We start from the raw sequence: 54,786 nt of genomic DNA, 5'->3' as shown, positions 1-54,786 counted from the left end.
CGAGGTGATGGCGGCCATGACGGCCTCTCTTCGTCGCCGGTTGACCGCTTGCCTGAGGTTTGCTGGAAGGCGACTGTTACTTCGACAGTAGCACCGGCACCGGCACCACCGATCGTCGGCGAGGCCTCTTCAAGAGGGACCCGTACCTCGTCCCACTAGGGTCGGGTTCATGGCAGAGGTCAGGATGTCGAGGGAGCTTCCCCACCCCGTCGCGCATGTCTGGGAAGTCGTGTCGGACCTCTCCCGTTTGGGCGAGTGGCTGACGCTGCACGAAGGCTGGCGCAGCGAGGTCCCTGAGCAGCTGGACGTGGGCGTGGAGCTGACCGGCATCGTCAAGGCCAAGGGTGTCCGCAACAAGATCACCTGGCTGGTACAGGAGTTCGACCCGGCGAGCAGCATGGCGCTGAGCGGTAAAGGCATCGGCGGTACGTCGGTCGCGATGTCGGTGCGCCTGAAGCCCAAGGGCAGCATGTCCACCGTCGACTTCCGGGCCGAGTTCGCCCACCCGGCGCTCAAGGGGCCGCTGGGCACCCTCGCGGCCCGCACCGTCAAGGCTGACCTCGAGTCCTCGCTCGCCCGCCTCACCACGCTGCTCTGAGCGCCATGGCAAAGGCCCTCCCTGACCATGATCAGAGAGGGCCTTCTTGGTGTCCGAGGGGGGACTTGAACCCCCACGCCCTAATACGGGCACTAGCACCTCAAGCTAGCGCGTCTGCCAATTCCGCCACCCGGACGAGTGCGGGATAACGCTAGCAAAGGTCCTCCGTGGATCCCGCATCGGGAGGTCCTCTGGGCGACATCGCGGTGTCTCGCCGGAGGTCTCGCGGAGGTCTCGCCTTGAACGGCGACCACTTCCCTGCAACGGTGGAGAAGCCCTGCACTCAACTCAGAAAGCAAAACATTGCTCACCCTGACCGAGAACGCATGCGACATCGTGAAGCGCTACGCCGCGCACCCGGACACCCCGGACGAGGCCGGCCTTCGCATCTCCACCACGCCCGGAGCGCAACTCACCGTGGCGACCGCGGACGAGCCCGTGGCCGGTGACCAGGTCGTCGACCAGGACGGGGCGAAGGTCTTCCTCGACCAGGCCGCCGCCGAGCAGCTCGACGACAAGGTGCTCGACGCCAATCTCGACCACTCAGGCAACGTGCAGTTCGGCCTGCTCCAGCAGGCATGACGAAGACGGGACCAAAGTCCTACTAGCGTGCCGGTGATCGTCGCGTTAAGAGAGCATGACCGCGACCACCACCGAGCGAATCCCGCAGGCCACCCTGCGTGAGGAGTGGGCGGCGTCGCGGCTCAGCCACTGGGCTCGCAACCTCGAGCCCGTCGTCGCGGAGGTTCCTGCTCCCGACGTCCAGGACTGTTCCGCTCCCTCCGGACGGTGGACTCCGCGGCTGGCCGATGCCCTCCTTCGGCTAGCCGCGGATCCCCGCGCAACGGCTCACGAGCGTGCGCTCGCTGCCGACCGCTTCGCCGCGGCCATGCGCCACGCCTGAAGCGTCAGTTCTGACAGGTCAGAGCCACCAAGATCAGGGCTTGACGCCCCACTTGGCCAGCGCCACCTCGGGGTCGACCGGGTCTCCCCCACCCGGGCGGACCTCGAGGTGGAGATGCGGGCCGGTCGTGTTGCCGGTCGAGCCGACCGCGCCGATGATCTCGCCGGTCTTCACGTGCTGGCCGGCGACGACGTCGGTGCGCGACTGGTGGCAGTACCAGAGCTCGGTGCCGTCCTCGAGGCGGACGACGGTCTTGTTGCCGTAGGCACCGTCGTACTCGACGGAGACAACGACCGCGTCGGCGATGGCCCGCAGGGCCGTGCCCTCGGGCGCCGCGAAGTCGAGACCGGTGTGGTCGTGGGACCAGAGGCCGCCGGCGTCGTCGAAGCGCGCGGTGAGGTGATAACCGGTCACCGGGAGGACACGCGGCACCGGCCGGACGGTGAGGCCACGCACCACGTGCAGGTGCCGGGCCGGCTGGGCCTTCGCGGTCACGAGCCAGGCGGGGGTCTGGGCGCTGTCCGCGGCAGCGGCGGACGGGGGAACGGCGACCGCAGAGCACGCAATCGCACCGATCAGCGCGGGCGCAACGGCGGCCCGGCGGACACGGCGGGCAGTGTTCTGGTTCATGACGCTTCCTCTGGTTTGCGGATGCTTGCTTTTGCAAGCACTTGCTCACCAGTGAGCCAGGATCCATACGCCCGACTCAAGTTCGGACGACCTCGCCTGTGGTCCAGGCCACTAGAACGCGTTCTAGTTACCGCTCAGTCACATCGATTTCAGCGACCGACGTCACACGCTTGGTAAAGACGCGATTTCAGCGCAGATTCAGCGCCGATGACCCCATCCGGTCACCTGGCTGCGCGTGGGCACCCACGGCTCGAAACGTAGGTGCATGCCGGCCTCGTGGGGCGTGCGGTTGCCCTTCCGGCTGTTGCAGCGCCCGCAGGCGGCAACGGTGTTGAGCCAGGTCCAGGTGCCGCCGCGTGACCGCGGCACCAGGTGGTCGATGGTGTCGGCGCGACTGCCGCAGTAGGCGCACCGGTAGTGGTCGCGTCGCAGGACCGCCTCGCGGCCATAGGCGGCCGGACGGTACATCCAGGTCGCGACGACGTAGCGGACCAGGCGCAGCACCTTCGGCCACGGGTGGGGGCCGATGCGGCGGTCCTCGTCGGCCTCGTGCACGACAGCAACGCCTCGGAAGAGCATCCGGACCGCGTGCGGGAAGGAGACCACGTCGTGGGGCTCGTAGGAGGCGTTGAGCAGCACGACGGGAGCGTGGGCCGCGACGTGCGCCACCGGCATCACCTTCTTCCCTTGCCGCACCTTAAGCATGGCTCATCGGGAGGCACAGCGGGTTTCCTCGTTGTTGCCCAATATTGTTCTTGACCGTGGACCGACTCAGGATCGCCTTCGTGCCCGGTGTGACGCCCGACAAGTGGGCCCGCGTGTGGCGCGACCGCAACCCCCGGATCCGGCTGGAGCTGGTGCCGATCGAGGAGGAGCGCCAGCGCGCCGTACTCGATGACGGCGAAGCCGACCTGGTCCTGGCCCGGCTGCCGGTCGACCGAGACCGTCCCACTCCCCTGCACTGCGTCGTCCTCTACGAGGAGGTGCCGGTCGTCGTCGCCGGCCTCGAGCACTTCGTGGCCGCGGCCGAGGAGGTGACCACGGCCGACCTGGCCGACGAGCAGCTCGTCGCTCCCGAACGGTCGGGCTGGGTGCCGACGGCTCCGCAGCTGGCCTTCCCCGCCATGACGACCAAGGACGCGGTGGAGGTGGCAGCGGCCGGGACCGGCATCGTCGTGCTGCCCATGGCCATCGCTCGCCTCCACCACCGAAAAGACGTCGTGCATCGGCCCGTCGTCGACCTCCCGCCGACCCAGGTGGGTCTGCTCTGGAAGGTCGAGGACGACGGACCGGTGCACCAGGACTTCGTCGGGGTCACCCGCGGCCGCCGCGCGTCGAGCGGCCGCGGGTGAGGGCTGCGGCTCACACCTGGATGAAGTTGTCGCAGCCGTAGAACTCGTCGCCGAAGTCGACGTAGTCGTAGTAGACGACGTCGTAGCCGGGACCGCACTTCACGAGGTCGGCGCCGCCGTCGCCGTAGACGTAGAGGTAGTCGTTGCCGTCGCCGGCGCGGATCACGTCCGACCCGACGTCGGGAACCAGGCTGTCGCTGTCCTTGCCGCCCTTCAGACGGTCGTCGCCGCTGCCGGCCCAGATGTAGTCGTTGCCGTAACCGCCCTTGAGGAAGTCGGCGCCGTCGTCACCCTGCAGGTAGTCGTGCCCGTAGCCGCCCTTGAGCAGGTCGGAACCGGCGTAGCCGTAGATCGAGTCGTCGCCGTCGTAGCCACTGATCTCGTCGGCGTAGGACGTCCCGTAGAGGGTGTCGCTGTAGTTGGTGCCGTAGACCGTGAGGGCCGAGGCCGGGCCGGCGGTGAAGAGAGCGACTCCGGCGACGGCGGCGGAGGCGATGGCGAGGTTGCGGATGGTGCGCATGGTGGATCTCCTTCGTCCTGGCCCGCCGCTGTGGCTGGCCTGTACCCACCGGATGCGCCCCGGGGTGCCACCAGTTCCCGGTTTCCCGAAAACTTTTCTACGCGGTCTCAGCCGAAGTGCCAGGTCTGCTTCGCCAGGAGGTCGCGAGCGCGGGCGATGCGCGAGCGCACCGTGCCGACCGGCACGCCCAGCCGCTCGGCGATCTCGTCGTAGCCCAGACCGTCGAACTCGCGGAGGACCAGTGCCTCGCGGTAGGGCTCCGGCACGCGTTCGAGTGCCTGGCGCACCGCGTGCTCGTCGGCGACCACCGAGCTCAGGCGCCTGCTGAACGCGGCCAGCTCCGGCACCTCGTCGCCCGTCGGCTCGGACTTGCGCTGCTTGCGCCGCAGCACCTGGAGCGCCTCGTTGCGGGCGATCGCACGCACCCAGGTCTGGAACCGCGACCGACCCTCGAACTGGGCGATCTTCTCCATCACCGTGATGAGCGTCAGCTGCGCCGCGTCCTCGATATCGGCCGGGTCGACGAGCAGCGAGGTGATCGCCGGCTGCGCGATCCGGTGCTTGTGGACCAGTTCCAGGAGGACCTCGGTCGCGGGCACGGCACCCGCCGCCCCGAGCACGGCCAGCGCGTCCAAGATCGCGACCCGCTCGTCGGAGCCCGCTGCGGCGTAGTCGGTGACGACCGATGAGCGCGCCGCACCATCACCGCTCGCTGCCGCCTGGATGAGGTCGGGATCGGGCATCACGTGTCTCCGGTGTAGGCGAGGGCGAGGACGAGCAGGACGGCCACCGCGATGAGCGCGGCCACCAGGAACGCAAGCAGGACGGGCCCGCCCGGGAAGCCCGTACGGCGGGCCGCGATCGCCGGCGCGGGCACGTAGGAGAGGACCGGCACGACTGCCGGTGGTGGCGCGGCCGCCGTCTGCGGGACCGTCACCGTGACCGGGGCGAGGCTCGCGTCGAGCGCGGCCACGAGGTCCTGCGACCAGGTCCGGGCGTCTGCGTGCCGATCCTCGCGATTCCGGGCCATCCCGCGAGCGAGCACGGCGGCGACCCGCGGATCGCGGTGCCCGACCACCCGCTCGAGCAGCTCGACGATCACGGCGGAAGCGGCGTAGATGTCGGCCCGGCCGTCGATCGGCGCTCCGATCGCGGCCTGCTCCGGGGCCATGTAGGCGGGCGTGCCCGCTGGAGCGGTGACCTGGCGCGTCGAGTCGAGCGCCTTGGCCAGGCCGAAGTCGGCCAGGATCACGAAGTCGTCGCCGCGCAGCAGGACGCCGCCCGGGTGGCCGTCGGGCGGGTGCCCCTCGGGCGCCGGACGGATCAAGATATTGGAGGGCTTGATGTCGCGGTGGACCACCCCGCGGTCGTGGATCGTGGCGAGGGCGGTGCCGAGAGCGGCGACGACCGCACGGACGTCGAGCACTGTGATCCGCTGGTGGTGCTGATCGATCTCCTCGATCCGGTCATCGAGCGTGCCGCGTTCGGCCAGCTCCATGACCAGGTAGGGACGACCGTCAGGCAGCTGGGCGACGTCGTAGATCGTCGCGGTGCGCGGCGAGTCGATCCGCCGCATCAGCCGCGCCTCCTTGATGAAGCGCTCCCGCCCGTCGACGTCGTAGGCGACCTGGGCCGACAGCACCTTCAGCGCCACCAGCTGGTCCAGGACCGGGTCCTCGGCGCGGTAGACCGCGGCATGGGCGCCGACGCCGATGCGCTCCAGAACGACGAACCTGCCGATCGCCTCCACGAGGCTCATCGTGGCAGAACACGAGCGCCGCTGGCCCGAAGGACCAGCGGCGCTCGTGTCGTTCAGCGATAGCTGATCAGCGGTTGACCCATGCGGCGGCCACCGCGACCTCGATGTTGATGCCCGCGATGTCCTCGGGAGCACCCGGCAGGGCGATCACGTGGAGTGCGCGGACGCCGATCCCGTTGTAGGGGAAGGGCAGGATGGTCTGCTCGTTGATGACCACCTTGACCAGGCCCGGGATCTCGATCACCGTGTTGGGCGGCACCTCGACCGGGATCGGGTTGCCACCGATCTTCAGTCCGAGGATCTGCGACGTCGCACTGCTGGTCGCGGGATCAGAGCCATGCTGCTCGACGTGCGCCGTCGCGATGATGGCGTCGAGCTGGATCGCCCCGTTGAGCAGGTTGACCTTGCCCGTCTTGGCGGTCATCGTCTCGTCGGTGTCGGTGTCGGTCACCGTCGCGTTGGCTGTGTTGGCCAGACCCTGCACGTCCACGACGCCGGGCAGACGCACCCGCGCGGTCGAGTTGGTGAGGTCGACGCCGTTGGTGCCGCCTGCGGGGCAGGTGATGACGCCGGTCGGGGCCGAGAGCACGTTGAGCGCGTCGCCGATGTGCACCGCGATCCGCGAGGAGTAGGCGAAACCGAACGCCGGCTCGCCGTCGATCGGCTGCGGCAGCAGGATCTGCGCCTTCGCCGGGGTGACCTCGATGTTGGCGCCGATGCTCAGGTCGTCACGCGGCTTGAGGAGCGTGATGTGGACACCGGTCGCGACCGACTTGATCAGCGCGTCGCCGCCCAGTTGTCCCTTGACCTCGTTGAGGACCACCTTGGCGACACCCGGGATGATGATGCTGAAGTTCTTCGGCACGTTGATCGGGACGTGCTGGTCCTTGATGCTGACGCCGACGAGCTTGGTGCCGCCACTGCGCGACACGTTGCCCGCGCCGTCGATCGTCGCGACGGCCGTCGTCTCGATCGCGTCGATGTGAATGAGGCCGTTGAGGAGGTCGACGTCGCCGATCTTCGCCTTGGACGTGATGTTGACGCCGCCGCCGAGCCGCGCGGTGGTGCGCTGCGAGCTCGACGCCGTGGGCGCCTTGATGAGGCCGTTGAGGATGTTGACGTTGGCGGTCGTGTTCTCTGTGTGCCGACCGGCTTCGGTCGTGCGCAGCGTGCTGGCCGCAGTCAGCTCGGAGCGGACGACGCCCGCGACGTTGATGCGGGTCGCGCCGCTGATCGAGGAGAACACGGGGTCGGTGGATGCCGCCGCGGCGGCTGCGGCCGGACGGGCCGGTCCAGCCTGCGCGGTCGGAACGAGGGGGCCAGCGAGTGTCGCAGTCCCCATGACAAGCGCAAGAAGAGCCGAGATTCCTAGTCGACGGTAAGGGAGCATGAGGTAACGCTAACCCCACATGGCCTAGACCGCTGACATACGTACCGATTCTTGTCCTAGTCCGGGACCTTCGTCCTGTATCAGACTGTCGCGGACAACCAGCCGCCCAGCGCCCGCGCACTCCGGTCGACCATGGCCGGCCAGTCCAGCGCGCTCTCGTCCGCGTTGTCCGAGACGTGCTTGACCAGGCGCACCGGCACGCCGAACTGGCGCGCTGCGTAGACCACGGCGTAGCCCTCCATGTCGACCAGATCGGCCTGCTTCGCGAGCCTGGCGCGCACGACCGGGTCGGTCACGAACACGTCGCCGGTGGCGAGCACGACGTCGCCAGGGCCGCACACCAACCGCTCCTCGGGGTCGTAACCGAGGGCACGGATCGCATCGGCGTTGATGTCGTGGTTGAGCACCACGCCCGGTTCGTGGAGACCCTCGTGGTGGTCGTGGAGCGCCCCCGCGGTGCCGATGTTGACGATCTCCAGGCCAGCCAGGTCGTCGTACGACGCCAGGGTGCGTGCGACGGCCGTCGCAGCCGCCGTCTTGCCGATGCCGGTGATCAGGACGGGCAGACCGTCCGGAACGTAGGCCGCCTCTGCTTTCGTCGCTGCCACGACGAGGACCCGGCTCACCTCGGTCACCAGCTCGTCGCCAGCGGACGACCCTCGTGGAAGCCGGCGGCCGACTGCACGCCGACCACGGCGTGCTCGTGGAGCTCGGCCAGGGTGGTGGCCCCGGCATAGGTGCACGAGGAGCGCACGCCGGCGCAGATCTGGTCGATGAGGTCCTCGACCCCGGGGCGGACCGGGTCGAGGTACATCCGCGAGGAGGAGATGCCCTCTTCGTAGAGCCCCTTGCGAGCGCGGTCGAAGGCGGACTCCGTCGCTGTGCGGCCAGCCACCGCCCGGGCCGACGCCATGCCGAAGGAGACCTTGAACGGTCGGCCGTCGGCATCCTGCAACAGGTCGCCCGGCGACTCGTGGGTGCCGGCGAACCACGACCCGATCATCACCGACGATGCCCCGGCGGCCAGGGCCAGCGCGACGTCGCGCGGGTGCCGCACTCCCCCGTCCGCCCAGACGTGCGCCCCGAGGCCCCGAGCAGCCGTGGCGCAGTCGAGGACCGCGGAGAACTGGGGCCGCCCGACACCGGTCATCATCCGCGTCGTGCACATCGCTCCGGGGCCGACGCCGACCTTGACGATGGTGGCGCCAGCCGCGACGAGCGCGCGGGTGCCGTCGGCGTCGACGACGTTGCCGGCGGCGATCGGTACGCCCGGGTCGAGCGCTCGCACCGCCTGGAGCGCCTCGATCATCCGGTCCTGGTGCCCGTGAGCGGTGTCGACGACGAGGCAGTCCACCCCCGCGTCGAGCAGCGCCGCGGCCTTGGCGCCCACGTCCCCGTTGACCCCGACAGCCGCTGCGATCCGCAGCGAGCGACCGGTGTCGACGGCCGGCTCGTAGAGCGTGGCTCGCAGCGCACCGGTGCGGGTGAGGACACCCACGAGCAGCCCGTCGGCGTCGACCCCGACAGCGATGGCCGCGCGGGCGTCGTCGAGTGCGTCGAAGGCCTTCCGCGGCTCGGTGTCGGCGTCGATGAGGACCTCGACGGGCCGCATGACCTGGTGGGCCTGGGCGAACCGGTCGACCTCGGCGCAGTCGGCCTCGAGCACCACGCCGACCGGCTTGCCGGCGGCATCGACCACCACCGCGGCACGGTGGGACCGCTTCGGGATCAACGACAACGCCTCGGCGACCGTTTGGTCGGGGCGGAGCTGGATCGGGGTGTCGAGCACGAGGTGGCGGGACTTCACGAAGGCGACCACGTCAGTGACCACCGACGCCGGGATGTCTTGCGGGATCACCACGAGACCGCCGCGGCGGGCGACCGTCTCGGCCATCCGCTTGCCGGCGATGGCCGTCATGTTGGCCACCACCAGCGGGATCGTCGCGCCCGTGCCGTCAGCCGTGGAGAGGTCGACGTCGTAGCGGCTCCCGACCGAGGAATGCCTCGGAACCATGAAGACATCGTCATAGGTCAGGTCATGGGCGGGTACCCGGTCATCGAGGAAGCGCACGTCAATGAATCTAATGCGGGAGGATGAACACTGTGAATCGGGCAACCGCGACCGCGCAGGCGCCCGGTCGGGTCAACCTCATCGGTGACCACACCGACTACAACGGCGGCCTCTGCCTGCCCTTCGCTATCGGCCTTGGCACCACCACGGCGGCACGCGCGCGCGGCGATGACCGCCTGCGCATCCGCACCAGCGCCTACGACGAAGCGTGGACCGGTCGGCTCGGCGATCTCGACCTCGCGAACCGCGCGACCCTGCCGACCTGGGTCCGTTATGTCGCCGGCGTGCTCTGGGCCGCGCGCGAGAGCGGGTGGCCGCTACCCGGACTCGACCTGGTGATCGAGAGCGAGCTCCCCGTGGGTGCGGGCCTGGCCAGCTCGGCCGCGCTCGAGTGCTCGGTCGCCATGGCGGTCGGAGCGCTGGTGGACCGGCCGCTCGACCCGGGCAGTCGCCCCTCGATCGCCGAGCTGTGCCGCCGGGCCGAGACCGACTTCGTCGGCGCACCGACCGGAGGCATGGACCAGTTGGCCTCCTTGCTCGCCCTGCCCGAGCACGCGCTGCTGGTCGACTTCGCCGACACGAGCCTGCGGCAGGTGCCGTTGCCGCTGCGGGAGGCCGGGCTCGTCGTACTCGTCATCGACACGGGTGTCGCTCACGAGCTGGCCGACGCAACCAGCGGTTATGCCGAGCGCCGCGCCGAGTGCGACGCGGCGGCGGCGGTCCTGGGACTCCCCCGGCTCGGGCTGGCGTGGGCCGACGACCTGAGTCGGCTGACCGAGGAGCTCCACCAGGCCCGGGGGCGGCACGTCCTCTCGGAGAGCGCGCGGGTCGAGGACGCTGTCGCCGCGATCAAGGACCTCGACTGGGACAGGCTCGGCGCGACTCTGACCTCGTCGCACGCCTCGCTCAGTCGCGACTTCGCCGCATCGACGCCCGAGCTCGACCTCGCCGTCTACACCGCTCTCGACGCAGGTGCGCTGGGGGCCCGCCTCACCGGTGGTGGCTTCGGTGGTGCGGCGATCGCGCTGGTGCGTGCCGAGGACGTCGACGAGGTGCAGCGTCAGGTCGACGAGGCGTTCGACGACAACGGCCACCCCGCCCCGACCCAGCTCGCTGTGCTGCCCGCGGCCGGCGCCGCCGTGCTGGCTCAGGCTTGAGTCGGCTCCGGCGCCCGCACTCCTCCGCCGCGAGACGCCAGGACGATGAGGAGCAGCGCGCCAGCGGCCTGGGCGCCGATCAGCACCACGTTGAGGACGTCGTTGCCGGCCGCCAGCAGGTCGGACGGGTGGGCGGCGTGCCACACGAGGTGGGGCACGCAGAAGAGCAGGTAGCCGATCGCCGCGACCCTGATCTCGGCCAGCCCGCCGACCAGGCTCGCACCGAGCAGCAGCACACCGGTCGCGAGGAAACCTGAGCCTGCGTCGGTGACGAGGTGGGCGTTGAAGGGCGGCTCGGCGGCCGCCAGCGCGGGCCCGATCCCGGGGAAGTCGTCGAACCAGCCGCGGGGTGACAGGACCGCCCAGACGCCGATCACTGCCTGTGGAAGCGCGATGGCGGCAGCGAACACGCGGAGCGGGACGAGGGACGTCGGAGAGGCCATGGCTCTTCCTACCGGCGTCGCACCCGGCTGTCACACCCGAACTGCGGCAAACTTCGGCCATGCGGTTGCCCGACCCGGCGTTGGTGGTCCTCGTCGGTGCGTCCGGAGCGGGCAAGTCGACCTGGGCAGCAGAGCGCTTCCGGCCTCAGGAGATCGTGTCCTCCGACGCCCTGCGCGGCATCGTCGGCAGCGGCGAGCACGACCTCGACGCGTCCGCGGACGCCTTCGCCATCCTCGAACAGGTCGTCGCCGCACGGGTGGGCCGCGGCCTGTGCACGGTGATCGACACGCTCGGCCTGGACCCGCCCCGGAGAGCCGCCTGGCTCGCCCTCGCGTCGGGAGCGGGTCTCCCAGCGGTCGCCGTCGTGCTCACCACACCTGACGACGTCTGCCGGCGCCGCAACGCGGCACGCGACGTGCCGGTGCCCGCACCGGCGCTGGCTGGCCAGCTCAAGCGGATGCGCGGCGTCGCTGCAGAGCTGGCCGCTGAGGGGTGGGAGGTCGTGGTGGTCGAGGCCGCGGCGTCCCCGGAGCCCGCTGCGCCGGCCGAGCGGCCCGCGGACAGACCCGATCGACGTACGTCGGCGGGCGTCGAGGTCGTCCTCCAGGTGTCGCGCTTCCTCTGGGGCGACGCCCCAGCCGCGTGGCTCGGCGACATCGCCATCGAGGCCGACCGGCTCGGCTTCGCCGGCATCGCCCTGATGGATCACCTCGTACAAATCCCCCAGGTCGGCCGCGCCTGGGAGTCGATCCCGGAGCCCTACGTCACGTTGGGCATGCTGGCTGGGCTCGACACCGGCCTGCGCCTCGGCACCCTCGTGACACCGATGACGCTGCGCCCGGCCGGTGTCGTCGCCAAGGCGGTCGCGACCCTCGACGCGCTCAGCGGAGGACGCGCCTTCATCGGCGTGGGTGCCGGCTGGTGGGAACGCGAGCACGCCGGGTTCGGCGTTCCCTTCCCGGGCACCAAGGAGCGGCTCGACCTGCTCGAGGACGGCATCGAGACGATGCGCGCCCTGTGGGGTCCCGGCACCAAGGCGTGGCAGGGCACGCGGGTCGCGCTGCCGGAGACGACCTGCTACCCGCGACCGGTCGGACCGGTGCCGGTCGTGGTGGGCGGCTCCGGCGAACGACGTACGCTCCGGATCGCTGCGCGGCTGGGCGACGCCTGCAACCTCTCGTCGGACCCGGAGGTGTTGGCCGCCAAGACCGAGGTGCTGCACGCGCACTGCCGGGAGGTCGGCCGCGATCCCGCCGATGTCGCGATCACGGTGCTCGATCTGCCGATCATCGGCACCGACCGCGACGACGCGTGGCAGCGGGTGGAGCGGCTCCGCGGCCGCACTGCTGCGCCGACGTATGCCCGTCGGCACCACGCCGGGCCGGCGGCCGACCATTGCGAGCGGTACGAAAAACTGGCCGGCGAGGGCGTGGAGACCGTTTTCCTCGGTCTCCCCGACCTCGCCGGCGCTGAGGATCTGGAGCGGCTCGCGCCGCTCCTCTCCTGACCTACCTGACTTGCAGCGTCACTTGAGCTCGGCGCTCGACATGCCCAGGACCCGGCGCGCCACGATGAGCTGCTGGATCTGCTGGGTGCCCTCGAAGATGTCGAGGATCTTCGAGTCGCGCGCCCACTTCTCGAGGAGCTCGCCCTCGGAGTAGCCGACCGACGCGCAGAGCTCGACACAGCCGAGGGTCACGTCGGAGCCGACGCGGCCCGCCTTGGCCTTGGACATCGAGGCCTCGAGCGAGTTGGGCTGACGGTTGTCGGCCATCCAGGCGGCCTGGAGGGTGAGCAGGCGGCCCATCTCCCAGTTGGCCTCGAGCTCGAGGAACTTGGCGGCAGCCGCCGACTGGAGCTGCGCCGGACGGTCGTAGTCGACCGTGACACCGGCCTGCTCGAGCAGGTCGCGGGTCAGGTCGAGCGACGCCCGGGCGCAACCGACGGCCATCGCGGCCACCAGCGGACGGGTGTTGTCGAAGGTCGCCATGGCGCCGGCGAAGCCCTGCTCGACGTTGACCTCGGGCGAGCCGAGGAGGTTCTCCTTGGGCACGCGTGCGTCGGTGAACGTGATGACGGCGGTGTCGGAGGCCCGGATGCCGAGCTTCTCCTCCAGCCGCTCCACCTTCACGCCGGGCGTGTCCTTGGTGACGACGAACGACTTGATCGCGGCCTTGCCGAGCGACTTGTCGAGGGTCGCCCACACGACGATCGAGTCGGAGCGCTCACCGGAGGTGACGAAGATCTTCTCGCCGTTGATGACGTATTCGTCGCCGTCGAGCACGGCGGTCGTGGAGATCGCCGACGAGTCGGAGCCGAAGGCCGGCTCGGTGATCGCCATCGAGGACCAGGTGCCCGCGAAGCGCTCGAGCTGCTCGTCGGTCGCGACGGACGCGATGGCCGAGTTGCCGAGGCCCTGGCGCGGCATCGTGAGCAGCAGGCCCACGTCACCCCAGCACATCTCGGCGACCGAGGTCACCGAGGCCATGTTGGAGCCGTTCTTGACGGTGCTCTTGCCCTTCTCGCCGTCGTCCTCGCCGCGTCGGACACCGGTCGCGCCGGCACCCTCGCTCGCGCCGGACTCGTTGAGTCCGTCGATCATCGCCGCGAGGATGTCGAGCTCCTTGGGATACTCGTGCTCCGCGATGTCGTACTTGCGGGAGATCGGTCGCAGCATGTTCATCGCGACCTGGTGCGCCTGGTCGATCAGCGCACGATGCTTCTTGGGAACTTCCAGGTTGATGGCCATCAGACCAGCACCGTTCCTTCCATGATCCCGATGGCACGCAGGTCGCGGTACCACCGCTCGACCGGGTGCTCCTTGACGTAACCGTGGCCACCGAGCAGCTGGACGCCGTCGAGGCCGATCCGCATGCCGTGGTCGGCGCACGCCTTGCGGGCGAGCGCGACCTCCTTGGAGAAGTCCTTGCCGGCGGCGGCACGGGCCGCGGCGCGGTAGGTCAGCAGGCGCATGCCCTGCAGCTCGATGGCGATGTTGGCGACCATGAACGCGACCGACTGACGGTTGGCGATCGGCTCACCGAAGGCCTCACGCGTCTTGACGTAGGGCGTGACGTAGTCGAGCACGGCCTGGCCGGTGCCGACCGCGAGGGCGCACCACGCGAGCCGGGAGAGGCGGACGCACTCGGTGTAGGTCGAGCCGTCGGTCTCGCCGAGGACGGCGTCGGCCGGGACCTTCACGTCCTCGAGGACGAGCGAGGTCATCGACGCGGCGCGGACGCCCATCGCCGGGTCGCCCTCGATGGCGAGGCCCTCGGTCGAGGACTCGACGAGGAAGAGGACGGGCTTGCCGTCGAGGTCGGCGCCGACGACGAACAGCTCGGCGTGGTCACCGCGGGCGACCAGGCTCTTCTTGCCGTTGAGGACGTAGCCGTCGCCGGACTTGGTCGCGGTGGTCGAGGGGCTGAGCACGTCGAACAGGACGGTCGGCTCGCTGAGGGCCAGCGCGGCGGCAGGAACCGCGTCGCCGGTGAAGGCGGGCAGGTAGGTCTGCTGCTGGGCGTCGGTGCCCCAGAGGCCGATCGCGGTGGCGACCGAACCCGGAGCGAGCGTCGCGACGGCGAGGCCCATGTCGCCCTTGGCGAGGGCCTCGGCGACGAGCGTGCCCGCCATCGCGGAACGCTCCTCGGAGACGCCACCGAGCTCCTCGGGCAGGCCGAGGATCGGAAGGCCGATCTCGAGGCTCGCCTTGAGCAGGTCGTCGGGGGCGGCGCACTTGGCGTCGGCCTCGGAAGCGGCCGGGCGGACGATCTCCTCGGCGAACTCCGACACGACGTCGACGAGCATCTGCTCGTCCTCGGTCGGGGTCAGGTCGAAGACACCGGTGGGCGCGGAGGTCGCGGCCGGACGTACGCCCGGCTGGCCCTTCTTGCCCGCCTTGGCGAACGTGCGGCTCGCCTGGGTGAGGGTCTTGAACCCGGTGCGGGTCACGGAGAAGACGACCTGCTCGGTCTGCTTGCGCATGCCGATCTTGTCGATGAGGTCGCTCTGGGCGAGCTTGCTGAGGCCTGCGACGAGGTAGCCGATGGGATCCCGTGTGGCACCGCTCGGGACCCCGTGCTTGCCACCTGGCTTGAGGTTGCTGATCAGGGACATGCGGACAACTGTAACTGTGAGTTACACACGGCGCTACAGATGTCGCAGTAAATCCCGAAGTGCGACCAGTCACAGCCTCACCTCTAGGGTTGGTGCCCATGTCCGCCGAGCAAGTGCACGCGCCCCACGGACCGCTCCCCCGCGGGGGCATGGTCCGCCCCATCACCCGCTGGGGCACCGACGTCATGCACCGCCCGCAGCGGCCCGTGACTCCCGAGCAGTACGGCGGCGAGGCGCTTCGGGCGCTCGCCTCCGACATGGTCGCCACGATGTACGCCGCCGACGGTGTCGGTCTCGCGGCCTGCCAGATCGGTGAGGACGTCGCGATGTTCGTCTTCGACTGCCCCGACGAGGCCGGCGAGCGCTACGTGGGCGTGGTCTGCAACCCCACGGTCACCGTGCCCGAGGTGCGGGGGCGCCAGCTCGACGACGGCGACGAGGGATGCCTGTCCTTCCCAGGAGCCTTCTGCCCGTGTCCCCGCCCGGCCTTCGCAACGGTCGAGGGGTTCGGGCTCGACGGTGAGCCGATCAGCTTCGAGGGCGACGGCCTGCTGGCGCGCTGCCTGCAGCACGAGACCGACCACACCCAGGGCACCGTCTTCGGCGACCGGGTGTCGGGCCGCAACCGGAAGAAGCTCCAGAAGCTCCACGACGCGGCGGCACCGGACTATCCCCTGGAGTGGCCGACCTGAGGTCGGCGACCGGTCAGGTCGGCACCCAGCCGCTGACCGTCGTACCGAGCCCGTCCGCCGCCGACACGACCACCAGGTCGCCTCCGACGGCGCGGATCCGGTCGCGCATGTTCTGCAGTCCGCGGCCACGGCCGTTGACCTCGAACCCGCGGCCGGTGTCGACCACCTCGAAGTAGACGCGTCGGTCATCGCGCGAGAGGCGCACCTCGACCGTGGCGTCGGGGCCGGCGTGCTTGGCGGCGTTCTGCAGCGCCTCGTTGCAACAGAAGTAGACCGACGACTCGTTCAACCGGTCGAAGCGGCCCACCCCCGGGCTGAGGACCTCGCTCGGCAGGACCATCCGCTCGGTGGTCGCCGTGAGCGCGGCGTCCAGGCCCGCCTCGGTGAGCTCGGCAGGATAGACGCCCCGCGCGAGTCGTTGGATCTCGCGCTCCGCGTCGGCGACCGACGCCCGCACGGTCGCGCACAAGCTGTGCAGCGCCTCGCGGTCTCCCAACTGCTCCTCCACCTCGGCCACGTCGTCGGTGATCCTCTGCAGCCGCGCCAGCACGCGCCGGCGGAGGTCGCGCTCCATCCGCTGGCGTTCGCGGTCGGCCACTGAGGCGAGCCGCGCCCGCGAGGCGCGGACGGCGGTCTCGTCGGCCTCGATCCGCTCCGCCATCCGGTTCAGGCTGATGGCCGCGTCGTCGAGCTCGTCCCCCGCGTGCACGGCCACCCGGATGCCGTGCTCACGCTGACCGATGCGCTCGATGGCGATCATCAGCTCCGACACCCGGCTGAAGATCGAGTGGGAGACCAGGCCGGTGATCAGCCCGCCGAAGGTCACCGCCGAGCCGATGGTCGCGACCACCGCGATCGCCATCGCGAGCTCGCGATCGGTCGTCGCTGAGACCAGGCTCGAGACGGCGGCGCCCGTGTAGGCCATCACCGATGCCGTGGCGAGCGCGCTGCGCCGCCCGAGCGTGAGCCAGCTCCGTCCGGGCTCGAAGTCGGCAGGAAGGAGTGGTTGGACCTCGCGCAGCACCGGGCGGAAGGCGACCTCCCAGATGAGCACGAAGAAGAAGCCGGCGGCCGAAGTGATGATCGATGCAACGAGCCATCCGCTGACGTACTCGGCCGGGGTGAAGTGCCGCGGCTCCCCCACGGCGATCACGGCCGCCACGTTGCCCACGCAGCAGTAGGCCGCGGTGCAGGTCATGCTCACTCGAGGCACCCGCCTGACCGCGGCGTACCAGACCTCGGCGGGGTCGACCTCCTCACCGCGCAGGAACTGACTGATCGGGCGGAAGGGGCGAAGCGCCGTCCAGGGCATGAGGAAGGCCGTGATGAGGACCCCGCAGATCATCGTCAGGGCGAACGCGCGAGCGGTGCCGGGCCCCGGGCCCCAGAGGGGGTGCAACGTCCAGAACTGCGCCGGCCACGCCACCAGCACGATCCCGCTGCCGCTGACGATCAGCCAGATCTCGACGTACCGCTCCCGCAACCGGAGGTAGGAGGCGTCGTAGAGCGCGTCCAGCCACGGCTGCCCGCGCCGTACGTCGTGGCTCGACGCCGTCACCATGCCGGCACCTCCCCGCGATAGCGGGCGCCGTCCTGGGCTTCGGTGGCGATGCAGGCCAACGTGCCGCCGACCGCTCCCAACCGGTCCTCGAGGAACTGCTCGAGGTCGGCCGCGTGCTCGAGCGGGAGCGCAGGAGTCACGGCCAGGTCGAGGAGGGCGACCCCGTCGATCTCCGAGAGCCCGATCCGCACCGCAGCATCGCCCGAGTCGACGTGACCCGCGCGCTGGAGCAACTCCCAGCAGCAGAAGTAGGCCGCCGCCTCGAGGGCGTGCGGCCACCGCGTCGGGACGCCGATGTCGAGAGTGACCATCACCTCGGACTCGCGGGAGGCCGCCCGGAGGGCCGACGCCAATCCCTCGGCCTCGAGGCTGGCCGGATAGATCCCGTGCGCGAGCGCCCGCATCTCGGCGACCACCTCGCTGAGGTCGGCGCGGATCGCGTGGACGCGGTCGGCGACGGCGGGCACCACCTTGCTGCTCGACTCGAGCTGCCCGAGCTGCATGCTCACCAGGGCCAGGTTCTGCTGCGCGCCGTCGTGGAGGTCCCGCTCGATGAGTCGGCGGGTCGCGTCTGCGACCTCGACCAGGCGGGCCCTCGACCTCCGCAGCTCCTGGGCGTGGTCGTCGAGCAGGTCCACCATCCGGTTGAACGACCGTCCGACCGTGTCGAACTCGTCGCCCGAGCTCGGATGGATCCGGACCTCGTCCTGACCGCTCGCGACCGCGTTCAGTGCGTCGGCCAGTTCGTCGACGCGGCGCGACACCCCGGACGCGGCCAACGCCAGTTGCGCTCCGACGTAGCTGCACACCAGACCGAGGGTGACCAGGGCGACCACCCACGGGCGGCCCTGTTGGGAGAAGCCCATGGCCAGGCCCGCTGCCTGGCAACCGACGGTGAAGATGATCGCTGTGTTGAGCAGCACCTGCCGGCGCCGCGCAGAGACGACAGCTCGCGCAGCGAAGTCCGGTGGGAGCTGCGTCGCGACCTCGCGCGCGACGGGCAGGAGTGCGAGCTCGTAGAGCATCAGGTAGAAGGCCGCGACGCCGATCGTGACCAGCACCTCCGACGCGTAGGCGCCGAGGTAGGTCGTCAGACCGAAGTGCTCCCGCCGCCCGACGAAGATCATCCCGACGCCGATGGTGACGCCGCTCCACACCGTCGACACGATGGCCGCGGTGACCGGTAGTCGCGTCACGCAGTCGCGCCACACCTCCGCCGGATCGGCCTCACCGCCCCGCAGGTAGGCCGCCACCGCGGCGTGCCGCGGGTAGAGCAGGAGGACCAGGACGAACGGCGCCGCGACGAACGCGAGGAGGCCGAATATCCCGATGTACCACCAGTCGTCGAAGCCGTCGCTCCAGAAGGGCACCTGCGTCAGATTCTGGTAGGGCGTCGACACCCACGGGACGAAGATGGCCGTCGCGACCACCAGTCCGAGGAAGTAGCGCGTCCCCAGCGCGGCGCGCGTGCGATCGACGAGTGCGTCCATCCGCACCGTCACACGGCGGGACGCCCCCGCTTCTGGAGCGGCACTGGTCGACATCGGCGCGATTCTCACACCGGACGCCGTTGAGGAAGCGTGTTTCCACGGATCCCGACTCGGTGTGAGCCCGCTTACAGTGACGACCGTGACCGTGTTGATCGTCGATGACCACGCGCAGTTCCGTGAGTACCTGCGCTCGGTCCTCGAGACCGATGGCTTCGAGGTCGTCGCCGATGTCGGCGACGGCGCCCAAGCGCTTGCCGCTGCGGCGGCGACCCATCCCGACCTAGTGCTGCTCGACGTGCACCTCGGAGACGGGCCGGACGGGTTCGAGGTCGCACGCCAGCTCGCCGAGCTGCCGTCGCCGCCGTCGGTGATCGTCACGTCGAGCCGCGGCCGCAACGCCTACAGCGACCGGATCGACTCGGCACCCGTCGTCGGCTTCGTCCCCAAGGACGAGCTCAGCCCGGCAACGATCCGCGGGATGGTCGCTCGCCCACCTGTGTCTGTCGCGATCGCCGAGGACTCGTTGCTCTTCCGTGAGGGCATCGTGCGGGTGCTCGGCGACCTGGGATTCGTCGTCGCCGGGCAGGTGGCTGACGGGGCTGAGCTGCTCACGCTGCTCGACGAGACCCCGGTCGACGTCGTGATCGTCGACATCCGGATGCCACCGACGTTCACGACCGAGGGCCTCGCAACGGCTGCCAAGATCGCTGAGCGCTTCCCGACCGTGGGCGTGATGGTCCTCAGCCAATACCTCGAGCCCGACTACGTGCTACAGCTCCTCGACGACCACGCTCGGGGTCGCGGCTACCTCCTCAAGGACCGCGTCGGCGACCTCCCCAGCTTCGCCGACGCCCTCCGGCGCGTCGCGACGGGCGGTCAGGCCGTCGACCCGGGTGTCGTCGCGCAACTGATGGACGGCGCCACCGACCCGCTGCGCTCCCTGACCGACCGCGAGAACGACGTGCTGCGGCTGATGGCGCAGGGGTTGTCTAACGACGGCATCGCCGCCGAGCTGGTCGTCAGCCACCGCACCGTCGAGGCGCACGTGGGACGGATCTTCGACAAGCTCGGCATCGACCGCGGCACCGCGCTCAACCCGCGCGTCGGCGCGGTCCTCCAGTTCCTCGACCAGCACGATCGCTGAGCCGACTCAGGCTGAGTCGTCTCAGGAAGCTGCGACTCCCGGCACGCGCCGGACACCCGACGACTCGACCGAGGCGACGAACCGCGCGACCTCACTCAGCGCCTCCCGCGACTCCGGCAGCGGCCGGATCATCTGGAAGACGTGGAACAGACCGGGCCACACCTGGGTCTCGCACGCGCCGCCGGCCGCGCGTTGAGCGGCGGCGAACCCTTCGACGTGGCTGCGCAGGTGCTCGTGCTCACCGACCTGCAACAGCATCGGCGGCAGGTCGGGTCCGACCACCTGCATGACGTCGAGGCGCGGGTCGGACGGGTCGGCGTCATGGGTGTACATCGCCAGGATCCGTCGCGCGGTCGACCGGCTGACGAAACCGTCCCTCGGGTTGACCGCGGGCTTCCCGAAGCGCTCGAACGCGAGGTCGACCACCGGCGAGAACCCGACGACCGCCGCGGGCATGGGCGCGCCGAGCCTGCGCAGCTCACCGAGCAGCGCGAGGGCGAGGTGACCACCGGCCGAGTCGCCGGCGACCGTGATGTCCTGCGCGTCGTGGCCGCGGTCGAGCAACCAGAGGTACGCCGCCAGCACGTCGAGGTGGGCGGAGGGGAACCGGAACTCGGGGGCGCGTCGGTAGCGGACCGCGAAGGCGCTGCGGTCCAGGACCCGGCACAGCTCGGAGACCAGGCCGCGGTGCGTCGCGGGCGAGCAGGCGACGTAGGCGCTGCCGTGCAGGTAGAGCAGGATCGGCTCCCCCGGTGCGGGCACCGCACCGACCCACTCGCCGCGGACCGTGCCGGCTCCGCCCTCGGTGTCGACCGGCGTGGCCCGGAGCCGGGGGTGCAACCCGGCGTAGCAGGCTGCGCCGAGGGCGACTCGGATCCCGGCGGCGCCGACCAGATTGGCCGGCGCGACCTTCCCGAGTGGCCGGAGCGTGACGTGGAGCCCGTGCTGCAGCAGCCACCCGACGTGTGATGCACGCGCTTCGCGCGATCCCCCAGATCTCACGCCGTCATTGAAACACGTTGCAGGAGCCCGCAACAGCTAGACCCAGGTCAGTTGTCCTGAATCTTGCTGGCTTCCATCCCGATGCGGCGCGGGATCTGCAGGAATCGGGTCACCTCGGGGTAGAGCGCCGCCTTGCCCGTCGTGATCATCGCGACCGAGATCGCTCGCGCCGGGTCGGTCCAGCTCAGGATGTTGATCCAGCCCAGGTGGCCGAAGGCGCCCGCGGTGTCCCCGCCGAACAGGCTGACCCGGCGGCCGCCGAGCATGAAGCCCATGCTGAAACCGATGGGCAGCCCGAGACTGAGGTCGACCTCGAGGTGCGACTGCTCGACCGTGGCTCTCCGGATCGTGCGGGGATCCATGATCCGCACGCCGTCGAGCTCTCCCCCGTTGCGCAGCAGCTCGTAGAACCGGCTGAGCTCGTTGGCGGTGGTCACCCCGTTGGCGGCCGGTGCGACCGCGGTCAGGAACCGCGGCTCGTTGGACAGGACCGTGGCCTCGTCGGGAGGCAGGCCGAGCGCGCGGGTCAGCATGGTCGACATCGGCGGCAGCAGGACCGGCCCGGTCGGGTAGTTCAGCGCGACCTTGTCGACGTCCTCAGCGGCGACGCCGTAGTTGGTCCAGCGGAAGCCGAGCGGATCGAGGATCCCCTCGGCCAAGACGTCCCGGATGCCTTTCCCGGTGACCTCCCGCACGACCTCGCCGAGCAGGTTGCCGCCGCTGACCGCGTGGTAGGCCTGCCGCTTGCCCGGCCGGTGGATCGGTGTGGCGTCGTAGAAGAGCTCGCGCTGGAACTCCCAGTCGTCCATCCGGTCGAGGTCGAGCGACCCGGCCGGCAGGTTGGGGATGCCGGCGCGGTGGGAGAGCACCTGGGCGATGGTGATGCCGGACTTGCCGTTGCGGGCGAACTCGGGGAGGTACTCCGCGATGCGGTCACCGACGTGGAGCACCCCGCGCTCGTCGAGCAGGTGGATCAGCGCTGCGGTGATGCCCTTGGTCGCGGAGAACATGCACATCGGCGTCTCCGGCGTCGCCAGCACCTTCTCGGTGTCGGGGCCGTCCTTCGGGCCGTTGCCGCGCGCGTGGCCGATCGCGCGATCGAGCACCACCTCGCCGTGACGGCGGACGCACAGGGTCAGCGCCGGGTGGATCCCGGACCGGTAGAGGGTGCGGGCGTCCTTCCAGATCCGCTCGACCCCGTCGCGCGTCATCCCGACGTCGGTCGGGTCGGTCTCGACCCCGACCGTCGTCACCTCGGAAAGGCGGCGCGGGATGCGCGACCGCCGCAGCGGGTCGGGTCCGATCGGCAGCCGGGGAGTCTGGAGCGGCTTCACATCCGGAGACTAGCGGCGCGGGGACATCCCCGGAGGCGGTCAGGAAGACCGGGGCGGCGGTGGGGTGCCGGGCTCGTCGTCGAGCATGTCGCGCCACCGGTCGTCCTCCGGCTGCGGCTTGCGTGAGCGACTCCCCTGGCCGCCCTGGACGATCTTCACCTTCTGGCGCCGGGGCTTGAACTCGACCGGCACCTCGTCACCCTGGACGGCGTCCTTCCACGAGTTCGTGCACGTCGCCCGGAACCGGGGACTCCCGTCAGGGGGACGGACGTCGAGGATGTACTCGAACTTCCGTCGCTTCCCGCCGGGACTGGTCGCCGTGTGTTGGGCGCGCCACTCCTTGAGCAACCGGCGCGCGACCACGGTGGCGGTTCCCGGCTGCCAACCCTCGAATCCGAACACGGCGGGATCTCCTCTCGACGCGTCCGCATCTTTCCACCGGACCGCGCCCGGCGCCGGGATTGTCAGCGGCGCGCGGTCACGTAGCACGCGACGGCAGAGGCTGCGGCGACGTTGAGGGAGTCGATACCGGGCGCCATCGGGATGATCGCTCGCCGGTCGGCCGCTCGCTGCCAGCGTTCGGAGAGACCGTGGCCCTCCGAGCCCAGGACCAGCGCGACCTTGTCGATGCCCGCGACCGCGTCCTCGATCGGCTGCGCGTCGTCAGCCAGGGTTAGTGCGACGGTCGTGAAGCCGGCCTCGGTTAGGGACGGCAGCGCGTCGTACCAGTCGGGCAGGCGGGTCCAGGGCAACGTGAAGACCGCACCCATGCCGACCTTGATCGCGCGTCGGTAGAACGGGTCGGCCGCGCGCGGTGCGAGGAGCGCGGCGTCGAAACCCAGGGCGGCTGCGCTGCGGAAGATCGCGCCGACGTTGGTGTGGTCGACGACGTCCTCGAGCACCACCACCGACCGGGCGCCCTGGAGCACCTCGGCGACCGAGGGCAGCGGGAGCCTCACGAGGGAGGCGAGAGCGCCGCGGTGGACGTGGAACCCCGTGACCTCTTCAGCAAGGGCCTCCGACAGGACGAAGCACGGCGCGTCGGTCGTCGCCAGCACGTCGGCGAGTCCGTCGAGCCACCGCGGTGCCATGAGGAAGGAACGCACCGGGAAGCCGCCCTCGACAGCGCGCCGTACGACCTTCTCTCCCTCGGCGAGGAAGAGTCCGTGCTCGACCTCGAGGCTCTTGCGGAGCTGGACGTCGCGCAGGTCGCGGTAGTCCGCCAGCCGAGGATCGTCGGCCGACTCGATGGGGACCAGCTCAGCCATGGGCAGTCGGCTCAGCTGGTGGCCGGGAAGGCGTCGGGGAACGCGACTCGCACCACCTCGCCGATCACGATGATCGCCGGAGGCAGCACCTGTTCGGTCGCGATCGTCGCTCCCAGGGTGCTGAGCGTGGCGATCACCGTGCGCTGGGTGGGCATCGTCCCGTCACACACGACCGCGACCGGCGTACCGGCGTCACGCCCGCCCGTCAGCAGTGCCTGGGCGATGGCCGCGGAGTTCTCCACGGCCATCATCAGCACGATCGTGCCGCGCATCCGCGCGAGGGCGTCGAAGTCGACGAGCGACTCGGGGTGGCCTGGCGGGAGATGTCCGGAGACGACGGTGAACTCGTGGGTGATGCCCCGGTGCGTCACCGGGATGCCGGCGATGGCAGGCACGGCGATCGGGCTGGTCAGACCCGGGATGACCGTGACCGGCACGCCGGCCTCGCGGCAGGCGATGATCTCCTCGTAGCCGCGGCCGAAGACGAAGTTGTCGCCGCCCTTGAACCGCACGACCCGCTTGCCGGCGAGGGCGTGCTCGACGATCACCCGGTTGATCTCCTCCTGCTGGGCGCTCCGGCCGCGCGGCAGCTTGGCGACGTCGATGAGCTCCACGTCGGCCGGGAGGTCACCGAGGAGCTCGCGCGGCGCGAGCCGATCCGCGACGACGACGTCGGCCTCCATCAGGGCGCGGTGGCCGGCGATCGACATGAGGTCGGGATCGCCGGGCCCGCCGCCGACGAGCGTGACGCCCGGCGTCTTGTCGTGCTCGGACGGGACGAACCGGCCCTCGCGCAGCCCCTCGACGATCTCGTTGCGGATCGCGGCCGAGCGCCGCGGCTCGCGGTTGCCGAGGACGGCGACCGTCACGCCGGCGTGGCGCCCGACGGCCGGGGTCCAGGCGGTGCCGCGGGTGCCGTCGTCGGAGCGCACGCAGAAGACCCGGTGCTCCTCGGCGAGCTCGCTCACCCGGTCGTTGACCGCCAGGTCGTCGGTGACCGCGATGACGTACCAGGCTCCGTCGAGGTCAGCGTCCTGAAACGGGCGCTGGTGCCAGGTGATCTCCCCCGATCCGACCAGGCCCTCGATCGCCGGCGTGACGTCCGGAGAGACCACGTGGACGTCAGCGCCGACCGCGATCAGCTGCGGCACTCGCCGCTGGGCGACCGTGCCACCCCCGACCACCAGCACGCGCCGTCCGGCGAGGCGAAGACCCGAGGGATACGGCGGAAAATCCATGGGTCCATCATCGACGGGCGGAGTTTCGCACCTGTCATCGACCCACCTGCCGGACTAGGTTCTGTGGCGTACGACGCCTGTGCTTCCCGTCCCGAAGGAGTTTCCATGTCCTTGGACCGCCCGGTCACCCCGAACCCCTACGAACTGCTGCCCGCGGTGCCCTCCTTCGCCGTCACCAGCGCCGACGTCGCCGAAGGCCAGCCGCTGAAGGACGACCAGGTCTATTCCGGGGGCAACACCTCGCCGCAGCTGTCCTGGGAGCCCGGCCCCGAGGGCACCGAGAGTTATGTCGTGACGTGCTTCGACCCCGATGCCCCGATCGTGAGCGGCTTCTGGCACTGGGTGGCCGTCGACATCCCCGGCGACGTCACGAGCCTCGACACAGGCGCGGGCGGCGACGACATCTACCTCCCCGGCGGCGCGTTCCACGTCCGCAACGACTTCGGCACCCCCAACTTCGGCGGCGCCGCGCCGCCCGAGGGCGACCAGGTGCACCGCTACTACTTCGTCGTGCACGCGGTGAAGGAAGCGACGCTCGGTGTCGACGGCGACGTCAGCCCTGCCGTCGTGGGCTTCAACCTCGCGTTCAAGACCCTCGCGCGCGGCATGGTCGTTGGGACTTATCAGCACTAGCCCCTTGTGGCCGGGGTGACATCGGAGTTACGTAGGCCCATGGCCGACAAGACACCCCGGAAGGCCAGTGACCAGGACCTTGCGGCGCCCGGGCCCGACCGGATCCGCAACATCGTCCTGGTCGGGCCCACACAATCAGGTAAGACCGCACTGGTCGAGGCGCTCACGCACGTGCCCCTCGGCGAGCACCGGTCCATCTCCCTCACCGTCGCTCCTGCCGTCGTCGAGGGCACCAAGGTCAATCTGATCGACACCCCCGGCTACGCCGACTTCGTCGGCGAGGTGCGCGCCGGGCTCCGCGCGGCCGACTGCGCACTGTTCGTCATCGCCGCCAACGAGGGTGTCGACGACACCACCCGAGAGCTCTGGCGCGAGTGCGCCGCCGTCGCCATGCCGCGGGCGGTCGTCGTGACCAAGCTCGACCATCCGCGCGCCGACCACGACGGCGTACTGCTCCAGGCGCAGGCGGCTTTCGGCGAGAAGGTCCTGCCGGTGTCGGTGATCCGCGACGGTGCTGTCGCCAGCCTCATCAGCGACGCGCTCGACGACCCGCGCCGGGGCGACCTGATCGAGGCGATCATCGAGGAGTCCGAGGACGAGACCCTCATGGACCGCTACGTCGGCGGCGAGCAGATCGACGAGAAGCTGCTCATCGACGACCTCGAGACCGCCATCGCCCGCGCCAACTTCTTCCCGGTGATCCCGGTCTGCGCACAGTCGAGGATCGGGCTCTCCGAGCTGCTCGACCTGTGCGTGCGGGCGTTCCCCTCGCCGCCGGAGCACGTCCCGCCCGACGTCTTCACTCCCGAGGGGCGCTCCGCTGACGCGGTGACCTGTGACCCGGCCGGCCCGCTGGTTGCCGAGGTCGTCAAGACCACGAGCGACCCCTACCTCGGCCGGGTGAGCCTGGTCCGGGTCTTCTCCGGCTCCCTGGACCCCGACGCGTCGGTCCACGTGTCCGGTCACTTCTCCAGCTTCGGCACCGAGGGGCACGAGGACCACGACGAGGACGAGCGCATCGGCGCGCTGGGGTTCCCGGTCGGCAACACACAGGCCCTCGCTCCGCGGGTCTTCGCGGGCGACATCGCGGTCGTCGGGCGCCTGTCGCGGGCCGAGACCGGCGACACGCTCTCCTCCCCCGACCACCCGCGCGTGCTGCGTCCCTGGGCCCTGCCCGACCCGCTGCTCCCGGTCGCGATCGAGGCGGCCACGCGGACCGACGAGGACAAGCTGTCCGGGGCGCTGACCCGGCTCGCCGCCGAGGACCCGAGCCTGCGGGTCCACCATGACCCGGAGACCGGCCAGCTCGTCATCTGGGTCATGGGCGAGGCGCACGCCGACGTGGCCCTCGACCGGCTCAAGGACCGCTACGGCGTCTCCGTCGAGCAGCGCGAGCTCGTCATCCCCCTGCGCGAGTGCTTCATGGGCAAGGCCAAGGGGCACGGCCGCCACGTCAAGCAGTCCGGCGGCCACGGGCAGTACGCCGTCTGCGACATCGAGGTCGAGCCGCTCCCTGAGGGATCCGGCTTCGAGTTCGTCGACAAGGTCGTCGGCGGCTCGGTGCCGCGCAACTTCATCCCGTCGGTCGAGAAGGGCGTGCGCGCGCAGATGCAGCGCGGCTGCCGGCTCGGCTACCCGATCGTCGACATCCGGGTGACCCTCACCGACGGCAAAGCCCACAGCGTGGACTCCTCCGACATGGCCTTCCAAACCGCGGGTGCTCTCGCCCTGCGCGAGGCCGCCGAGCAGGCGGGGATCTCGCTCCTCGAGCCCTACGACGAGGTGGCGGTCCTGGTGGCCGACGACCTCGTCGGCGGCGTGATGAGCGACCTCTCGTCGAAGCGGGGCCGACTCCTCGGCACCGACCAGGTCGGCGATCGGGCGCTCGTGAAGGCGCACGTCCCCCAACGGGAGCTGGTCCGCTACGCGATCGATCTCCGGGCCTCCTCCCACGGAGCCGGCAGCTTCAGCCGGTCCTTCGCGCACTACGAGCCGATGCCGGAGGACCTCGCCAAGGGCGTCACGGCTCGCGAGCACGCGTCAGCGCACTGATCAGCTGACGTTCAGCGAACGGAGTCGCCCGCCCGCCTCCCGCAGCAGCTGCTCGAACGGCGTGACCTGCGGGGTGGGAGTCGGCGTCGTCGTACGCACCGGGCCGTTGCCACCGGCCACCGCCGCCGCCAGCTCGTTGGCGGCACGGTCGACCCGCTTCTGGAGCGCGCCGTCAGAGCCGAAGTCGTCGGTGGCTGCGAAGACCCCGGTCGGCACGACGACCGCGCGCAGGTAGGCGAACAGCGGCCGCAGCGCGTGGTCGAGGACCAGCGAGTGGCGCGCCGTGCCGGCGGTCGCCGCGACCAGGACCGGCGTGCCGTCCAGGGTCCCGGGCTCGAGCACGTCGAAGAACGTCTTGAAGAGCCCCGAGTACGACGCCGCGAAGACCGGCGTCACGACGACGAGCCCGTCGGCGCGGCTGACCCGGTCGATCGCCGCTGCGAGGTCACCGGTGGGGAAACCCGTGAGCAGGTGGTCCGCAAGTGCGTGCGCGATCGGGCGCAGCTCGATGACCTCGATCTCGACCTCGGCACCACGCGCTTCGACCGCGCGGCCGCTGGCGTCGGCCAGCAGGTCGGCGAGCAGTCGGGTCGACGACGGCACGCTCAGTCCCGCCGTCACGACGACGATGCGCTTCATGCCGGCACCTCCTCCGTCTTCTTCTGGGCGAGGAGCGAGGCGTGGGTGGGCGCGTCCGGGATGTGTGCCGGGCGCCCCTCGGCGAAGCCCTTCCGCAGGTCCGGGAGGATCTCGCCGAGCAGGTCGAGCTGCTCGAGCACGGTCTTGAGCGGGAGCCCGGCATGGTCCACGAGGAACAGCTGACGCTGGTAGTGACCCACGTAGTCCCGGAAGGACAGCGTGCGCTCCAGGACCTGCTGCGGCGACCCGACGGTCAGCGGCGTGCCCTCGGTGAAGTCCTCCAGCGACGGCCCGTGTCCGTAGACCGGGGCATTGTCGAAGTAGGGCCGGAACTCGTTGAACGCGTCCTGGCTGTTCTTGCGCATGAAGAACTGACCGCCGAGTCCGACGATCGCGGTGTCCGCAGGACCGTGGCCGTAGTGCTCGAACCGCTCGCGGTAGAGCTGCACCATCTGCGCGCTGTGCGACGCGGGCCAGAAGATGTGGTTGTGGAAGAAGCCGTCACCGTAGTAGGCGGCCTGCTCGGCGATCTCGGGGCTACGGATCGAGCCGTGCCACACGAAGGGCGCCACGCCGTCCAGCGGGCGCGGGGTCGCCGTGAAGCCCTGGAGCGGAGTCCGGAACCGGCCCTCCCAGTCGACCACGTCCTCGCGCCACAGCCGATGCAGCAGCGCGTAGTTCTCGATCGCGAGGTTGATGCCCTGGCGGATGTCCTTGCCGAACCACGGGTAGACCGGGCCGGTGTTGCCGCGACCCATCATCAGGTCGACGCGACCATCGGTGAGGTGCTGGAGCTTGGCGTAGTCCTCGGCGATGAGCACCGGGTCGGTCGTGGTGATCAGCGTGGTGGCCGTCGACAAGATGATGTTGTCGGTCTGGGCACCGATGTAGGCCAGCGTCGTGGTCGGCGCCGACGCGATGAACGGCGGGTTGTGGTGTTCCCCCGTTGCAAACACGTCGAGGCCGATCTCCTCGGCCTTCTTCGCGATCTCGACGGTCGCCTTGATCCGCTCGTGCTCGCTCGGCGTGCGACCCGTCGTGGGGTCGGTCGTGACGTCGCCGACGGTGAAGATGCCGATCTGCATCAGGTCCACGCTCCTCGTTCTCAGTTCGGGGCCAGTCTAGTTGACATGGCAACCACTGAGCACAACCGGCGTCAACTGGACGCTATTCCCGGGTCAGGACGAGCACCGCGCGGTCGTCGTCGCCGCGCGCGACCTGCTCCAGGATGCGCGCCGGCAGGTCGGCCACGGGGGCGGTCGTGAGCGCTCGCCGCGCTGCGTAGAGCAGCCACGAAATGCCCGTGTCGATGTCGGAGTCGGGACGCTCGACGACGCCGTCGGTGTAGAAGACCAGCGCGTCGCCCGGCAGCAGGATGCCCTCGCTGATGTCCAGCTCCGGATCCTCGACGACTCCCAGGGCCGTGCCGCGGGCGTTGTCGAGGGCTAGCTCGCAGTCGGTCCCGGTCCACCGCAGCACCGGGGGGTGACCCGCGCTCCGCACCGTGTAGCGGCCGCTGGACAGGTCGACGCTGACCTGCACCGCTGTCGCGATGCTCTCGTCGGACGGCAGACGCAGCAGGTAGGTGTTCGTCGCGGCAAGGACCTGGGCCTCGGGCACTGCGGTCAGGAGGCCGCGTAGGGCGCCGGCGAGCTGGACCGCATCCGGGAGCGCGGTCGCGCCCTTGCCACACACGTCGACCAACACCATCTCGAGACGGTCGCGACCGTCGTCGGACAGGCGCCGGTCGGCGACGAAGAAGTCACCGCCGTAGGCGAAACCGTGCGCAGCGAGCATCGCCGACGTACAGCGCCAACCGCGCGGCAGCTCGGGGACCCGGCACTGCTCCTGGAGCAGGTCGCGCAAACCGCTCAGGAAGGCCTCGTCCACCTGGTCACCCTAGATGCTGAACGGCTGGCCGTACGGCGTTGCCGACTCGGGCACACTTGCGCCATGTCCTCGACCGACGTCCTCGGCGCCCCCTGGCAGGCCGAGACCATTCCGCTCCCGCCCGACGGCGAGGGAGAGGTCGTCGCGACCCTCGTGAGCCGTTCGGCTGGAGGGCAGACGACGCGTGCGGTGCTGCACGTGCACGGTTTCGCCGACTACTTCTTCCAGGCGTCCTACGGCGAGTGGTGGCTCGAGCGTGGCCACGACATGTATGCGCTGGACCTGCGCAAGTACGGCCGCTCGATCCGCCCCCACCAGACGGCCACCTACGTCGCCGACCTGGAGGAGTACTTCGCCGAGCTCGACCTCGCCTGGCAGCGGATCACCGAGCGCGACGGGCACACCGAGGTGATCATCTCCGGCCACTCGACCGGCGGCCTCGTCGTCGCGCTGTGGGCTGATTCCCGCAAGCCCGCTGAGCTGGTCGGCATGGTGCTCAACTCGCCCTGGCTCGACCTCCAGGGCCCGTCGTGGATGCGTTCCCCCGCAGCCAATCTGGCTCTCGGTCAGCTGGGGCGCCGTCAGCCGATGCGGGTGCTGACCCGCGAGGTGAGCGGCGTCTACGCCAAGAGCCTGCACCGCGACCACGCCGGCGAGTGGGAGTTCGACCTCACCTGGAAGCCGGTCGAGTCCTTCCCCGTCCGGTTCGGCTGGCTCCGCGCCATCCGGGCCGGCCACGCCCGCGTGCACCAGGGCCTCGCCATCCACTGTCCCGTCCTCGTGCTCTCGTCGGACCGGTCAGCGTTCACCACCACGATGGACGAGCGCGCCCACTCCTGCGACATCGTCCTCGACGTGCGCCAGATCCGTCGGTGGGCGGGTTCGCTCGGCAGCCACGTCACCTCGGTCGCCGTACCGGGGGCGATGCATGACGTGGTGCTGTCGCGTCCCGCGGCGCGGGAGCGCGCCTACGAGGAGATCCGACTGTGGTTGGACGCCTACGTGCTCCGCGTCCTCTAGGGTCGCCACCATGGATCCCGCCCTCGGCCTCTCACTCGGCCGCATCGCTATCGGCGTCAGCTCGATCGCCTCGCCCCAGCTCACCGCGAAGGTCTTCGGCGTCTCCCCCGAGGCCAACCCGCACATGGGCTACTTCACCCGGATGTTCGGCGTCCGTGAGATCGCCCTCGGCGCCCTCACCCTGATGGCGAAGGGCGAGGTGCGGCGCACCATGCTCAAGGCGGGCATCGCGGTCGACAGCGGTGACGCGATCACCGGTGCGATCGGCCTGGCGCGTCAGGACGTGCCGAAGTTCGCCGGCGCGACCCTGACCATCGTCGCGCTCGGCGCGGCGGGCTCGGGCGCCGCGGCGCTCATCGCCTCCGAGCGCTGACCCGCACCTGATCGGCGGCTGGCTCAGTCGCAGACGTAGTAGCCGTCGCTGTCGGTCGAGCAGTCATCGACCGACGACCCGGCGAAGACGCCGACGGCGACGATCAGGATCCACAGCACGACTCCGACCAGCGACAGCACGAAGGCCACCCAGCCGACGATGATGCCGCCGAGAGCCAGCCCTTCGCCGGTCTGGTTGGGGTCTTCCTTGATCTGCCGGCGGGCGATGTGGCCCAGGATCGCTCCGACGATGCCCGGGAAGCCGCAGCACAGCACGATGCTCGCGATGCTGACGATCAGCGACCCGATCGCGAGCCCGTTGGTCTGGGGCGTCGCCTGGAAGGGCGTGTACGGCGACGGAGCGCCGCCGTAGGGCTGGTAGGGCATGGCCTGCTGCTGTCCATAGGGGTTGGACGGCGGCGGGGGCGGCGGGGGTGGCGTCGCGTCCGCGGACGGCTCCTCGCCCCAGGGCGGCATGCTCATCGGGTCTCCCTCATGGCACGGATTCTGTCAGGACGGGTCGGTCAGTTGAGCAGGATGGTGACCACGGCCACGAGCCCCACCACGACGATGATCGCCCGGAGCGCCACCGGCGGAAGCCGGCGGCCGACCGAGGCGCCGAGGAACCCGCCGGCGACCGCGCCCACGGCGAGCACGAGGGCGACCAGCCAGTCGATGTCGACCTCGACACCGAACAGGCCCAGCTCGGCGACGAGCACGAAGATCACGGTCGCCACGCCGTTGACGCTGGCCACCAGGATGTTCTTGAGGCCGTTGAGCCGCTGCAGCGAGTCGTTGATACCGATGCCCAGCACCGAGATCAGCAGCACGCCCTGGGCCGCGCCGAAGTAGCCGCCGTAGACGCCGGTTGCCAGGGTCGCCGGCCACACCCACCAGGCGCCGTCGCGAACGGGTTGGTCGCCTTCAGCAGCCCGCTTCTCGGCGCGTGCGGCCACGGCACGGGACAGGCGCGGCTGCAGGATCACGAGTACGACGCCCAGCAGGATCAGGCCCGGCACCACGGCCTCGAACGCGCCCGCCGACAGCACCAGCAGGAGGCAGGCTCCCACCACACCGCCGCTCACCGAGGCGACGAGCAGCCGCCTCGCCCGCGAGCGCTGGCCGGTGAGCTCGCGCCGGTAGCCGATGGCTCCGGCCACCGACCCGGGCACCAGCCCGATGTTGTTGCTGATGTTGGCGGTCACCGGCGGCACGCCCAGCGCTAGCAGCGTCGGGAAGGTGATGAGTGTCCCGGATCCGACGACCGTGTTGATCGTGCCGGCCCACAGACCTGCGAGGAGGACCGCAGCCAGCTCGAGCAGGCTCATCCCCGGTGGAGCCGGCGGCGCGCGGCGAACCGACCCTCGTGGCGCTCGAGCACCAGCGGCATCCCGAACGTCGCCGACAGCGCCTCGGCGGTGAGCGCGGTGTCGATCGGGCCCGAGGCCATGACCCGGCCCTCGCGCAGCATCAGGACGTGGGTGAAGCCCGGCGGGATCTCCTCCACGTGGTGGGAGACCAGCACGGTCGCCGGGGAGTTGGGGTCGTAGGCGAGCACGGACAGGGTCGACACGAGGTCCTCACGACCACCGAGGTCGAGACCGGCGGCCGGCTCGTCGAGGAGCAGCAGCTCGGGGTCGGTCATCAGCGCCCGGGCGATCTGGACCCGCTTGCGCTCGCCTTCGCTCAGGGTGCCGAACGTGCGGTCGGCCAGCTTCTCGACGCGGACCTCGCGCAGCAGGGCGGCGGCCCGCTCGTGGTCGAGCTCGTCGTAGTGCTCGCGCCAGCGGCCGACCACGGCGTAGGAGGCCGAGACGACGACGTCACTGACCTTCTCGTCGCGCGGGATCCGCTCGGCCAGCGCGGCGCTGGTGAGGCCGATACGCGGGCGCAGGTCGAAGACGTCGACGGTGCCGATCAGCTCGCCGAGGACGCCGACCGCGCCGGAGGTCGGATACATCTGTGCTGCCGCGACCTGCAGCAGCGTCGTCTTGCCCGCGCCGTTGGAGCCCAGCACCACCCAGCGTTCGCCGTCCTTGACGACCCAGGTCACCCGGTCGAGCAACACGGCGTCGCCCCGACGGATGGTGACCTCGGCGAGCTCCAGGACGGCGGACATGCGCTCACCCTATCGACCTGAGGCAGCGACGTGAGGGTGGCCTTACCGAAGGTGGCACCCACGCGACTAGGCTCCCCCGCCGTGACGACAGAGATGCCGGCAGCGGGCCGGCTCGCGTGGTGGGGGACGTCGTTCCTGCGCGGTCTGATCAACCCCGACGACTACGTCGACGGCGTGCTGGGCGACGACACGACCCACGTCTTCGCTGGCCCGACCGGGTCCCGGTCGCTGCTCGAAGTGACCGTGGACCTGCGCCGCGCGTGTGCGACCGCTCTCGGCGCCGCCTTCCCCGCGCCCGGGGACCCCTGCGGCCTCGCCGGGCCGCCCGACTTCTCGATGGCAGCGACCGACGCCGGCGAGGCCGTCGTTGCCCTGGGCGTCCTCGCCGAGCCGGGCATCGGCTGGGTGCCGGTGCAGGTCGGGCAGGCGGTCGAGTGGTCGTCGTACTCCGCGAGCCGGAGGCGACCGCCCGACCTCGGCGAGGCCGACCGCTCGCTGCGCGGCACCTTGCTGGCGGCCGCCAACGGCCTGGCGCGGCTCGACGTCGCGGCGTGGCGTCCCGAGGTCGCCGACGCGCTCCACGACCTGCGCGACGGCGAGCCGCTCGTCGCGCCGCCCGGGGTGCCCGACCGCGCGGCCGACGTCGCCCGCCGCGCTCTCCACCTCCTGGCGGTCGTCGACCTGGCGCTCGACAGCGAGGGCGGCGCGGTCAGCACCGGAGAGATCGCGGCCCGGCGCGCCGTGCTGGTGCCGCTGGGCACGACTGCTCGACACGCTCTTGCAGCCGCCTGTTCGCCGGACGGATGGCCCGAGACGTGACCGGACCGACTAGCCTCGTCGCGCGATGACGACACCTGATGACACGCTGCTGATCACCCTCACGGGCAAGGACCGGCCTGGGGTCACCTCCGCGATCTTCCGCGAGCTCGCGAACGCCGGCGTGACCGTCATCGACCTCGAGCAGATCCTGCTGCGCCGACGCCTCGTGCTCGGTGTGCTCGTCACGGCACCGCGCGACGTCAAGCGGCTCCGCCGCAACGTGGAGGCCGTTGCTGCCGATCTCGGGATGAGTGTCGAGATCGAGCGTGGCACCGGCGACAACAAGACCCGTCGGGGTGGTCGGTCGCACGTCACGGTGATCGGCTCACCGCTCAAGGCAGCGGCGATGGCCGCGATCGCCGGCCGCATCGCCGACCTCGGCGGCAACATCGACCGGATCGAGCGGATGGCGCGCTACCCCGTCACCGCCATCGAGCTCGACGTCTCCGGCGCCGACCCGGTGGCCCTGCGCAGCCAGCTCGCTCGTGAGGCCGCCGCGCTCGGCATCGACGTCGCCGTGCAGCCGGCCACGCTGCTGCGCCACGGCGTACGGCTCATCGTGATGGATGTCGACTCCACCCTGATCCAGGGCGAGGTCATCGAGATGTTGGCTGCGCACGCCGGCCACGAAGCCGCTGTCGCCGAGGTGACTGAGAAGGCGATGCGGGGCGAGCTCGACTTCGAGGAGTCGCTGCGCGCGCGGGTCCGGCTGCTCGCCGGACTCGATGCCAGCGTGATCGACAAGGTCTACGACGAGATCGTCGTCAACCCCGGAGCGCGCACGCTGGTGCGGACCCTGCGCCGGCTCGGCTACCGCTTCGCCATCGTCTCGGGCGGCTTCAGCCAGATCACCGACCGGCTCGCCGAGGACCTCGGCATCCACCGGGCCCGGGCCAACACCCTCGAGATCGTGGACGGCAAGCTCACCGGCGACGTCGTCGGCGACGTCATCGACCGGGCCGGGAAGGCCAACGCCCTGCGGGAGTTCGCCGCCGACCTCGGGATCTCTGAAGAGGCCACGATCGCGATCGGCGACGGCGCCAACGACCTCGACATGCTCGAGGCCGCCGGTCTCGGCATCGCCTACAACGCCCGGCCCGTCGTGCGCGAGGTCGCCGACACGGCGCTCAACATCCCCTACCTCGACGCGATCATGTATCTCCTCGGCATCAGCCGCGAGGAGATCGAGGCCGCCGACGCCGCCGACGGCATCGTCACCCCCGCTCCCCCGATCTAACTGTTGTCGCGTGTGTCCTTGCCGCGCCCGACGTTGAACAAGCTGAGCCGGCAACGACCCATGGCCGTGTCGGCCCAAGCGCCGGGGATGTCGAAGACGGCGCACGCGCTGGTCGGGTAGCCCTGCATCAGCAGGTCGACCGAGGCCGGCTCGCCCTCTCCGTCGTCGAGGAGCTGCGCAAGGAGGCCCATCGTCGGGTTGTGGCCGACGACCACGAGGGTGCCGATGGTCTCGTCGGTAGTCCGGACCAGGTCGAGGACACCGTCCTCGTCGGCTCCGTAGAGCGATCGGTCGTAGTCGGCTGCGACGTCCCAACCGGCCGCTCCGGACAGGACCTCCCAGGTTTGCCGGGTCCGCGCCGCGGCCGAGACGAGCGCGGCATCGGCGCCCACTCCCTGCTCGGCGAGCCAGGCGCCGGCAGCGGCGGCGTCCCCGAGCCCGCGCGGCGCGAGCTCCCGGTCGAAGTCGGTCGACCCGTAGGCCTCGGCCTTCGCGTGTCGCACGACGACCAGCCGGTGAGGGGTGTCCACGCGAGAAGAGTACGGGTCGTGCTTCAGGATGAGCACGTGCCGTCGTACGGAACGACCCACCTGGTGCCGCTGGCGATCTTCGCCCTCGGACTGGTCGGTGCGGTCTGGCTCGGACGCCGCCACCGGACGGCGCCAGGGCCGACGCGGTTCAGCCGCTCGGCCGCGCTCTTGGTGCCGGCGGTCACGGTGCCGTTCCAGCTCTACGACGTCCTGACCGACTTCGACATCGACACCACTTTGCCGCTCCACCTCTGCGACCTCGCCTGGGTCGCAACGACCTGGGCCCTGTGGTCCCACCGGGCCTACCCGGTGGCGCTGACGTTCTTCTGGGGCCTCACCCTCACGATCCAGGGCGTCGTGACGCCGTCGCTGGGCGAGGACTTCCCCGACCCGCGCTACTTCGCGTTCTGGGCGCTGCACCTGCTGATCGTGTGGGCGGCCGTCTACCTCGTCATCGGGCTCGGCAAGGTGCCGCAGTGGCGCGACTACGGCCTAGCCGTCGCCACGACCGTCGGCTGGGCGGTCGTGACCGCCTCCTTCAACCACGTCGCCGACACCAACTACGGCTACCTCCAGCGCAAGCCGGACGGCTCGATCCTCGACCTCTTCGGCCCGTGGCCGTGGTACGTGTTCGAGGAGATCGCCGTCGTCCTCACCGTGTGGGCAGTGATGACCTGGGTGGGCCAGCGGTGGGCCAGCAGTCGGCTCAGGCGCCCATCGCGTGGAAGCCGCCGTCCACATGGACGATCTCGCCCGTCGTAGCCGGGAACAGGTCGGACAGGAGTGCAACGACCGCGCGAGCAGTGGGCTCGGTGTCGGTGTTGTCCCACCCGAGCGGTGCGCGGGTCTTCCACATGTCCTCGAGGTCGCCGAACCCGGGGATCGCCTTGGCCGCGAGCGTGCGCAGCGGGCCGGCGGAGACCAGGTTGACGCGGATGCCCTGCGGGCCGAGGTCGCGCGCGAGGTAGCGGGAGGTCGACTCGAGGCCGGCCTTGGCCACGCCCATCCAGTCGTACGCCGGCCACGCGACTGTCGCGTCGAAGGTGAGACCGACGATCGATCCCCCCGCAGGCATCAGCGGGCGGGCAGCGACAGCCAGCGACTTCAGCGAGAAGGCCGAGACCTGGACCGCCTGCGCGACGTCCTCCCACGGGCCCTCGAGGAAGTTGCCGCCGAGCAGCGTTTCCGGGTTGCCGTAGGCGATGGAGTGGACGACGCCGTCGAGCGTGGCGTCCTCGCCGAGGTGCTCTCGCACCATCGCCGGCAGCGCGGCCAGGTGCTCGGGGTCGGTCACGTCGAGCTCGAGGACCGGGGGCAGCTCGGGGAGCCGTTTGGCGATCCGCTGCGTGATCCGCAGGGCCCGGCCGAAGTTGGAGATGAGCACGGTCGCGCCCTGCTCCTGCGCGAAGCGGGCGACCGCGAACGCGATCGAGGTGTCGTGCGTGACGCCCGTGACGAGGATGTTCTTGCCCTCGAGCAGGTTTCCCTTGGTCGCAGTCATGTCAGTGCCCCATTCCGAGTCCGCCGTCGACAGGAATCACCGCACCGGTGACGTAGCCCGCCTCGGGGGCGGCAAGCCACGTCACCGTTGCGGCGACCTCCTCAGGGCGTGCGTAACGCCCGAGGGGGATCTGTGCGCGGATCCCTTCCTTCTGCTCGTCGCTCAGCACGGCGGTCATGTCGGTCTCGACATAGCCGGGGGCGACGACGTTGGTGGTGATCGACCGCGAGCCGAGCTCACGGGCCATCGAGCGGGCCATCCCGACCAGTCCGGCCTTGGAGGCCGCGTAATTGACCTGGCCGGGCGACCCGAGGAGGCCGACCACGCTCGAGATGAAGATGATCCGGCCGCGCTTGAGGCGCAGCATGCTCTTGGCAGCGCGCTTGGCGAGGCGGAACGAACCGGTGAGGTTGGTGTCGATGACCGACGACCAGTCCTCGTCCGACATCCGCAGCAGCAGGGTGTCGGCGGTGATGCCGGCGTTGGCGACCAGGATCTCAATGGGGCCGTGGGCCGCCTCGGCGACAGCGAACGCCGCTTCGATGTCGGCCGGGTCGGTGATGTCCGCCTTGATCTCGAGCGCACCCTCGGGCGCGCCGCCGCTGCGCGTGGTCACGGCGACCTTGTCGCCTTGTGCCAGGAACGCCTCGGCGATGGCGCGTCCGATGCCGCGGTTGCCGCCGGTGATCAGGACCGAGCGCGGCTCAGCGGCGGGCTCAGTGGGAGACGAGGAGTTCACGCCTTCGACGCTAGCCGTCAGGCGGGGTCACTCTCGCCGCCAGCACGCAGCAAACTCGCCGGGAAGATTTGTAGGGACCCGACAAAGTCTGTGACCGGCGAGTAAAGCTCAGTCGTCTTCCAGGCGGAAGCCGACCTTCATCGTCACCTGGAAGTGCTCGACCTGTCCGTCCTTGATCTGACCGCGGGTGCCGATCACTTCGAACCAGTCGAGGTGGCGCAGTGTCTTCCCGGCGCGCTCGATGCCGTTACGGACGGCCTGGTCGATGCCGTCGGGCGAGGTGCCGACGATCTCAGTGACGCGGTAGGTGCGGTTGCTCATGGGAGCACCCTAGTCCTGCTGCACCGCCGGCCCGCGGCGTAGGCTGCAGGCATGTCCGACGCCCCCATCCGGATCACGACGGCCGGGTCCACCGCCCAGGCCGACCTGGCCCGGCGCCAGCGTCGCTACATCATCTCGATGTCGATCCGCACCGTCTGCTTCATCGGGGCGGCGATCGCGGGCATGGCCGGGGTCAACTGGCTGTGGCCCTTCTTGATCCTCGCGGCGATCGTGCTGCCCTATGTCGCCGTGGTCGGGGCCAACGCGGCCAACTCACGCACCGACGAGCTCCCCCTGTTGGGCAACAGCCGCAGCGACCGTCAGCTGGGCGAGAAGTGAGCGAAGCCCCCGAAGCCGGTCCGGACCTCTGCTCGGCCAAGGGCTGCCGGGTCGACGCGACCTGGCAGCTGCTGTGGAACAACCCGCGCATCCACACGCCCGACCGGCGCAAGGTCTGGCTGGCTTGCGACGAGCACCGGGAGTCGCTCGAGACCTTCCTGGGCGCGCGTGGCTTCCTGAAGGACACGATCTCCCACGGCTCCGCCTGATCGCGACTACCGTCGGACGCTCGCGGCTCGGGCCGGACATGTTCATCGGTGGGGGGTAGTGATGCGACGTACGTCGCTGGTGCGCGCTGGGTACTCGATGTCGGTCGTGGTCGCGACGGCCGTCGCTGCGTTGGGGGTGCCGGCGCCGTCACAGGCGGTAGGTCCGACGGTCGGCGTCGCCGATTCGGTCACCGTGATCCGCCCGGACATCGCGCCGTCGGGACTCGCGTCGTCGGTCGACCTCGTCGCCGCACGGGGTGAGTACGAGTCCGTCCAGCTCGTCGTGACCGGGCCGGCCACCATCACCGACGTCTCGGCGAGTCTGGGGACGTGGGGCGAGGCCGAGGTCTACGCTGAGTGGCCCTACACGGTGATCGACGAACAGCCCGGCGCCGGCCACGCCCAGCCCACCGATGGTGAGGCGCGCGGCCCCGCCAACGCATGGACCCCGACGGGGCGCTGGTTCGACGCACTCGTCCCGGAGCGGGACCTGATCTACGACGAACCGCGCGACATCTACCCGATCGTCGTGCCGGCGGGTGAGCGCGGCGCCGTCTGGGTCGACATCTTCGTGCCCACCAGCGCGAGCGCCGACGTCCACCACGGCAGCATCACGGTCACCAGCACCGGAGGCACCACCGACGTGCCCGTCACGCTGGAGGTCCTCAACTGGACGATGCCCGCGACATCGACCCTGCCGGGCCAGTTCATGGTGCCGGCCGACGGCGGCAACAACCACGTCTGCGTCGCCCACGGCTGCACCTCCACCACCGCCGCGGGGCGCACGCTCAACTCGCTGTACTCCCGGGTCGCTCTCGAGAACCGCATCAGCCTGTCCAACGGCTTCGGGTTCAACCACGCAGGCAGTCCCGCTGCCTACTCCCCTGCCGACTGGCAGACCGCGTTTGAGGGGCCGCTCCTGGGCGGCGGCGCCCCCTACCCGGCGACGGCCGACTTCCACCTGACCGCTCCCCGCTTCACCGCGGTCTCGCAGTACGCCTACCGCGACTTCCACTGCCTCACGGCCTGCGCTGACGGCTGGGAGACCGCCTCGACCGGTGATGCCTGGGCGGGCGACTTCCGCTGGTACGGCTGCGACGAGGCCAACACCGTCGCGAAGTGGGACGTCTGCGCGACCAACCTGAACCTCGCGGAGAACGGCTGGAACCGCCCCGTCGTCGTGTCCGGCTCCTGGGGCAACTGGGCGGCCGGAGGAGGTACGGCCACGGGCACTCGCCCGGCGACGGCCGGCGGCCCTGCGATGACGATGGACGTGATCGCGCCGTACTTCGACCAGATCGTGCCCAACAACGACCGCGACAACACCGTCGGCACCAGGGGTCAGTACGACGCCTTCCTCGGCTCCAGCGCGGCTCACCGGCTCTGGCTGGTCACTGCGTGCAACGCCGGTGCCTGTGGCGACGACAACGACTGGCTCTACGCCCCCGACAACTACACCGGCTCCCCCGGCTACGCCATCGACGCACCCGCCAACCAGGCGCGCTCGATGCCGTGGTTCATCGACCGCTTCGACGCGACCGGCGAGCTGCACTGGGCAGCGGTCCAACGGCTCTCGACCGCCTGGAACGACGGCGGCTCCTACTTCGACGGCATGAACGGCGACGGGACGCTCTTCTACCCCGGCACCACCGCCCGGATCGGCGGCACCCACGACATCCCGATCGAGTCGATCCGCCTCAAGCGGATCCGCGACGGCCGCGAGGACTGGGAGTACCTGCAATTCCTCCGGGACCACGGCAAGGGCGCCGAGGTCGACGCCATCGTCGACGGTCTCTACCACCGCATGTACGACGCCACGTGGGCCAAGGACGGACACGGCGCCGGTTCGCTGCTCGCTGCCCGCGCCGACCTCGCCGGACTGGTGCGGGAGGTCACCGGCGACGAGGATCCGCCCGCTCCGACCGGTCGGATCGTCTACAGCACCACGGCCGACGGCAACGTCGAGATCCACAGCATCGCCGTGAACGGCACCGATGACCGCCGGCTCACGAACGACGCGGCTCCCGATGGCTTCCCCTCCTGGTCGCCCGACAGCACCAAGATCGCCTGGTCGCGAGGCACCCAGGCGACCGGAGCCAACATCTGGGTGATGAACCACGACGGATCCGGCGCGACGCCGCTGACGTCCAGTCCAGCCGGCACCTCGGCGAGCAAGCCGACGTGGTCACCGGACGGCACCTGGCTCTACTACGTGCGCACCGACAACACCGGCAGTCAGATCATGCGGATGCCCGCTGGCGGCGGTGCGGCCACTGCGGTGGTCGCCGGCTACGACCCGTCGGTCCACCCGGACGGGCGCGTCTACTACAGCCATGCGATCTTCGGCGGTCAGCACGTCTACGCGAAGACCCCGGGCGGGCTCGACGAGGAGATCACCTACGGACCGGTCGACGAGGCGGTCGACGTCAGCCCCGACGGCAGCCTGATCACCTTCAGCCGGACCAACCTCGACTACAGCGCTCCTTACGACATCTGGGTCGACGACAGCGAGGCTGGGCCGGCCAGCGCGACCAAGGTGGTCGACGTGGCGGGCAACGCGCTCCAGAGCGCGTTCTCGCCCGCCGGTGACCGGCTGGTCTACGTCTCGGACGAGGGTGGCTCGCAGGTGTGGCGGGCTGATCTCGACGGCACTGACCAGACAGCGATCACGACCGGCCCCGGCCTGAAGCAAGACCCCGACTGGGGCACCCCGCCGGCGATCCCACCGGCCGCGCGGTGCAACGGCCAGACGGTCACCGTCGAGCTGAGCAAGGGGCAGGTGCCCACCGCTCGTGCCGATGTCATCCTCGGCACGCCCGGCAACGACACGATCAACGCCGCCGGCGGCAACGACACGGTGTGCGGCCTCGGAGGCGACGACGTCGTCCAGGGCGGCGCCGGCAACGACTGGATCGACGGAGGCGCCGGCACTGACACGGCCAGCTATGTCGCCGCTACGACGACCGTCACGCTCAGCTTGGGGTCGACCGCGGCCCAGGCGACAGGCACGTCGACGGGCACGGACACGCTGCGCGCGTTCGAGCGCGCCTGGGGCGGCCAGGCGGGCGATCGCCTGACGGGCACCGGTGCAGCCAACCGGCTCGAGGGCAGGGCAGGCAACGACACACTGCTGGGCGCAGCCGGCAACGATGCGTTGATCGGCGGAGCCGGGACCGACACCTGCAACGGCGGCGACGGCACCGACACTGCCGCGACCTGCGAGACGAAGGTGAAGGTCCCCTAGCGGGAACGCTCAGCCACCGATGGCCGACATCGGCCGGTCGGGCTGGAGGAAGGTCGGGTCGTCGATCCCGTGACCGGCGGCCTTGCCGGCCATGGCAACGAGCCAACGCTCCGCAAGCTCGGCGTCGGACGCGCCCGCGCGCAGCGCGCCCCTCAGGTCGGACTCCTCGCGGGCGAAGAGGCAGTTGCGCACCTGGCCGTCGGCGGTGAGCCGCACCCGGTCGCAGTCGCCGCAGAACGGGCGGGTGACCGAAGCGATCACGCCGACGGTCGCGGGCCCGCCGTCGACGAGGAACAGCTCGGCGGGAGCACTCCCCCGCGGCTCCGTCGCCGGCGTCAGCGCGAACTCGCGGTCGAGCTGCGCGAAGATCTCGTCGGCCGTGACCATGGTGTCGCGCGACCAGCCGTGCTGTGCGTCGAGCGGCATCTGCTCGATGAACCGCAGCTGGTAGCCGCGCTCGAGACACCAGCGGAGCAGCTCGGGCGCCTGGTCGTCGTTGACGCCGCGGAGCAGCACGCCGTTGACCTTGATCGGGCGCAGCCCGGCCTCTTCGGCCGCCGCGAGCCCCTCGACCACGTCGGTGAACCGGTCACGGCGCGTGATCTCCTGGAAGACCTCCGACCGGACCGTGTCGAGGCTGACGTTGACCCGGTCGAGCCCGGCCTCGGCCAGGGCGCCCGCCATGCGGGCCAGACCGATGCCGTTGCTGGTGATCGAGAGCTCGACCTCGGGATCGAGCGCACGCACCCGGCGCACGATGTCGACCAGCCCGCGGCGCACGAGCGGCTCGCCTCCGGTGAAGCGCACCTCGCGCACACCGAGGCGCTCGACCGCGACCGTGATCAGCCGCACCACCTCGTCGTCGGTGAGCTGATCCTCGCCGGGCAGCCAGTCGAGGCCCTCGGCGGGCATGCAGTAGGAGCAGCGCAGGTTGCAGCGGTCGGTGAGTGACACGCGGAGGTCGGTCGCGACTCGGCCGTAGCGATCGACGAGGGGCTGCATCCCACCAGGATAGGCCGGGTCACCGACACATCCACGGGGGTCCTACCGTGGTGCCCGTGCGTGAGTGGCTGTCCTCGTGGCGATTCCTGGTCAGCCGCCGGTGGATCCTCTTCTTCCTCGCCGTGATCGTGCTGGCCTACGGGACCTGGTGGCTCGGCGAGTGGCAGTTCGGGCGACTCGACGACCGGCGTGACAACAACGCCATCATCGAGGCCAACGAAAGCGACGATCCGGTGCCGGTCGGCGACGTCCTCGCGGCCGGCCGGAGCGTTTCGAAGGGCGACGAATACACCGTCATCGAGGCCACGGGCACCTACGACGTCGACGACTCCCTCATCGTGCGTTACCGGACGCGTGACGGAGCTCCCGGCGTGGACGTGGTCGTACCCCTGGTGACTGCCGACGGCACCGCGGTCGTCGTCGACCGGGGGTGGATCGAGACCGACGACCCGCGCTTCGACCCGGTGGCCGACGCCCCGTCACCGCCCAGCGGCGAGGTCACCATCACGGGCTGGGTGCGGGCCGACGGCGAGGGCGACAGCACCTACGTGTCCGACGGGGGCATGCGCGCCATCTCCAGCGAGGCGATCGGCGAGGCACTCGACCGCGAGGTCTACGGCGGCTTCGTCGAACTGCTGTCCGAGGACCCGGCCCCGACCGACTCCCTCGAACCGGCCGAGAAACCTGACCTCGGCGAGGGGCCGCACTTCTTCTACGGCCTCCAGTGGTGGTTCTTCGGCGTCCTCGCCATGGGCGGATTCGGCTACCTGGCCTACGACGAGCGCAAGAACGGACCACGGGGCCAGCGGCCCCGTGCCGGCGGCGCTGCGCCCGCCGAACCAGCTGAGTGAATTTTCCGTGGGTTCGACCCACGGACGGCGGATCCGAGCCATCCTGGCCGCATGCTCCCCCGCAGAATCCCCCTGGTCATCGTCAGCACCCTCGCCGTCGCCAGCGCGACCCTGACAACGTCGGGGTCCGCGCCCGCCACGGCCGGCGGACCTACCTGCTTCGGCGCCGGCATCACCGTCAACCTCGGCCTCGGCCAGCACCCCACCGGGCAGCGCGACGTCATCCTCGGCACCGCCGGTGACGACGTCATCTTCGCCTTCCGCGGTGACGACCTCATCTGCGGGATGGGCGGCCACGACACCATCCAGGGCGGTGGTGGCGACGACATGATCGACGGCGGCACCGGAGCCGACCAGGTGAGCTACGGAACCTCGCCCAAGGCAGTGACCGTCTCGCTGGCGATCAGCGGCCCGCAGCTCACCGGCGGCGCGACCGGCAACGACACCCTGGTCGGCTTCGAGGACCTCAGCGGCAGCCCGTACGACGACACCCTGACCGGCGACTCCAACGGCAACTACATCCGGGCGCGCCGCGGCGACGACACGGTCGACGGAGCCGCAGGGCAGGACACCATCACCGCCAGTCTCGGCACCGACACCTGCGACGGTGGGCCGGACGCCGACTGGGCGCGCGGCTGTGAAGTCCTCACCAACGTGCCCTAGGGCCTAGAGCGAGCGCGACATCCCGCCGTCGACCGGCACCATCGTGCCGGTCACGAAGGACGCAGCCGGCGAGAGCAGGAAGGCGGCGACGCGCCCGAACTCGGCCGGCGCGCCGTAGCGGCGCAGCGGGATCCGCTCGCGCCAGTGCTCCCGAGCGGCGTCGGCGTCGCCCGTGGCCTCGTCGAGTTCCGCGACCCGCTCGGTGCCGACCCGGCCGGGAAGGAGCCCGTTGACCCGCACACCGCGCGGGCCGAGCTCGTCAGCGAGATCCTTGGCGACCATCGCCAGGCCCGGCCGGAAGCCGTTGGAGACGGTCAGCCCGGCGACCGGTTCGCGCACGCTCGTCGAGAGCACGAGAGCGAGCGAACCGTCCTTACCCAGCGCGGCGCCGACCTCGCGTGCCAGTCGTACGCCGCCGAGGAAGACCGATGCGAAGGCGGCCGTCCACTGCTCGTCGGTGATCGCGCTCAACCGACCGGGCGGCGGCCCACCGACGCTCACGAGAGCACCGTCCAGGCGCCCCCACCGGTCCTGGGCGGCGGCGACCAGGCGTGCGGGTGTGTCGGGCGCCGCGTTGTCGGCGGCGACCCCGACCACCCGGTCACCACCGAGCACCGACAGGGCGCTGACAGCGGAGTCGACGTTGCCCTGCGAGCGACCTGAGACCACGACGCGCGCGCCATCGGCGGCCAGCGCCTCGGCGGTCGCCCGACCCAGGCCCCGGGTGCCGCCGGTGACGATGTAGACGCGGTCCTTCAAATCCAGGTCCATGGCCAGAGATTACGGGTTAGGGTCCCCTTCATGCCCCGCGGCCTCCGCGCCGGTCGGGCGCCGGTCTTCGGACTCGCTCTCGTGCTGGCAGTGATCGTCTCCCTGTTCGCAGTCCTGCCCGCCCACGCGGCCGGCGGCACGCTCCACGGCGTGCTCAAGACACCAGACGGGCAACCGTCCACCTACTTCCGCGTCGACCTCTACCAGGCCGACGGTCCCGACACGTGGCACCTCGCGCTCACGCGCACGGTCACGTCCTGGGACAACCTGGATCCTGGCGAGTTCAACATCACGGGCATCCCCGCGGGCACCTACCGCGCCTGCTTCCGGACGGCCTATGACGACCTCTACGAGTGGGCCGAGGCGGGAGGCATCGGCTGCTGGAAGGGCGCCTACGACATCCGCGGTGGTGTCGACGTGGCCATCACGGAAGGCGTCACGACCGAACTCACGCCGCGTCTCCCCGCCGAGACCGCGGTGCATGGCACGATCACGGGTCAGGGGAGCGCTGCAGTCGCTGCCTACGTGATGCCCTACCGCCGCGCGCCTGACGGCACCTGGGAGACCCGCCGCGGGACACAGGCCGAGGCGGACGGCAGTTTCACGATCACCGACCTCGACCCGGGCACCTACCGGTTCTGCCTCAGCGGCGTCCCGCGCGCCTTTATCCCCGAGTGCTGGCGCGACGCTACCGACCTCGCGAGCGCCACCGAGCTGGTGCTCCGTCCCGGCGCCGACCCGGCGATCGCTTTCCGGCTCGCGCGACGCGCCAGCATCGCCGGGACGGTGACGCTGCCCCCCGGGTCGACCGAACCGACCTACGTGAGCATCGCGCGCTACCGCAACAACCGCTGGGAGACCACGGACTACGGGACGGTAGGCGGCGACGGCCGCTACACGATCGCCGGCCTCGACGCCGACACCTATCGCCTCTGCGTCTCCGGCTACGACATCGTCACGGGCTGCTGGCAGCAGGGTTCGTCGTTCGACGATGCCACCGACGTGGTGGTGACGACGGGAGAAGCGCGCACGGGCATCGACCTCTCCCCCGGTCCCGCCGGGTTCGTGACCGGCAACTTCCCCAGCATGTACCTCGGCGCCGAGGGATACCCCGTCCCCACCGCCTACCGCGAGGTGGACGGTGAGTGGGTGGCCACGGCGACCGGTGACTCCGTGCCGACCGGGGTCGGGAGCGACTGGGAGTACCGGATGGGACAGCTGCCGACGGGCCGCTACGTCATCTGCGTGCACCACGAGGCACCGGAGTTCGTGCCGGCGTTCCCGCAGACCTGCCTGGGCGACAGCCCCTCGCCCCGCGGTGGCGAACCGATCGACGTCGTCGCCGGCCAGACGACCAGCGGGGTCGACATCGTCACCGACCGGGCCGGTGAGATCCGCGGCCAGGTGACCGGCGCGACGGCCCCGGTCCGGGTCGACCTCTACACCCGCAGCGGCCGTGTCGCGCTCAGTCGGATGACCGACCCCGAGGGCTTCTACCGCTTCCGCGAGCTGCCTCGGGGCGACTACCGCGTGGGCTTCCACCGCGAGACGGCGACGTCGCCGTTCGCTGCTGAGTTCTGGCGCAACAAGACCGACGGTGTCGGGCTCGGCGCTGCGACCCCGATCACGGTCGACGGCGACGTGACAGGAGGCATCCGAGCGGTCCTCGACGCCGGTGCCACGATCACCGGGCGACTCATCGACAGCACAGCGACGCCGATCGCCGGGTGCAAGGTCCAGGCTCGGGCCCGCAACGGCTCGCTCGCCGCCCGCACCGCCGTGACCGCGCCCAACGGCACGTTCTCCATCGGCGGGCTGAGCACGGCGTCGTACGTCGTGGTCGTGCCGGCGGTCTGCACCGGCGGCCCGGCGCGCTACTTCGACGCGGCCTCCGTCGGCCGGCTGACCACTCTCCTCAAGAACGCCGATCTCGTCGCGACGGTGCTCGGCGGCACCGTCGCGCTCCCGGCCGCGCTCCGCGTGCCCTGAGGCTGCCTCAGGTCAGGACGTCGTCGATGGTCTCGGCGACGTGGGAGACCGGTACGACGTCGGGCGCGCCCTTGCGCGCGGCGTCGGCCGTGTGGTCGTCGGGCTGCCGTTGGCTCTCACGTTCGGCCTCGACGCGCTTGACGTAGTGCTCGACCTCGCGCTCGCGCTGCTCGGTGTCCCACCCCAGGTAACCGCGGGCCAGGTCCGCGACGTAGGGCGCCGCGGCCACCCCGCGGTCGAAGGTCTCGAAGGACACCCGCAGGCGACGCGTCAGCACGTCGTCGAGGTGCCGGGCGCCCTCGTGGGTCACCGCGTAGACCGCTTCGGCCTGGAGGTACTCCTCCGCGCCGGGGAGCGGCTCGGCGAGGTCGGGCTCGGCCGCGATCAGGTCGAGAACCTCGAGGACCAAGGAGCCGTAGCGCTCGAGGAGGTGCTCGATCCGGTTGATCGCCAGCCCGGACTGCGCAGCCAGCGTGCGGCGCTGGTTCCAGAGCGCGTGGAAACCGTCGGCGCCGACCAGTGGGATGTTCTCCGTCACGCACTGACCGACGGTCTTCCCCTGGGCGATCTCGAGTCCGCGGACGGCCTCGTCGACAGCATCGGCGGCCATCACCCGATAGGTCGTGTATTTGCCGCCGGCGACGACGACGAGTCCCGGCACCGAGTGGGCGACGGCGTGCTCGCGCGACAACTTCGACGTCGCGGCATCCTCGCCCCGCAGCAGCGGTCGCAGCCCTGCGTAGACGCCCTCGACATCGTCGCGGGTCAGGGGCGCCTCGAGCACCCGGTTGACGTGCTCCAGCAGGTAGTCGATGTCGCTCGAGCTGGCCGCCGGGTGGTCCTTCGAGAGCTCCCACTCCGTGTCGGTCGTGCCGATGATCCAGTGCCGCTTCCACGGGATCACGAACAGCACCGACGTCTCGGTGCGCAGGATCAGCCCGGTCTCTCCGCGGATCCGGTCGCGCGGCACCACCAGGTGGATGCCCTTGCTCGCCCGGACGTGGAACTGCCCGCGCTCGCGCGCCATCGCCTGCGTCTCGTCGGTCCACACGCCCGTCGCGTTGATGATCTGCGAGGCACGGATCTCGAACCGCTGGCCGGTCTCGAGGTCGATCACCTCGGCGCCGACGACGCGCTCGCTCTCCTTGATGAGGCCGAGCACGCGCGTGCGACTCGCGACGGCAGCGCCGTAGGTGGCCGCCGTACGGGCGAGGAACATCGTGTGCCGCGCATCGTCGACCTGCGCGTCGTAGTACTTGATCGCGCCGACCAGCGCATCCTTGCGCAGCGACGGGAACGCCTTGCGCGCACCGTGGCGGGTCAGGTGCCGGTGGACCGGGGTGTCGGTGCCGTAGCCGCTCGCCTTGGACATGGCGTCGTAGAGCGCGACGCCCGATCCGGCGTACCAGCGCTCCCAGCCTCGGCCTGTCAGCGGGTAGAGGAACGCCACCGGGCGCACCAGGTGCGGCGCGAGCCGCTGCGTCAGCAGGCCCCGCTCCTTCAGCGCCTCGGCGACGAGACGGAAGTCGAGCATCTCCAGGTAGCGCAGGCCGCCGTGGATCAGCTTGGAGCTCCGGCTCGACGTCCCGGAGGCGAAGTCCCGAGCCTCGACGAGGCCGACCTTCAGACCCCGGGTCGCGGCGTCGAGCGCGCAGCCGGAGCCGACGACGCCGCCGCCGATCACGAGGACGTCGAACTGTTGCGAGGACAGCTTCTTCAGCGCGGCCGAGCGGGCTCGGGGCGAGAGCGCGGCGGGCGTCATCACACGTCCACCCAGTCGAGGGTGCGCTGCACGGCCTTCTGCCACCGGGCGTAGCCCTCGGCCCGCCGGTCCTCGCCCCACTCGGGCTCCCAGCGGGTGTCCTCCCGCCAGTTCTGGCGCAGCTCGTCGGTGCTCGACCAGAAGCCGACCGACAGGCCGGCCGCGTAGGCGGCCCCGAGGGCGGTCGTCTCGGGGACGACCGGGCGGCTCACCGGTACACCGAGGACGTCAGCCTGGATCTGCATGCACAGGCGGTTGGCCGTGACTCCCCCATCGACCTTCAGCACCTCGAGCTCGACCCCACTGTCTGCTGTCATCGCCTCGACCACGTCGCGCGACTGGTAACAGATCGCCTCGAGGGTGGCACGCGCCAGGTGCGCGTTGGTGTTGAACCGCGAGAGACCGACGATCGCACCGCGCGCGTCGGAACGCCAGTAGGGCGCGAAGAGCCCAGAGAACGCCGGGACGAAGTAGACCCCGCCGTTGTCGTCGACCTGGCGTGCCAGCGCCTCGGACTCGCCGGCACCGCTGATGATGCCGAGCTGGTCGCGCAGCCACTGGACGGCTGATCCGGTCACCGCGATGGATCCCTCGAGGGCGTAGACGCACGGATCGGCGCCGAGCTGGTAGGCCGGCGTCGTCAACAGGCCGGCCTTGGACCGGACGATCTCGGTGCCGGTGTTGAGCAGCATGAAGTTCCCGGTGCCGTAGGTGTTCTTGGCCTCGCCGGGCGCGAAGCAGACCTGACCCACGGTGGCGGCCTGTTGGTCGCCGAGGATCCCGGTGATGGGCACCTCGCCGCCGAAGGGACCGTTGCGGAGGGTCGTGCCGAACGGAGTGGTCGCTGACGACTCACGGATCTCGGGCAGCATCGCCCGCGGGACGCCGAAGAAGCCGAGCAGCTCCTCGTCCCACTGCAACGTCTCGAGGTCCATCAGCATCGTCCGGCTGGCGTTGGTGACGTCGGTGACGTGGACGCCGCCGTCAGGTCCCCCGGTGAGGTTCCAGAGCACCCAGGTGTCAGGCGTGCCGAAGAGCGCGTCGCCGCGCTCGGCCGCCTCACGCACACCGGGCACGGTGTCGAGGATCCACTGCAGCTTGCCGCCCGAGAAGTACGTCGCCGGCGGCAGTCCCGCCTTGTGCCGGATCACGTCGCCGCGCCCGTCGCGGTCGAGCGCCGCGGCGATCCCGTCGGTGCGCGTGTCCTGCCACACGATCGCGTTGTGCAACGGACGCCCGGTCCGTCGGTCCCACACGAGGGTGGTCTCGCGCTGGTTGGTGATGCCGATCGCCGCGAGATCCGAGGCGTCGAGCTTGGCCTTGCCCAGCGCGGTCTGCACGACCGCGGACGTGCGCTCCCAGATCTCGACCGGGTTGTGCTCGACCCAGCCAGCACGTGGGAGGAGCTGCTCATGCTCGAGCTGGTGGCGCGCGACCTCGGCACCGTCATGGTCGAACACCATGAACCGCGTGCTGGTCGTGCCCTGGTCGATGGCCCCCACGAACGATCCCGCCATGGGGCAACCCTGCCAGAAGGCTCGTCAGCCCGCTGAGAGCAACGCGAAGAGCAACAGTCCCGGCGCGTTGTAGGCCAACCCGATCTCGTTCATCACGTAGTCCTCGGCGTCGTCACGGTGGTAGACCTGCTCGGGCGTGTCGAGGCTCGAGAGGACGATCGGCGCGCAGCACCACTCCCGCTGGGAGTCGATCTCCGCCTGGGTGTCCGGGCCGCCGGGCACCGCTCCGGTGATCCGGGGAGCGCCGATACCCGTCGTCCAGTGGTAGACCCCCGTGACGCCGCCGGTGACGGCGGCCGCGCCGGACCTGCCGACGACCTGCATCCGCACGCCCCACGGGTTGACGCCGAGGAACCACCCGGTCGCCCGCCGCCTGCTCGCAGTGAAGTTCTGCGATCCCTCCCGGTCGGCGAGCTCCATGGCGAGCGCGGAGGCAAGATCGTTGCGGACAGCCCCCCACAGCGGCTGCCCGGCCCGACCGAAGCCCGTCCGGCTCGCAACCTCCCACGCGGAGTTGTCCCCACCGGCGACCAGGATCGCGCAAGCCGGGTTCCTGATGGCTGCGGGTGCCCCCGGCGCGCCCAGCACTCCGCACAGCTCGGCGGCGGGCAGCGCGGCCATGTCGTAGCCGTCGGCGGTGATCCGCCAGCCGTCGCCACCTCCGCTCGTGGCGGTGTTGAGCGCAGCCAGCGCGGCCTGGGCGTGCGCCGCGTCGCCGGTCGCGCGCCACAATGCGGCGTGGGCGAACGCCACGTCGTCGCGCCACGTGTCCTGCTGGTAGCAGCAGTTGATCCACACCTTCTTGAGCGCCTCGGCCTTCGCCAGCCACTCCTCGGCTGCGGTGAGCAGCTGGGTCCGGTAGGCACCGCCCCGGTGCTCGGCCTCCAGCGCGAGAGCCGCAGCCGCGATCGCGGCGACGTCGGACCCACCGGTCGTCGACCCGTTGATCACGTAGGTCTTGCGGTGGGAGATCCCCTGGGTGGCCGAGGCGTCGTCGGTGGCCGGGTCGCGGAAGCCGTAGTTGTGGTCGATAGTCGCGTTGCCGACCTGGGTGACGAAGATGTCGGAGGTCGGGTGCGCCTTGAGGAGGAACCGGATCCCGATCGCGGCCTTCGCGTAGAGGGTGGAGCGCGTCGCTGCCTCGTTGCGGCCGGCCAGCTCGAGCATCGCCGTCGCGAAGGCGATCGTCTGGGTGAACTTCAGCTGGTCGCCGGCGTCCATCCAGCCGCCCCGGACGTCGATGGCGGTGTTGGCGTGGGGACCGTTGGCGATCTTCGACGTGGCGTCGTTGAGGTGGCTCGGCCCGTGGTACGGCGTCGCCGGCTCGCTGCCGTCCGCGTTGGCGCGGAACACGGGCAGCAGGGTGGCGAGGACGTCGCCCCAGGCACCGGTCGCGACGTCGAAGTAGGCAGAACTCACGCCGTTGACCCGGACCTGGTAGCGCCCGGGGGTCAGCGCGTTGAGCGGAGCCGAGTAGTAGTGGGACCACACCTCGTGGGCGTCGCGGTCGGCCGACGGTGCGACGGTCGCTGTGGCCACCGTGCCGGTCAGGACCAGGGCGTTGGTGTCGTCGTAGACCTTGTAGGTCGCGCCGCTGATCGCGGTCGGGCTGCCGATGATGGCCGGCGGGACGTCTCCAGGGGCAGCGACGAGCGGTACGCGGATCTTCATGGCCGGCTGCGCGAGTGAGGGCGCCTCGATGACCGGTCGGGCGGTGGCAGGTCCCTGGCCGACCGCGGCACCACCGGCGAGGAGCAAGGTGGCGGCGAGGACAGACACTCGCCTTCCCCATGAGCGCATGTCCCGATCGTCGCCCCAGACGCGCTCCTCCGCATCACTCTTGCGAATACTTTCCGCGTGATCTGCAGAACACCGCTTGACTTCAACTTCGCTTGAAGTTTCACGATTGATGGCGTGACCAACGAACACACGAACAAGACCGCACTCATCACCGGCGGCAGCGCCGGCCTCGGCCGCGCCCTCGTCGCCGCACTCTCCGAGCAGGGCTGGCACGTCGTCACCGACGGCCGCGACGCCGAACGGCTCTCGACCCTCGACTCGCTCCCCGCATCCGACCGGATCACGGCGATCCCCGGCGACGTGACCGACGCCGACCACCGCGACGCCCTTGCGGCAGCGGTCGACGCCCACGGCGGACTCGACCTGCTCGTGCACAACGCCAGCACGCTCGGCCCGGTGTCGGGCGAGCGCCGCTACCGCCTCCTGGCCGACACGACGCCCGAGGACCTCCAGCACGTCTGGCGTCACAACGTCGGCGCTCCCCTGGTCCTGACCGGCCTGATGCTTCCCCGCCTCGTAGCCAGGCGGGGCGTGCTGCTGTCGATCTCCTCCGACGCGGCCGTCGAGCACTACGGCGGCTGGGGCCTCTACAGCGCCTCCAAGGCGGGCCTCGACCACATCACGTTGACGTTCGCGGCCGAGAACGACGCCATCACCGCCTATGCCGTGGACCCCGGCGACATGCGCACCCAGATGCATCAGGACTGGTTTCCCGGCGAGGACATCTCCGACCGGCCGCTGCCGGAGACGGTCGTGCCCCACCTGCTTGCCCTCCTGGCGAGCCGTCCCCCGTCGGGCCGCTACCGCGCCGCCGACTTCCCGGCCCTTCGCGCCGTGCCGCGCGTCGTCGAGCGGGCGGGAGCCTGAGATGCCGCTCCTCGACGAACGACCGACGACCTCCTTCGCGGCACCGCGGTCCACGTTCGCCCCCGCTCCTGCCGAGCGGCGCGGTGTGCGCCGCGACCGCGTACGACTACTGGTCGCCGACGGCACCCGGGGCATCACCCACACGCGCTTCACCCATCTCACCGACCACCTCCAGGCGGGCGACGTCGTCGTCGTCAACGACTCCGCGACCGTCGCCGGCCAGCTCGACGCCGTCTCGGACCGGCACGGACCGGTCGTGCTCCACGTCGCCGCGCCCCTCCCCGACGGCACGTGGGTGGTGGAGGTACGACGCGCGCCCGATGCCGATCGTGCCGTCCTCGACGCCCGGCCCGGTGACCGGCTCGCGGTCGCGGCCGGGCTCGTGCAGGTGGAGCTGTTGGCGGCGTACCCGAGGACGTCCTCGCCCACCGGCGACGGCAACCGGCTGTGGCAAGCCACCGTGAGCGGCGACATGGCTGCCGTGGCGCGTCACTACGGCCGACCCATCTCCTACGGCTACCTCGCCGATCGCTATCCCCTCAGCGACTACCAGACCGTCTTCGGCCACCGGCCCGGCAGCGCCGAGATGCCATCAGCCGGCCGCCCGTTCACCGACGAGCTCGTGACGCGGCTCGTGGCGCGGGGTGTCATGGTCGCGCCGGTGACCCTGCACACCGGGGTCTCCTCGCAGGAGGCCGGAGAAGCTCCGCAGGACGAGCGTTTCGAGGTCACGGCGGCCACCGCGTCGGTGGTCAACGCGGCGAAGGCCACCGGCGGCAGGGTTGTCGCCGTCGGAACGACCGTGACGCGAGCGCTCGAGTCGGCGGTCGAGACCTCTTCGGGTGTCACCCGGGTCGTCGCCTCGCGGGGGTGGACCTCACGCGTGGTCTCTCCGGCCGACCCCCCGCGGGTCGTCGACGGCCTCATCACCGGCTGGCACGACCCTGAGGCCTCCCACCTGCTCCTCGTCGAGGCGGTGGCCGGCGCCGAGCTCACGCAGCGCGCCTACGCCGCAGCGACCGAGGCCCGCTACCTCTGGCACGAGTTCGGCGACGCCGCCCTGCTGCTGCCCTCCGCTGGTTGAGGTGCGAGCGCAGCGAGCCTCGAAACCAAGGGATCCCTCAGGGGATTTCCGGATGCCCCGCAACCACAGATCGGGCAGGGTGGTGCCCATGACGATCGACTCCCCCCAGCCGACGCCGTCGCGAGCAGCCGCGCGCGCCGTCGACC

Annotated in this window: 57 protein-coding genes and 1 tRNA gene (1 of these 58 only partly in view); 23 read left to right on the top strand and 35 right to left on the bottom strand. The window is 70.7% G+C overall.

From position 1 onward, the window contains the following. Positions 1 to 18, bottom strand: partial view of a DUF5994 family protein gene (locus tag F0U44_RS19635; RefSeq protein ID WP_149730079.1) — the start only. 399 nt of this gene lie to the left of the window's left edge; the window shows 18 of its 417 coding nt (coding positions 1-18); the start codon lies at positions 16 to 18; its stop codon lies beyond the left edge, outside the window. Between the two features lie 151 nt (positions 19 to 169). Between F0U44_RS19635 and F0U44_RS19630 the strand changes: the two genes are divergently transcribed. Beyond that, positions 170 to 598 carry a type II toxin-antitoxin system Rv0910 family toxin gene (locus F0U44_RS19630; RefSeq protein WP_149730078.1) on the top strand — a complete coding sequence of 143 codons (429 nt, stop codon included), beginning with the start codon at positions 170 to 172 and terminating at the stop codon, positions 596 to 598. A 47-nt stretch (positions 599 to 645) separates the two neighbouring features. On the opposite strand, the gene F0U44_RS19625 is transcribed toward F0U44_RS19630, so the two are convergent. Beyond that, positions 646 to 734: transfer RNA gene (locus F0U44_RS19625), tRNA-Leu, on the bottom strand. A 167-nt stretch (positions 735 to 901) separates the two neighbouring features. On the opposite strand from F0U44_RS19625, the gene F0U44_RS19620 reads away from it, so the two are divergent. After that, positions 902 to 1,180, top strand: a complete 279-nt coding sequence (locus F0U44_RS19620) for a HesB/IscA family protein (protein ID WP_149730077.1) — start codon at positions 902 to 904, stop codon at positions 1,178 to 1,180. A 55-nt stretch (positions 1,181 to 1,235) separates the two neighbouring features. Next, positions 1,236 to 1,502, top strand: coding sequence for a hypothetical protein (locus F0U44_RS19615; RefSeq protein WP_149730076.1), 267 nt, complete (start codon positions 1,236 to 1,238; stop codon positions 1,500 to 1,502). A 33-nt stretch (positions 1,503 to 1,535) separates the two neighbouring features. Here F0U44_RS19615 and F0U44_RS19610 read toward each other — a convergent pair whose 3' ends face one another. Together F0U44_RS19610 and F0U44_RS19605 are read right to left on the bottom strand one after the other, a co-directional pair. Next, positions 1,536 to 2,132 carry a M23 family metallopeptidase gene (locus F0U44_RS19610; protein ID WP_149730075.1) on the bottom strand — a complete coding sequence of 199 codons (597 nt, stop codon included), beginning with the start codon at positions 2,130 to 2,132 and terminating at the stop codon, positions 1,536 to 1,538. A gap of 198 nt (positions 2,133 to 2,330) precedes the next feature. Then, positions 2,331 to 2,801, bottom strand: coding sequence for an HNH endonuclease (locus tag F0U44_RS19605; protein ID WP_246160677.1), 471 nt, complete (start codon positions 2,799 to 2,801; stop codon positions 2,331 to 2,333). A 92-nt stretch (positions 2,802 to 2,893) separates the two neighbouring features. On the opposite strand from F0U44_RS19605, the gene F0U44_RS19600 reads away from it, so the two are divergent. Beyond that, entirely contained in the window at positions 2,894 to 3,484 is a 591-nt protein-coding gene (locus F0U44_RS19600; protein ID WP_246160674.1) for a LysR family transcriptional regulator substrate-binding protein, read from the top strand. A 10-nt stretch (positions 3,485 to 3,494) separates the two neighbouring features. Here F0U44_RS19600 and F0U44_RS19595 read toward each other — a convergent pair whose 3' ends face one another. The 6 genes from F0U44_RS19595 to F0U44_RS19570 form a co-directional block, all read right to left on the bottom strand. After that, on the bottom strand, positions 3,495 to 4,004 hold the full coding sequence (locus tag F0U44_RS19595) for a calcium-binding protein (RefSeq protein WP_149730072.1): 510 nt from the start codon (positions 4,002 to 4,004) through the stop codon (positions 3,495 to 3,497). Between the two features lie 107 nt (positions 4,005 to 4,111). Next, positions 4,112 to 4,747, bottom strand: coding sequence for an RNA polymerase sigma factor (locus F0U44_RS19590; protein ID WP_149730071.1), 636 nt, complete (start codon positions 4,745 to 4,747; stop codon positions 4,112 to 4,114). After that, the gene (locus tag F0U44_RS19585; protein ID WP_149730070.1) at positions 4,747 to 5,763 is read right to left on the bottom strand and encodes a serine/threonine-protein kinase; all 1,017 of its coding nucleotides are present in this window, start codon (positions 5,761 to 5,763) and stop codon (positions 4,747 to 4,749) included. Before F0U44_RS19585 ends, F0U44_RS19590 begins: the two co-directional genes overlap by 1 nt. A gap of 67 nt (positions 5,764 to 5,830) precedes the next feature. Then, positions 5,831 to 7,105 carry a choice-of-anchor P family protein gene (locus F0U44_RS19580; protein WP_149730069.1) on the bottom strand — a complete coding sequence of 425 codons (1,275 nt, stop codon included), beginning with the start codon at positions 7,103 to 7,105 and terminating at the stop codon, positions 5,831 to 5,833. Positions 7,106 to 7,233: 128 nt separating this feature from the next. Next, on the bottom strand, positions 7,234 to 7,788 hold the full coding sequence (locus F0U44_RS19575) for a nucleosidase (RefSeq protein ID WP_246160673.1): 555 nt from the start codon (positions 7,786 to 7,788) through the stop codon (positions 7,234 to 7,236). Beyond that, positions 7,785 to 9,224, bottom strand: coding sequence for a GuaB1 family IMP dehydrogenase-related protein (locus F0U44_RS19570; protein ID WP_149730068.1), 1,440 nt, complete (start codon positions 9,222 to 9,224; stop codon positions 7,785 to 7,787). The genes F0U44_RS19575 and F0U44_RS19570 overlap by 4 nt, the downstream gene beginning before the upstream one ends. A 32-nt stretch (positions 9,225 to 9,256) precedes the next feature. Between F0U44_RS19570 and galK the strand changes: the two genes are divergently transcribed. Further along, the gene (gene galK, locus F0U44_RS19565; protein WP_188113574.1) at positions 9,257 to 10,381 is read left to right on the top strand and encodes a galactokinase; all 1,125 of its coding nucleotides are present in this window, start codon (positions 9,257 to 9,259) and stop codon (positions 10,379 to 10,381) included. On the opposite strand, the gene F0U44_RS19560 is transcribed toward galK, so the two are convergent. Further along, the gene (locus tag F0U44_RS19560; protein ID WP_149730066.1) at positions 10,372 to 10,824 is read right to left on the bottom strand and encodes a hypothetical protein; all 453 of its coding nucleotides are present in this window, start codon (positions 10,822 to 10,824) and stop codon (positions 10,372 to 10,374) included. The genes galK and F0U44_RS19560 overlap by 10 nt on opposite strands. A gap of 59 nt (positions 10,825 to 10,883) precedes the next feature. Between F0U44_RS19560 and F0U44_RS19555 the strand changes: the two genes are divergently transcribed. Beyond that, positions 10,884 to 12,332, top strand: a complete 1,449-nt coding sequence (locus F0U44_RS19555; protein ID WP_149730065.1) for an LLM class flavin-dependent oxidoreductase — start codon at positions 10,884 to 10,886, stop codon at positions 12,330 to 12,332. A gap of 18 nt (positions 12,333 to 12,350) precedes the next feature. Here the strand turns inward: F0U44_RS19555 and F0U44_RS19550 are convergent, their stop codons facing one another. Together F0U44_RS19550 and F0U44_RS19545 are read right to left on the bottom strand one after the other, a co-directional pair. Then, the gene (locus tag F0U44_RS19550; protein ID WP_149730064.1) at positions 12,351 to 13,574 is read right to left on the bottom strand and encodes an acyl-CoA dehydrogenase family protein; all 1,224 of its coding nucleotides are present in this window, start codon (positions 13,572 to 13,574) and stop codon (positions 12,351 to 12,353) included. Then, on the bottom strand, positions 13,574 to 14,941 hold the full coding sequence (locus tag F0U44_RS19545) for an acyl-CoA dehydrogenase family protein (protein WP_149730063.1): 1,368 nt from the start codon (positions 14,939 to 14,941) through the stop codon (positions 13,574 to 13,576). The genes F0U44_RS19550 and F0U44_RS19545 overlap by 1 nt, the downstream gene beginning before the upstream one ends. Before the next feature lie 98 nt (positions 14,942 to 15,039). On the opposite strand from F0U44_RS19545, the gene def reads away from it, so the two are divergent. Continuing rightward, positions 15,040 to 15,633 carry a peptide deformylase gene (gene def, locus F0U44_RS19540; RefSeq protein ID WP_149730062.1) on the top strand — a complete coding sequence of 198 codons (594 nt, stop codon included), beginning with the start codon at positions 15,040 to 15,042 and terminating at the stop codon, positions 15,631 to 15,633. A gap of 13 nt (positions 15,634 to 15,646) precedes the next feature. Here the strand turns inward: def and F0U44_RS19535 are convergent, their stop codons facing one another. Both F0U44_RS19535 and F0U44_RS19530 read right to left on the bottom strand, forming a co-directional pair. Next, the gene (locus F0U44_RS19535; RefSeq protein WP_149730061.1) at positions 15,647 to 17,194 is read right to left on the bottom strand and encodes a sensor histidine kinase; all 1,548 of its coding nucleotides are present in this window, start codon (positions 17,192 to 17,194) and stop codon (positions 15,647 to 15,649) included. Next, on the bottom strand, positions 17,188 to 18,738 hold the full coding sequence (locus tag F0U44_RS19530; protein ID WP_149730060.1) for a sensor histidine kinase: 1,551 nt from the start codon (positions 18,736 to 18,738) through the stop codon (positions 17,188 to 17,190). The genes F0U44_RS19535 and F0U44_RS19530 overlap by 7 nt, the downstream gene beginning before the upstream one ends. An 85-nt stretch (positions 18,739 to 18,823) precedes the next feature. Here F0U44_RS19530 and F0U44_RS23615 point away from each other — a divergent pair, with 85 nt between their 5' ends. Next, a complete protein-coding gene (locus tag F0U44_RS23615) occupies positions 18,824 to 19,828 on the top strand; it encodes a response regulator (RefSeq protein WP_188113573.1) in 1,005 nt (334 codons plus the stop codon). Positions 19,829 to 19,849: 21 nt separating this feature from the next. Here F0U44_RS23615 and F0U44_RS19520 read toward each other — a convergent pair whose 3' ends face one another. The 5 genes from F0U44_RS19520 to cobA all read right to left on the bottom strand — a co-directional run bounded on the left by F0U44_RS19520 (position 19,850) and on the right by cobA (position 24,670). Then, positions 19,850 to 20,830 carry an alpha/beta hydrolase gene (locus F0U44_RS19520; RefSeq protein ID WP_223163762.1) on the bottom strand — a complete coding sequence of 327 codons (981 nt, stop codon included), beginning with the start codon at positions 20,828 to 20,830 and terminating at the stop codon, positions 19,850 to 19,852. 47 nt (positions 20,831 to 20,877) lie between these two features. Further along, entirely contained in the window at positions 20,878 to 22,164 is a 1,287-nt protein-coding gene (locus tag F0U44_RS19515) for a serine hydrolase domain-containing protein (RefSeq protein ID WP_223163761.1), read from the bottom strand. A gap of 39 nt (positions 22,165 to 22,203) precedes the next feature. Continuing rightward, entirely contained in the window at positions 22,204 to 22,566 is a 363-nt protein-coding gene (locus F0U44_RS19510; protein WP_149730058.1) for a hypothetical protein, read from the bottom strand. Positions 22,567 to 22,628: 62 nt separating this feature from the next. After that, positions 22,629 to 23,432 (bottom strand): TrmH family RNA methyltransferase, encoded by an 804-nt coding sequence (locus F0U44_RS19505; protein WP_149730057.1) that lies wholly within the window; start codon positions 23,430 to 23,432, stop codon positions 22,629 to 22,631. An 11-nt stretch (positions 23,433 to 23,443) separates the two neighbouring features. After that, positions 23,444 to 24,670, bottom strand: coding sequence for a uroporphyrinogen-III C-methyltransferase (gene cobA, locus F0U44_RS19500; RefSeq protein WP_149730056.1), 1,227 nt, complete (start codon positions 24,668 to 24,670; stop codon positions 23,444 to 23,446). A 105-nt stretch (positions 24,671 to 24,775) separates the two neighbouring features. On the opposite strand from cobA, the gene F0U44_RS19495 reads away from it, so the two are divergent. Then, positions 24,776 to 25,303 carry a YbhB/YbcL family Raf kinase inhibitor-like protein gene (locus F0U44_RS19495; protein ID WP_149730055.1) on the top strand — a complete coding sequence of 176 codons (528 nt, stop codon included), beginning with the start codon at positions 24,776 to 24,778 and terminating at the stop codon, positions 25,301 to 25,303. A gap of 39 nt (positions 25,304 to 25,342) precedes the next feature. After that, positions 25,343 to 27,355, top strand: coding sequence for an elongation factor G (locus F0U44_RS19490; protein WP_149730054.1), 2,013 nt, complete (start codon positions 25,343 to 25,345; stop codon positions 27,353 to 27,355). Here the strand turns inward: F0U44_RS19490 and F0U44_RS19485 are convergent, their stop codons facing one another. From F0U44_RS19485 to F0U44_RS19475, 3 genes are all read right to left on the bottom strand, one after another. Next, positions 27,356 to 27,994 (bottom strand): FMN reductase, encoded by a 639-nt coding sequence (locus tag F0U44_RS19485; protein WP_149730053.1) that lies wholly within the window; start codon positions 27,992 to 27,994, stop codon positions 27,356 to 27,358. It lies immediately after the preceding gene. Further along, the gene (locus F0U44_RS19480) at positions 27,991 to 29,079 is read right to left on the bottom strand and encodes an LLM class flavin-dependent oxidoreductase (RefSeq protein WP_149730237.1); all 1,089 of its coding nucleotides are present in this window, start codon (positions 29,077 to 29,079) and stop codon (positions 27,991 to 27,993) included. Before F0U44_RS19480 ends, F0U44_RS19485 begins: the two co-directional genes overlap by 4 nt. A gap of 82 nt (positions 29,080 to 29,161) precedes the next feature. Then, positions 29,162 to 29,884, bottom strand: a complete 723-nt coding sequence (locus F0U44_RS19475) for a PP2C family protein-serine/threonine phosphatase (RefSeq protein WP_149730052.1) — start codon at positions 29,882 to 29,884, stop codon at positions 29,162 to 29,164. A gap of 63 nt (positions 29,885 to 29,947) precedes the next feature. On the opposite strand from F0U44_RS19475, the gene F0U44_RS19470 reads away from it, so the two are divergent. Next, positions 29,948 to 30,904, top strand: a complete 957-nt coding sequence (locus tag F0U44_RS19470) for an alpha/beta hydrolase (protein ID WP_149730051.1) — start codon at positions 29,948 to 29,950, stop codon at positions 30,902 to 30,904. A 10-nt stretch (positions 30,905 to 30,914) separates the two neighbouring features. Then, complete coding sequence (locus F0U44_RS19465) at positions 30,915 to 31,277, top strand: DUF4267 domain-containing protein (RefSeq protein ID WP_149730050.1); 363 nt, start codon at positions 30,915 to 30,917, stop codon at positions 31,275 to 31,277. Between the two features lie 23 nt (positions 31,278 to 31,300). On the opposite strand, the gene F0U44_RS19460 is transcribed toward F0U44_RS19465, so the two are convergent. From F0U44_RS19460 to F0U44_RS19450, 3 genes are read right to left on the bottom strand one after another with little or no spacing between them, the layout of a single operon-like run. Next, the gene (locus F0U44_RS19460) at positions 31,301 to 31,759 is read right to left on the bottom strand and encodes a DUF4190 domain-containing protein (RefSeq protein ID WP_149730049.1); all 459 of its coding nucleotides are present in this window, start codon (positions 31,757 to 31,759) and stop codon (positions 31,301 to 31,303) included. Between the two features lie 41 nt (positions 31,760 to 31,800). Then, positions 31,801 to 32,604 carry a sulfite exporter TauE/SafE family protein gene (locus tag F0U44_RS19455; protein ID WP_149730048.1) on the bottom strand — a complete coding sequence of 268 codons (804 nt, stop codon included), beginning with the start codon at positions 32,602 to 32,604 and terminating at the stop codon, positions 31,801 to 31,803. Further along, positions 32,601 to 33,395: an ABC transporter ATP-binding protein gene (locus F0U44_RS19450; protein WP_149730047.1), complete on the bottom strand. Its 795-nt coding sequence runs from the start codon at positions 33,393 to 33,395 to the stop codon at positions 32,601 to 32,603. The genes F0U44_RS19455 and F0U44_RS19450 overlap by 4 nt, the downstream gene beginning before the upstream one ends. A gap of 81 nt (positions 33,396 to 33,476) precedes the next feature. Between F0U44_RS19450 and F0U44_RS19445 the strand changes: the two genes are divergently transcribed. Together F0U44_RS19445 and serB are read left to right on the top strand one after the other, a co-directional pair. Then, positions 33,477 to 34,214: an Rv1486c family protein gene (locus F0U44_RS19445; RefSeq protein WP_149730046.1), complete on the top strand. Its 738-nt coding sequence runs from the start codon at positions 33,477 to 33,479 to the stop codon at positions 34,212 to 34,214. 25 nt (positions 34,215 to 34,239) lie between these two features. Beyond that, complete coding sequence (serB, locus tag F0U44_RS19440; protein ID WP_149730045.1) at positions 34,240 to 35,451, top strand: phosphoserine phosphatase SerB; 1,212 nt, start codon at positions 34,240 to 34,242, stop codon at positions 35,449 to 35,451. Here serB and F0U44_RS19435 read toward each other — a convergent pair. Further along, positions 35,448 to 35,981, bottom strand: coding sequence for a SixA phosphatase family protein (locus tag F0U44_RS19435; RefSeq protein ID WP_246160671.1), 534 nt, complete (start codon positions 35,979 to 35,981; stop codon positions 35,448 to 35,450). The genes serB and F0U44_RS19435 overlap by 4 nt on opposite strands. Positions 35,982 to 35,999: 18 nt before the next feature. Here F0U44_RS19435 and F0U44_RS19430 point away from each other — a divergent pair, with 18 nt between their 5' ends. Then, positions 36,000 to 36,743, top strand: coding sequence for a YwaF family protein (locus F0U44_RS19430; RefSeq protein WP_149730044.1), 744 nt, complete (start codon positions 36,000 to 36,002; stop codon positions 36,741 to 36,743). Here F0U44_RS19430 and fabI read toward each other — a convergent pair. From fabI to F0U44_RS19415, 3 genes are all read right to left on the bottom strand, one after another. Then, positions 36,688 to 37,482: an enoyl-ACP reductase FabI gene (fabI, locus tag F0U44_RS19425; RefSeq protein ID WP_149730043.1), complete on the bottom strand. Its 795-nt coding sequence runs from the start codon at positions 37,480 to 37,482 to the stop codon at positions 36,688 to 36,690. The two genes, F0U44_RS19430 and fabI, sit on opposite strands and share 56 nt — an antisense overlap. A 1-nt stretch (position 37,483) precedes the next feature. After that, positions 37,484 to 38,221, bottom strand: coding sequence for a 3-oxoacyl-ACP reductase FabG (gene fabG, locus F0U44_RS19420; protein ID WP_223163760.1), 738 nt, complete (start codon positions 38,219 to 38,221; stop codon positions 37,484 to 37,486). Positions 38,222 to 38,329: 108 nt separating this feature from the next. After that, on the bottom strand, positions 38,330 to 38,542 hold the full coding sequence (locus F0U44_RS19415) for a dodecin (protein ID WP_149730042.1): 213 nt from the start codon (positions 38,540 to 38,542) through the stop codon (positions 38,330 to 38,332). Positions 38,543 to 38,593: 51 nt separating this feature from the next. Between F0U44_RS19415 and F0U44_RS19410 the strand changes: the two genes are divergently transcribed. The 3 genes from F0U44_RS19410 (at position 38,594) to F0U44_RS19400 (ending at position 42,334) form a co-directional block, all read left to right on the top strand. Beyond that, positions 38,594 to 38,881 (top strand): DUF3099 domain-containing protein, encoded by a 288-nt coding sequence (locus tag F0U44_RS19410; protein ID WP_149730041.1) that lies wholly within the window; start codon positions 38,594 to 38,596, stop codon positions 38,879 to 38,881. After that, positions 38,878 to 39,090 (top strand): acetone carboxylase, encoded by a 213-nt coding sequence (locus tag F0U44_RS19405; protein ID WP_149730040.1) that lies wholly within the window; start codon positions 38,878 to 38,880, stop codon positions 39,088 to 39,090. The genes F0U44_RS19410 and F0U44_RS19405 overlap by 4 nt, the downstream gene beginning before the upstream one ends. A 61-nt stretch (positions 39,091 to 39,151) precedes the next feature. Continuing rightward, positions 39,152 to 42,334, top strand: a complete 3,183-nt coding sequence (locus F0U44_RS19400) for a glycoside hydrolase domain-containing protein (protein ID WP_149730039.1) — start codon at positions 39,152 to 39,154, stop codon at positions 42,332 to 42,334. A gap of 9 nt (positions 42,335 to 42,343) precedes the next feature. Here F0U44_RS19400 and moaA read toward each other — a convergent pair whose 3' ends face one another. Beyond that, positions 42,344 to 43,336 (bottom strand): GTP 3',8-cyclase MoaA, encoded by a 993-nt coding sequence (gene moaA, locus F0U44_RS19395; RefSeq protein WP_149730038.1) that lies wholly within the window; start codon positions 43,334 to 43,336, stop codon positions 42,344 to 42,346. Positions 43,337 to 43,392: 56 nt separating this feature from the next. On the opposite strand from moaA, the gene F0U44_RS19390 reads away from it, so the two are divergent. Both F0U44_RS19390 and F0U44_RS19385 read left to right on the top strand, forming a co-directional pair. Next, entirely contained in the window at positions 43,393 to 44,187 is a 795-nt protein-coding gene (locus F0U44_RS19390; protein WP_246160670.1) for an SURF1 family cytochrome oxidase biogenesis protein, read from the top strand. Between the two features lie 51 nt (positions 44,188 to 44,238). After that, entirely contained in the window at positions 44,239 to 44,850 is a 612-nt protein-coding gene (locus tag F0U44_RS19385; RefSeq protein WP_149730037.1) for a hypothetical protein, read from the top strand. Positions 44,851 to 44,853: 3 nt separating this feature from the next. Here F0U44_RS19385 and F0U44_RS19380 read toward each other — a convergent pair whose 3' ends face one another. Continuing rightward, complete coding sequence (locus tag F0U44_RS19380; RefSeq protein ID WP_149730036.1) at positions 44,854 to 45,621, bottom strand: SDR family oxidoreductase; 768 nt, start codon at positions 45,619 to 45,621, stop codon at positions 44,854 to 44,856. 30 nt (positions 45,622 to 45,651) lie between these two features. Here F0U44_RS19380 and F0U44_RS19375 point away from each other — a divergent pair, with 30 nt between their 5' ends. After that, positions 45,652 to 47,610: a carboxypeptidase-like regulatory domain-containing protein gene (locus F0U44_RS19375; RefSeq protein ID WP_149730035.1), complete on the top strand. Its 1,959-nt coding sequence runs from the start codon at positions 45,652 to 45,654 to the stop codon at positions 47,608 to 47,610. Positions 47,611 to 47,617: 7 nt separating this feature from the next. Here F0U44_RS19375 and F0U44_RS19370 read toward each other — a convergent pair whose 3' ends face one another. The 3 genes from F0U44_RS19370 to F0U44_RS19360 are packed head-to-tail and all read right to left on the bottom strand — an operon-like array spanning position 47,618 to position 52,668. Further along, positions 47,618 to 49,372, bottom strand: a complete 1,755-nt coding sequence (locus tag F0U44_RS19370) for a glycerol-3-phosphate dehydrogenase/oxidase (RefSeq protein WP_149730034.1) — start codon at positions 49,370 to 49,372, stop codon at positions 47,618 to 47,620. Next, on the bottom strand, positions 49,372 to 50,889 hold the full coding sequence (gene glpK, locus F0U44_RS19365) for a glycerol kinase GlpK (protein WP_149730033.1): 1,518 nt from the start codon (positions 50,887 to 50,889) through the stop codon (positions 49,372 to 49,374). The genes F0U44_RS19370 and glpK overlap by 1 nt, the downstream gene beginning before the upstream one ends. Before the next feature lie 24 nt (positions 50,890 to 50,913). Beyond that, the gene (locus tag F0U44_RS19360) at positions 50,914 to 52,668 is read right to left on the bottom strand and encodes a glycoside hydrolase family 9 protein (protein WP_188113572.1); all 1,755 of its coding nucleotides are present in this window, start codon (positions 52,666 to 52,668) and stop codon (positions 50,914 to 50,916) included. A 135-nt stretch (positions 52,669 to 52,803) separates the two neighbouring features. Between F0U44_RS19360 and F0U44_RS19355 the strand changes: the two genes are divergently transcribed. Both F0U44_RS19355 and F0U44_RS19350 read left to right on the top strand, forming a co-directional pair. Beyond that, the gene (locus F0U44_RS19355) at positions 52,804 to 53,556 is read left to right on the top strand and encodes an SDR family NAD(P)-dependent oxidoreductase (RefSeq protein ID WP_149730031.1); all 753 of its coding nucleotides are present in this window, start codon (positions 52,804 to 52,806) and stop codon (positions 53,554 to 53,556) included. Position 53,557: 1 nt separating this feature from the next. After that, positions 53,558 to 54,640, top strand: a complete 1,083-nt coding sequence (locus F0U44_RS19350) for an S-adenosylmethionine:tRNA ribosyltransferase-isomerase (protein WP_149730030.1) — start codon at positions 53,558 to 53,560, stop codon at positions 54,638 to 54,640. Positions 54,641 to 54,786 lie beyond the last annotated feature (146 nt).

The sequence above is a fragment of the Nocardioides humilatus genome (assembly GCF_008373755.1).
GTDB classification, from domain to species: Bacteria; Actinomycetota; Actinomycetes; order Propionibacteriales; family Nocardioidaceae; genus Nocardioides; species Nocardioides humilatus.
Note: the sequence above shows the minus strand (reverse complement) of the source record. Positions and strands in the feature narration are given on the sequence as shown.

What these genes read in the sequence shown, in the direction of transcription:
- F0U44_RS19385 (WP_149730037.1), top strand. Translation starts at nt 44,239, where the DNA reads ATGCTCCCCCGCAGAATCCCCCTGGTCATCGTCAGCACCCTCGCCGTC.
- def (WP_149730062.1), top strand. Translation starts at nt 15,040, where the DNA reads ATGTCCGCCGAGCAAGTGCACGCGCCCCACGGACCGCTCCCCCGCGGG.
- moaA (WP_149730038.1), bottom strand. Translation starts at nt 43,336, where the DNA reads ATGCAGCCCCTCGTCGATCGCTACGGCCGAGTCGCGACCGACCTCCGC.
- F0U44_RS19630 (WP_149730078.1), top strand. Translation starts at nt 170, where the DNA reads ATGGCAGAGGTCAGGATGTCGAGGGAGCTTCCCCACCCCGTCGCGCAT.
- F0U44_RS19495 (WP_149730055.1), top strand. Translation starts at nt 24,776, where the DNA reads ATGTCCTTGGACCGCCCGGTCACCCCGAACCCCTACGAACTGCTGCCC.
- glpK (WP_149730033.1), bottom strand. Translation starts at nt 50,889, where the DNA reads ATGGCGGGATCGTTCGTGGGGGCCATCGACCAGGGCACGACCAGCACG.
- F0U44_RS19410 (WP_149730041.1), top strand. Translation starts at nt 38,594, where the DNA reads ATGTCCGACGCCCCCATCCGGATCACGACGGCCGGGTCCACCGCCCAG.
- F0U44_RS19465 (WP_149730050.1), top strand. Translation starts at nt 30,915, where the DNA reads ATGGATCCCGCCCTCGGCCTCTCACTCGGCCGCATCGCTATCGGCGTC.
- F0U44_RS19610 (WP_149730075.1), bottom strand. Translation starts at nt 2,132, where the DNA reads ATGAACCAGAACACTGCCCGCCGTGTCCGCCGGGCCGCCGTTGCGCCC.
- F0U44_RS19505 (WP_149730057.1), bottom strand. Translation starts at nt 23,432, where the DNA reads ATGGCTGAGCTGGTCCCCATCGAGTCGGCCGACGATCCTCGGCTGGCG.
- F0U44_RS19485 (WP_149730053.1), bottom strand. Translation starts at nt 27,994, where the DNA reads ATGAAGCGCATCGTCGTCGTGACGGCGGGACTGAGCGTGCCGTCGTCG.
- F0U44_RS19400 (WP_149730039.1), top strand. Translation starts at nt 39,152, where the DNA reads ATGCGACGTACGTCGCTGGTGCGCGCTGGGTACTCGATGTCGGTCGTG.
- F0U44_RS19615 (WP_149730076.1), top strand. Translation starts at nt 1,236, where the DNA reads ATGACCGCGACCACCACCGAGCGAATCCCGCAGGCCACCCTGCGTGAG.
- F0U44_RS19460 (WP_149730049.1), bottom strand. Translation starts at nt 31,759, where the DNA reads ATGAGCATGCCGCCCTGGGGCGAGGAGCCGTCCGCGGACGCGACGCCA.
- F0U44_RS19585 (WP_149730070.1), bottom strand. Translation starts at nt 5,763, where the DNA reads ATGAGCCTCGTGGAGGCGATCGGCAGGTTCGTCGTTCTGGAGCGCATC.
- F0U44_RS19590 (WP_149730071.1), bottom strand. Translation starts at nt 4,747, where the DNA reads ATGCCCGATCCCGACCTCATCCAGGCGGCAGCGAGCGGTGATGGTGCG.
- fabI (WP_149730043.1), bottom strand. Translation starts at nt 37,482, where the DNA reads ATGACTGCGACCAAGGGAAACCTGCTCGAGGGCAAGAACATCCTCGTC.
- F0U44_RS19595 (WP_149730072.1), bottom strand. Translation starts at nt 4,004, where the DNA reads ATGCGCACCATCCGCAACCTCGCCATCGCCTCCGCCGCCGTCGCCGGA.
- F0U44_RS19555 (WP_149730065.1), top strand. Translation starts at nt 10,884, where the DNA reads ATGCGGTTGCCCGACCCGGCGTTGGTGGTCCTCGTCGGTGCGTCCGGA.
- F0U44_RS19545 (WP_149730063.1), bottom strand. Translation starts at nt 14,941, where the DNA reads ATGTCCCTGATCAGCAACCTCAAGCCAGGTGGCAAGCACGGGGTCCCG.
- F0U44_RS19415 (WP_149730042.1), bottom strand. Translation starts at nt 38,542, where the DNA reads ATGAGCAACCGCACCTACCGCGTCACTGAGATCGTCGGCACCTCGCCC.
- F0U44_RS19350 (WP_149730030.1), top strand. Translation starts at nt 53,558, where the DNA reads ATGCCGCTCCTCGACGAACGACCGACGACCTCCTTCGCGGCACCGCGG.
- F0U44_RS19490 (WP_149730054.1), top strand. Translation starts at nt 25,343, where the DNA reads ATGGCCGACAAGACACCCCGGAAGGCCAGTGACCAGGACCTTGCGGCG.
- F0U44_RS19370 (WP_149730034.1), bottom strand. Translation starts at nt 49,372, where the DNA reads ATGACGCCCGCCGCGCTCTCGCCCCGAGCCCGCTCGGCCGCGCTGAAG.
- F0U44_RS19580 (WP_149730069.1), bottom strand. Translation starts at nt 7,105, where the DNA reads ATGGGGACTGCGACACTCGCTGGCCCCCTCGTTCCGACCGCGCAGGCT.
- F0U44_RS19375 (WP_149730035.1), top strand. Translation starts at nt 45,652, where the DNA reads ATGCCCCGCGGCCTCCGCGCCGGTCGGGCGCCGGTCTTCGGACTCGCT.
- F0U44_RS19450 (WP_149730047.1), bottom strand. Translation starts at nt 33,395, where the DNA reads ATGTCCGCCGTCCTGGAGCTCGCCGAGGTCACCATCCGTCGGGGCGAC.
- F0U44_RS19470 (WP_149730051.1), top strand. Translation starts at nt 29,948, where the DNA reads ATGTCCTCGACCGACGTCCTCGGCGCCCCCTGGCAGGCCGAGACCATT.
- F0U44_RS19455 (WP_149730048.1), bottom strand. Translation starts at nt 32,604, where the DNA reads ATGAGCCTGCTCGAGCTGGCTGCGGTCCTCCTCGCAGGTCTGTGGGCC.
- cobA (WP_149730056.1), bottom strand. Translation starts at nt 24,670, where the DNA reads ATGGATTTTCCGCCGTATCCCTCGGGTCTTCGCCTCGCCGGACGGCGC.
- F0U44_RS19530 (WP_149730060.1), bottom strand. Translation starts at nt 18,738, where the DNA reads ATGTCGACCAGTGCCGCTCCAGAAGCGGGGGCGTCCCGCCGTGTGACG.
- F0U44_RS19380 (WP_149730036.1), bottom strand. Translation starts at nt 45,621, where the DNA reads ATGGACCTGGATTTGAAGGACCGCGTCTACATCGTCACCGGCGGCACC.
- F0U44_RS19550 (WP_149730064.1), bottom strand. Translation starts at nt 13,574, where the DNA reads ATGGCCATCAACCTGGAAGTTCCCAAGAAGCATCGTGCGCTGATCGAC.
- F0U44_RS19480 (WP_149730237.1), bottom strand. Translation starts at nt 29,079, where the DNA reads ATGCAGATCGGCATCTTCACCGTCGGCGACGTCACGACCGACCCCACG.
- F0U44_RS19535 (WP_149730061.1), bottom strand. Translation starts at nt 17,194, where the DNA reads ATGGTGACGGCGTCGAGCCACGACGTACGGCGCGGGCAGCCGTGGCTG.
- serB (WP_149730045.1), top strand. Translation starts at nt 34,240, where the DNA reads ATGACGACACCTGATGACACGCTGCTGATCACCCTCACGGGCAAGGAC.
- F0U44_RS19560 (WP_149730066.1), bottom strand. Translation starts at nt 10,824, where the DNA reads ATGGCCTCTCCGACGTCCCTCGTCCCGCTCCGCGTGTTCGCTGCCGCC.